Raw genomic sequence first — 57,671 nt, forward strand, 5'->3', positions numbered from 1 at the left:
GCTCAAAAGTCTATATGCAAGATATGAAAGTTTACGTCAACTTTAATTGAACCGCCGTATACCGAACGGTACGTACGGTGGTGTGAGAGGTCGGGGGTTAGTCACCCCCTCCTACTCGATTACATAAAATTCCAATTACGACAAGCAATTGAGTATCATCTCGATTCATCCCTAACCTTCTCCTTTGCTTTTTCTTGATACTCTATCAATTCATCGAGTTCATCTGCAGTTGTTTCCTCTAAATGTGCTGGTCTTACTACCCATAATGGATCTTTCCCAAATGTCTCGCCATAGCCTATTAATAAACCTTTAAATGTAACGATATCGCCAACTTCCAGTGGTTGATTCAATTCCTCTGAAAATGTTACAAGTATTGATGGCAGAAGAGGCTCCTTAAGCTCAAAGGTCGAATCATTTTCTATCCTACTAACGGTTGCTGTCCATCGCACTGCTTTATCCTTATTACTTTTTATAAAATCATGAACATACTCACCGTCAATCTCGCTATATGTCAGTTCTGTTTCAGGAGCCTCTAATGCACGATCATCCAAGTAGTCCAGATGGAGCAAAGTATCAGGAATATCTCGTGAACAGGCAGTTAAACTAAATACTAGCGCTACCAACCATCCGAGTCTTAAAATCTTATTCAACATAAATCTCTCCAGTATGAGTTTTCTAATCTCTTTTCATGACTATGATAAGAATATAAAAAACCACTTTTAAACGCAACTTGGACGGGTATAGACATACATAATGTAGTGGAAAACAAAAAAACCGAATATCAGTTCGCATTTTTCTTGTGTTAAGGGTGGATTATGATAGAATATTGATAGATAACAATTGTACGGAAATGGAGGCACTTCGTGGATGGAACAGTTTGAGTTAGTGTCAGGGTATAAGCCAGGTGGCGATCAACCGACTGCAATAGCCGAGATAGTGGAAGGTATTAAAAATGGAAAAAAACATCAGACACTTCTGGGAGCAACAGGGACTGGGAAGACCTTTACCGTTTCAAATGTGATAAAGGCAGTCAATAAACCAACACTAATTATTGCCCATAACAAGACATTGGCTGGACAATTATATAGTGAGTTTAAGGAATTTTTCCCAAATAATGCTGTGGAATACTTTGTTAGTTATTACGATTACTATCAACCAGAGGCATATGTTCCTTCCACAGATACTTTCATTGAAAAAGATGCGAGCATTAATGATGAAATAGATAAGCTACGTCACTCAGCAACGGCTTCATTGTTTGAGCGCCAAGACGTCATTATTATCGCAAGTGTATCGTGTATTTATGGTTTAGGTTCGCCAGAAGAGTATCGAGACTTAGTCGTTTCTCTGAGAACAGGAATGGAAAAAGAACGAAACGCATTACTTCGTGATTTAGTGGATATACAATACGCGAGAAACGATATCGATTTCAAACGCGGTACTTTTCGAGTTCGTGGTGATGTGGTAGAAATTTTCCCTGCATCCCGAGACGAGCATTGTATTAGGGTCGAGTTTTTTGGTGATGAAATTGATCGTATAAGAGAAGTAAATGCATTAACAGGAGAAATACTTGGAGACCGCAATCATGTCTCTATTTTCCCTGCATCCCACTTCGTTACCCGTGAAGAAAAAATGAAAAAAGCGATTGTTAATATTCAGGCAGAGCTAGAGGAAAGATTAGCGGAACTGCGTGAAGCAGGAAAGCTTTTGGAAGCACAGCGCCTTGAACAGCGTTCTCGCTATGATTTAGAAATGATGGCAGAAATGGGCTTCTGTTCTGGAATTGAAAATTATTCCCGTCATTTGACATTACGGCCAGCTGGTTCCACTCCATATACTTTGATGGATTTCTTTCCAAAGGATTTCCTGTTAGTCATTGACGAGTCCCATGTAACGCTGCCTCAGATTAGGGGAATGTTTAACGGGGACCAGGCAAGAAAACAGGTGCTTGTGGACCATGGATTCAGACTTCCTTCTGCAAAGGATAATCGCCCGTTAAGATTTGAAGAGTTTGAAGAAAAGACTGCCCAACTTCTGTATGTCTCGGCAACACCGGGTCCGTATGAGTTAGATCATTCGCCAAAAATGGTACAGCAGATTATTCGTCCAACAGGATTATTAGATCCAACAATTGAAGTACGGCCAATTAAAGGACAAATTGATGACCTTATTGGAGAAATAAATGATCGCACCAAAAAGAACGAAAGAGTCTTAGTTACTACGTTAACGAAAAAAATGTCAGAAGATCTTACAGCTTATTTGAAGGAACTTGGCATTAAAGTGGCTTATTTACATTCGGAAATCAAGACGCTTGAGCGCATTGAGATCATTCGTGAACTTCGACTTGGGAAACATGATGTTCTAGTTGGCATCAACCTTTTAAGAGAGGGACTAGATATTCCGGAAGTCTCTCTTGTTACCATTCTCGACGCAGACAAAGAAGGCTTTCTTCGTTCTGAGCGTTCATTGATTCAAACAATAGGGCGTGCCGCACGAAATGCGAACGGTAAAGTCATCATGTATGCTGATAAAATCACAAAGTCAATGGATATCGCCCTTAATGAGACAAAAAGGCGCCGAGAAATTCAAGAAGCGTATAATGAAAAACATGGAATTACACCAACGACGATTCAGAAAAAAGTGCCTGAGTTAATCAGAGCCACTATGGTTGCAGAAGATGAGGGCCAATATGAAGGAAAAGTACCGGCACCACTGAGACCGAAGAACAAAAAAGAAAGAGAAAAGCTCATAGAAAGCATGGAGCAGGAGATGAAAGATGCTGCAAAAGCTCTAGATTTCGAACGTGCTGCAGAGCTTCGTGATCTCCTATTAGAGCTTAAAGCGGAAGGATGACAAAAGGATGGCAATGGATAAAATCGTAGTAAAAGGGGCCAGAGCCCATAACCTTAAGAATATTGATGTAACGATACCACGTGATAAACTTGTGGTGCTAACAGGGCTTTCTGGTTCGGGGAAAAGCTCTCTTGCCTTTGATACCATTTATGCAGAAGGTCAACGCAGGTATGTTGAGTCTCTATCCGCATATGCACGTCAGTTTCTTGGTCAGATGGATAAACCTGATGTGGATGCTATTGAAGGACTATCACCAGCCATTTCCATCGATCAGAAGACAACAAGCCGTAATCCTAGATCTACAGTAGGTACAGTAACGGAAATATATGACTATTTGCGTCTGCTTTTCGCAAGAGTGGGACGACCAACATGTCCAAAACACGGAATAGAAATCTCATCCCAGACTATAGAGCAAATGGTTGATCGGATTATGGAGTACCCAGAACGTACAAAAATGCAGATTCTCTCACCTGTTGTGCAGGGACGAAAGGGTACTCATGTAAAAACAATGGAAGACATCAAGAAGCAAGGGTATGTCCGAATCCGGGTAAATGGAGAAATGCTTGAAGTAACAGATGAGATTGAACTCGAGAAGAATAAAAAACATTCCATTGAAGTGGTAATTGATCGAATTATCGTAAAAGAAGGTGTGGAAACCCGACTTTCTGACTCTTTGGAAACAGCATTACGATTAGGTGAAGGAAAAGTCATTGTGGATATTATGGGAGAAGAAGAACTTCTTTTTAGTGAGCATCATGCATGTCCACAATGTGGATTTTCAATTGGAGAATTGGAACCAAGAATGTTTTCGTTCAACAGTCCATATGGAGCATGTCAAAAGTGTGATGGCTTAGGCACAAAACTTGAGGTAGATGTAGATCTGGTCATCCCTAATAGGAACCTGAGCTTAAAAGAGCACGCACTTGCTCCATGGGAGCCAACTAGCTCACAATATTATCCACAAATGCTAGAAGCGGTCTGTAACCATTACGGTATTGAAATGAATGTACCCGTTAATGAAATACCAAAGAATCTTTTGGAAAAAGTCCTTTATGGAAGTGGAAAAGAGGAAATCTACTTCCGTTTTGAAAACGACTTCGGACAAGTGCGAGAAAGCTATATCCACTTTGAAGGAGTTATCCCCAATGTGGAAAGACGGTATAAGGAAACAAGCTCTGACTATATTCGTGAGCAAATGGAAAAATACATGGCGCAGCAGCCTTGTCCAGCATGTAAAGGTAACCGATTGAAGCTAGAGGCTTTGTCTGTTTTAATAAATCAACAGCATATAGGAGATGTGACGAAATTCTCCATTGTGGAAGCAATTGATTTCTTTAATCAGTTAAACCTTACGGAAAAGGAACGGAAAATCGCGAACATGATTCTTCGTGAAATTCAAGAACGGTTAGGCTTCTTAAACAATGTCGGTCTTGATTATTTAACAATGAGCAGAGCAGCAGGTACCCTGTCAGGAGGAGAGGCACAGCGTATCCGTCTCGCCACCCAGATTGGTTCTCGCTTAACAGGCGTTCTTTATATTTTGGATGAACCATCGATCGGCCTTCATCAACGAGATAACGACCGTCTTATACAAACACTGAAAAATATGAGGGATATCGGAAATACGTTAATTGTCGTTGAGCATGATGAAGATACAATGCTTGCGGCGGATTATTTGCTTGATATCGGGCCTGGAGCAGGAGTACATGGTGGTCAAGTAATATCTGCAGGGACGCCTGAAGAAGTGATGAATGATAAGAAATCTTTAACAGGGCAATATCTATCTGGTAAAAAGTTCATTCCACTTCCAATAGAACGCAAAATAGTAAACGATCGCTTTCTTGAAATTAAAGGTGCAAATGAAAACAACTTAAAAAATGTAAATGTGAAAATTCCTCTTGGCTGTTTTGTTGCTGTTACCGGAGTGTCTGGTTCAGGGAAAAGTACCCTTATTAATGAGATTCTTCATAAAGCATTGGCACAACGACTGCATAACGCAAAAACAAAACCTGGAGAACATAAAGAAATAACAGGCATTGATTATCTTGATAAAGTGATAGATATCGACCAGTCTCCAATCGGAAGGACGCCAAGGTCTAACCCTGCCACATACACAGGAGTATTTGATGATATTCGTGATGTTTTTGCTTCTACGAATGAAGCGAAGGTACGCGGCTATAAAAAGGGTCGCTTTAGCTTCAATGTCAAAGGTGGACGATGTGAAGCATGCCGAGGGGATGGAATTATTAAAATTGAAATGCATTTCCTTCCCGATGTCTATGTTCCTTGTGAAGTGTGCCACGGCAAACGCTATAATCGTGAGACGTTGGAGGTCCAATATAAAGGGAAAAACATTGATGATATCTTAAAGATGACTGTTGAAGATGCTGTCAGCTTCTTTGAGAATATCCCTAAAATAAATCGTAAACTACAAACGATTTACGATGTGGGGCTTGGCTATATTACGCTTGGGCAACCTGCAACAACCCTTTCAGGAGGAGAAGCACAACGGGTAAAATTAGCATCAGAGCTCCATCGACGCTCCACAGGACGCTCTCTCTATATTCTTGATGAGCCGACGACGGGTCTTCATGTGGATGACATTTCAAGATTGCTTAAAGTATTACAACGACTTGTTGAGAATGGGGATACGGTCCTTGTTATTGAGCATAACCTGGATGTCATTAAAGCGGTGGACTATATGATAGATCTCGGTCCTGAAGGCGGGGATAAGGGTGGAACGATCATTGCTACAGGTACACCTGAAGAGGTGATTGAAGTCGAAGCATCCTATACAGGACAATATTTACGTCCAATATTACTGCGTGACCGTGACCGAATGGAACAAAAGGTCAAGCAAGTAGAAACAAGCAAGGCATAAAAAGAGGATGGTGGTTTCTAGTAGCCACCATCCTTTTATTACTGTTTAAAAAAGTAGTTTTCTGTTAGACAGTGTCTAACTTACCTAGACCCTCAATACTATAAGCTAAGACATCAAGATGGAAAAATCACCCTTCCTTTAACCTCGTCTTAATTTATCTCGTGTTCTTTTACCTTCCTCTCAATAATATCCTGTAAGAAACGAACATCCATTTCGTACGTATTATCCCGGAAGCGGATTTCTCCGATATTTTCATTCAGCTGTCCTTTTAAATGAAAGGAAGCACTCTGAATAATATACTCTTTTGTTTTGTTATCGTATTGAAAATCAGCCAGATCTATTTCGTTCATAACAACTGGTCGAATGGTAGATTCCACATAATTAGAGGAGGATTCAGTAAAGTCGGGTCCCAACACACCAAAAAATATTAACCCTGCAAGTACGAGTCCTATTATCAGCAATTTGGATAATAAGCTTTTTAAGAAAGGAATCACTACAAACAAAACGATAAGAACAATAATAATCGTCAGCAAATGGTCCATAATAAAATCCATACTATCACTCCTTCTCCATCATCTATATCCAAAATGAATATTCATTATAACATGTTAAGATCTATTGCTTCAAAGAAGACATGATAAGACTTGAGGCTTAGTTGTTACGGCTTAAAAATACTGCGGGGGTCTGAGACAAAAAAGTATGATTTATGCGACAATGAGAGTATAGAAGTTTGAAACTTTTTTAGTTGTGAATCGTATTTAATAATAGAGCAATTCAATGAAACGTAAATAAGGAAGAGGAGGAATTATCATATGGAAGAACGTAAACGCATTTTAAAGCTGGTGGAGGAAGGAAAACTTACTGCAGAAGAAGCGATTATTTTATTGGAGAGTTTGGAGAAAAATAGTGAAGAGAAACGCTCGAAACAGGATGAAATCGTATCTGAGCTTGCTAGAGATGCAAAAGGTTCCGAGGAAGCAGAAGATAATATTTTTCAAGCGTTATCCACGAATATTTTTTCGAGCTCTAATTCAAGAAAAAGTGGAAGTTCCTTTGATAAAGCAAAATTTGAAAAGCAGGCCTCCTCTTTTAAAAACAATATTATGGACTTCGTGGGAAGCGCCTTACAAAAGATAAAAGATCTAGATCTTGATTTTAACTTTGGACCATCCATTTCGATTCAACATATTTTCCAACAATCAGATGTACATCTACAACAGATTGACTTAGATGTGGCAAATGGTTCTGTGAAAGTAGTGCCTTGGCAGGAGAATGATGTGAAAATAGAATGTGAAGCAAAAGTATACGAAGAAAATTCTCAAGACGATGCAAGAAAAGCATTTTTAAGTGAAGTGTTATTCTCCATCGAGGCGGGTAAACTTCGATTCTCTGTTCAAAAGAAACACATTAAGGTACAGGCAACGGTTTATGTACCTGAGCGAGAATATGATAATCTACATGTACGTATGTTTAATGGACCGATTGACGGGGAAGGTTTACATGTAAAGTCCATGAAGCTCAAATCTGCTAATGGCTCGATTACGTGGAACAGATTAACGAGTGATTATATGGAAGTAGAGACAGCAAACGGCCATATAAGGCTAACAGATTGCAATTCAAAAGAATTGGAAGCCGAAACGATTAATGGAATGTTAAAAGTAAAAGGCGATATTGAAAAACTTGATTTGCAGAGCTTTAATGGAAATGTTGTCGGGGAATTGACAGGAAGTGCGGCACGCTCGATTCTAGCTAAAACGAAAACAGGAAGCGTGGACCTATTCCTTTCCACAGATAATGCGGTAGAGGCTGAACTTAAAACAAACCTTGGAAGTTTCACTTGTGAAATTCCGGGAATGGATGTGGTCGAGGAGAAAAATGAAGTGGTTCAAAAAGCCCTTCATTTCAAAGCTAATAAAGAAAATTCGCCGTTAACCTACATCATGGCAGAAACTACAACAGGATCCATACTAATTAAACCATACGAGGTGAAAGCTGAATGAAACAACTTATACGTTCTAAAAATGACAGAAAGCTTGCGGGAGTACTAGGAGGATTATCCCAATATATTGGATTGGATTCTACTCTATTACGAGTCATTTTTGTCATCCTATTATTCCCGACAGGCATCTTTCCATTGATTCTTACGTACTTTGTCCTTACGTTCCTAATGCCAAACGAAGCGAATGAAGTACATTAATGAGATGGTTTCTGAGTATTCTCATCAATGCATTAGTATTAATCGTTGTGGCAGGCTACTTTGATTCATTTGAACTGAGCGGAGTAGGAGCTGCAATTGTTGCCAGTCTTATCTTGGCAGTTTTGAATACCATCGTGAAGCCAATTCTAGTAATTTTGACTTTACCGGTAACGGTATTGAGTCTCGGACTTTTTTTGTTCGTCATCAATGCAGTGACCCTTATGCTGACAGCTGCATTAATGGGGGATGCTTTTAATATTGATGGCTTTGGAACCGCAATTTTGGCGGCAATTGTCATCTCCCTCCTAAACGTATTGATTCAAAAAGTAGTTGTGGAGCCTTTACAAAAGAGAAATTGACTTGATTAGATGCGGGCCTGGTGTTTACTAGGCTTGCTTTTTTACGTTATATGAGTTTCACAACCCTCCCTACTTAATAAATAAGACAAATAGTGCTAAAATGAGAAAAGATTAAAGTTAGATGTTCCATGATGTGTTTGAAACACGAAGGAGGGCTTTACAGTGCCAAAGGTTCGGACAAAGGACTTGATAGAGAAATTTCATTTTGAATTAATAAGTGGGGAAGAGGGAATTAATCGTCCAATTGGAACGAGTGATATCTCCCGTCCTGGAATTGAGATAGCAGGCTTTTTTACATATTATCCAGCAGAACGGATTCAGTTACTTGGAAAAACAGAACTATCCTTTTTTGAAAGGCTGACTCCTAAAGAGAAAAAGGAACGGATGAGTCAGCTTTGTACAGATATCACACCTGGTATTATCGTATCAAGAGATATGGAAGTGCCACCTGAATTAATAGAGGCAGCAGAATACGAAAGTGTCCCACTCATGCGATCGCCAATGAAAACAACTAGGTTGTCCTCACATTTGACCAACTACCTAGAAGGGAAGCTTGCACCAACAACAGCTGTTCATGGGGTTCTTGTAGACATTTACGGTGTTGGAGTACTCATTACAGGGAAAAGCGGTGTCGGGAAAAGTGAAACAGCATTAGAATTGGTTAAAAGAGGTCACAGACTTGTGGCAGACGATTGTGTGGAAATTAGACAGGAAGATACAGATACCCTTATTGGAAACTCTCCGGAACTAATTGAGCATCTGCTCGAAATTAGAGGACTAGGCATTATTAATGTCATGACATTATTTGGTGCAGGTGCCATCCGAAGTTATAAACGGATAACACTTGTCATAAACCTTGAATTGTGGGATAAGAACAAACAGTATGACCGAGTGGGCCTCGATGAAGAAAAAATGAAAATTATTGATACAGAAATAACTAGGCTAACGGTTCCTGTACGACCTGGTCGAAACCTGGCAGTAATTATTGAAGTGGCAGCAATGAACTTCCGCTTGAAACGGATGGGAATGAATGCAGCTGAACAGTTCTCCAACCGTTTATCAGGTGTAATCAATAGTGAAAGCGAGCAAGAAGACATTTAAAAATATAGTTTAAAAAGAAGATGGAGTGTGGGGAATATGCTAATTGGAAACATTCAGCCATTGGATCCGATTCTTATCAATTGGCCAATCACCATTTACTGGTATGGTGCGATTATAGGAACAGGTGCACTGCTTGGGTTATGGATAGCCACAAAAGAAGGTGAAAAAAGAGGTCTTAATAAAGATATTTTTGTAGATCTTGTCTTGTTTGCAATACCAATTGCTATTATTTGTGCCCGTCTATACTATGTTATTTTTCAATGGGATCATTACTCTCAAAACCCTGGGGATATCATAAAAATTTGGGAAGGTGGACTTGCCATCCATGGCGGTCTCATCGGTGCTGTTGCAACAGGTGTTGTTTTTGCCAGAGTCAGAGGACTCTCCTTCTGGAAACTAGCAGACATTGCAGCACCAAGCATTATTCTTGGGCAAGCGATTGGTCGCTGGGGGAACTTCATGAACCAAGAGGCACATGGAGGTCCTGTGACAAGAGAGTTTTTAGAAGGATTACATCTGCCGGAATTTATCGTCAATCAGATGTACATCAATGGCACCTATTACCACCCGACTTTTCTATATGAATCACTTTGGAATATAGTTGGATTTGGGCTGTTATTATTACTAAGAAAAGTAAACCTGAAGCGTGGAGAACTTTTCTTAAGCTATGTCATTTGGTATTCTATTGGTCGCTTTTTTATAGAGGGATTACGAACAGACAGCTTAATGCTTACGGAAAACTTAATGATTGCACAAGTTATCTCTATCGCACTCATCATTCTTTCCATTACACTCATTATTGTTCGAAGAGTTTTAGGGTATGCTACTCATCGTTACCTTGATCCTGAAACCAATACAAAAATAGAAACAACAAAGTAAGCGATGTTTCGGGGGGAGAGCATCATGTTACAAACATTTAAACGGGGACTTATGGTTGGATTGAAAACAACATGGACTCTTGGAAAAGTTATTTTTCCAGTGACTCTTTTAGTTGGTATCCTTCAACATACGCCAATACTGCAATATATCATACAGGCAATTGCACCGATAATGGGGATATTCGGTCTCTCTGGAGAGGCTGCGATTCCATTGGTTATTGGGAATTTTCTAAATCTCTACGCAGGTATTGGAGCCATTCTTACATTAGATCTTACGGTAAAAGAAGTCTTTATTTTAGCGGTGATGCTTTCTTTTTCCCATAACTTGTTGATTGAGTCATCAGTTGCCGCTAAGGTAGGCATAAAAATTTGGGTGATTCTAGCTGTTAGACTGGGACTTGCCTTTTTCGCTGGAATTATTATTAATCTAGCTTGGAATGGTGGCGGAGAGCTTGCTAAGTATGGAATGATTGCAAAATCAGATGAGGCAGTCAGCGGTTTCTTTCCAATATTGTTGGATGCAACCCAACGTGGATTAATGGGAATACTCCAGTTAGCAATCATCGTTATCCCACTAATGATTATCGTTCAGTACATGAAAGAGCTCGGTTGGCTCAACATGTTTTCTAAATGGATGAGTCCATTTACTAGAATGCTTGGAATGAAAGAAAACACCTCAACCACCATGGCTGCCGGATTACTTATTGGACTTGCATATGGAGCTGGAGTAATGATTCAGGCTGTAAAAGAAGATAATGTAAGCAAGAAGGATATTACATTGGCCTTTATTTTTCTTGTCGCTTGCCATGCCGTAATAGAAGATACATTAATCTTTATCCCGCTCGGTATCCCTGTTTGGCCATTACTATTAATTCGCATTGTCACAGCTGTGGTGTTAACTATTGCTGTTGCTTATATTTGGAAACGAATGGAACTTGCTAAAGGAAAGGAAGCAATCTTATGACGATCAATACAGTACTATTTGATTTAGACGGCACATTAATTGATACAAATGATTTGATTATTGAATCATTTCTTCACACTTTGAATTATTACTATCCTGACAAGTATCAGCGGAATGATGTACTCCCTTTTCTCGGTCCACCTCTTTACGAAACATTCGTAAAAATGGATGAAGCAAACGTGGAAGAGATGGTGACCTATTACCGTAATTTCAATATGGCTAAACATGATGAATTGGTAAAGGAGTTTGAAGGGGTTTACGAAACTGTCAAGCTTCTTCATGAAAAAGGGTTGAAACTTGGAATTGTCACAACCAAAATGCGACAGACAGTAGTTATGGGTCTAAAGCTTACAGGACTTGATCAATTTTTTGAAATAGTTGTCTGCTTAGACGATGTTACCAATGCCAAACCAGATCCAGAACCGATTCACCTGGCACTTCAGCAGCTTGACTCCAGGCCGGAAGAAGCCATTATGGTTGGGGACAATTATCACGATATTTTAGCAGGGAAAAATGCTGGAACAAAAACAGCAGCAGTAAGCTGGACAATCAAAGGTGTGGAATATCTGCAAACCTTTGAACCTGATTACATGCTGAGACATATGGAAGATTTGTTACCAATTGTCGGAGTGAACAAGGGTGAGTAGAAGAACAACCCGTTTCCCTGTCGAAGGTGCAAACTCCCTATGGCATGTGTATAAAACGGTACCTTTTATAAAAGTGGTGAAAAATTTCATCGTCATTCAACTTGCGAGGTATACTCCTTTTCTTGGAATGAAAAACTGGCTTTTTCGTACCTTCTTACGCATGAAGGTAGGCGACCAGACCTCTTTCGCGCTAATGGTCATGCTAGATGTTATGTTTCCAGAAAAGATTAGTGTTGGCCGCAATACAGTCATCGGTTATAACACAACCATTCTTGCACATGAATATTTAGTAAAGGAATACCGTCTCGGTGATGTCCAAATTGGCAGTGAGGTCATGATCGGTGCGAATACAACCATCCTCCCTGGAGTGGTCATTGGAGACGGTGCCATCGTATCTGCCGGTACACTAGTACATAAAGACGTCCCAGAAGGAGCCTTTGTCGGAGGGAATCCAATGCGAGTCATCTATACGAAAGAAGAAATGCAAGAGCGATTGAAGCTATAAAGCTCTTCCAATAAGCTGGATGGAAAATGCCAATTTCCATCCGGCTTTTTTTTTGTCTCTTTTAGTCGGGAAAAGCATAGAAATGATTATTCTAAATAATTCAGTTAAGTTGACATTTGATCTATAGGAAAAGTAGAAAAAGTGGGCCTTTAAAAGGCTTTTACGTCAGGTTAGGTATCCAAATGAATAAATGAGGGAAATAGAAAAAGGGAAGTATTTACGAAAGAGTGAGCACTTCTTTTAGCAGAGAGGTATCTTCTGTTTTTTCTATTCAAAGTTAGTATAGTGCCTTGACCTATCCGCTTCATTTTGTTAGTATATTACCATATTAGTGAACTAAAGTATTCGGAATTATTTTAAAAAGGTGGCTATCCACTCATGACAAAACCATTTATGTTTGAGAAACCATTAGGAATGCGGGATACGCTTCCTTCTTTATACGAAGCTAAAAAAAGTGTGAGAAATAAGATGATAAGAGAAATTGGTCAATGGGGTTATCAATTTATGGAGACTCCGACACTGGAATACTATGAAACAGTAGGGGAAGCATCTGCTATTCTAGATCAACAGCTCTTTAAATTGCTCGATCAACAGGGTCATACACTTGTACTTAGACCAGACATGACCGCACCAATCGCAAGGGTAGCGGCATCCAGACTTAAAAATGATGGCTATCCACAAAGACTTGCATATTCTACAAATGTATTTCGAGCTCAGCAAAATGAAGCGGGTCGACCGGCGGAATTTGAGCAAATTGGAACTGAATGTATTGGGGATAGATCCATCAGTGCAGATGCAGAAATGATAGCTTTAATGGTGTCACTTTTACAAAAAGTAAATGTTAAAACGTACACCATCGCTATTGGTCATATCGGGTTTTTACATGGGATATTCCTTGAGATAGTCGGTACAGAAGAGCGAGCAGCAACATTAAGAAGATTTTTATACGAGAAAAATTATGTAGGTTACCGGGAGCATGTAAAACAGTTACCTCTATCCTCCATTGATAAAAGGAGATTGTTGCATTTACTAAAACTAAGAGGGGATTTTTCAAATATTCAACAGGCCAAAGAAGTTCTAGAAGGAGAAGCAGGAAAAAATGCGTTGGAAGATTTGGACCAACTTTGGACCATGCTTAAAGCTTACGGAGTGACGGATGCTGTGAAGCTGGATTTAACTATCGTCAGTCATATGAGCTACTATACTGGCATTGTGTTTGAATCCTATGCAGATAATGTAGGCTTTCCAATTGGTAATGGTGGCCGCTACGATAAATTGTTTGAGAAATTTGACCGTGAACAATCTGCGACAGGCTTTGGCATCAATCTTGATCGACTATTAGAAGCAATCGAAGTGAAAAAATTGGAGCCTGTTATTCATGGTATTTTATTCAGTCAGGAGAGAAGGATGGAGGCCATTGCTTTTGCTAATCAAAAGCGTAAAGACGGGGAAAAAGTGATACTTCAGGATATTGCCGGAGTAGAGAATGTAGATGCTTGTACTGCTTCATTCGCTGAGGTTACCTTTTTTCTTGGAAAAACAAGAAAGGAGAGCGAATGATGAGCGTACTGACAGTTGCTATGCCAAAAGGGAGAATTTTTCAAGATGCAGCAGCCTTGATGGTGAAAGCGGGTTATCAAATTCCTCCTGACCTTGAAGATTCTCGAAAATTAATTATCGACGTTTCAGCTGAAAATATGCGATTTATTTTAGCAAAGCCGATGGATGTCGCGACTTACGTGGAGCAAGGAGTTGCGGATATCGGGATTGCTGGGAAAGATGTCATGCTAGAAGAGGAGCGGGATGTATACGAAGTATTAGATCTGAAAATAAGTGAATGTTATCTGGCGGTGGCAGGACTTCCCGGAACGGAAATGAAAGATGTAGCACCTAAGATTGCAACAAAATATCCGAACATTGCCTCAAGCTACTACCGTGAACAAGGGGAGCAGGTGGAGATAATTAAACTTAATGGTTCCATTGAACTAGCACCTTTAATCGGTTTGTCAGATAGGATTGTGGACATTGTATCCACAGGGCGTACATTAAAGGAAAACGGTTTAGTAGAATTCGAACGTATTGTGGATATCACATCACGACTTATTGTTAATCCAGTAAGCTACCGTCTGAAAGATCAGCAAATTGATTTGCTTGTTAACCGATTAGCTTCAGTTGTTGAGGAGGATTAAAGAGATGAAAATAAATAAAATCGAGGGGACTGTATCATTACGCCGTTCTTTAGATCAGGGAACGGAAGTGCAGAGAAAAGCAGTACTGAATGTGATCGAGCACGTAAAAGAAGCTGGGGATAATGCGTTATTTACTTATACAGAAAAATGGGATGGAGCCAAGTTATCCACCTTGAAAGTATCAAAAGCTGAAATAGAGCAAGCATATCAAGATATTTCTCCACAAATTATCCCCATTATTCACGAAGCTGCGGAGAATATACGCAATTTTCACCAAAAACAAGTCAAGCAATCATGGTTATCCACAAAGCAAGATGGTACCATTCTAGGGCAACAAGTAACAGCGCTCGATGCGGTTGGAGTATATGTACCTGGTGGGAAAGCGGCATATCCATCATCTGTTCTGATGAACGTGATTCCTGCACAGGTAGCTGGTGTAGAGCGGATAGCGATGGTAAGTCCACCTGCATCGGATGGTTCCTTGCCCACAGGAGTGTTAGTTGCTGCCGATATTTTAGGAGTAGAAGAAATCTACAAAGTAGGTGGTGCACAGGCAATTGCAGCTCTTGCATATGGAACGGAAACCATTAAAGCTGTGGATAAAATAGTAGGCCCTGGGAATATCTTTGTTGCTCTAGCAAAAAAAGAAGTGTATGGAATGGTGGATATCGACAGTATTGCAGGACCAAGTGAAATTGTCGTACTGGCAGATGACACGGCAAAAGCCAATGAAATTGCAGCTGACCTCCTTTCTCAAGCAGAACATGATGAGCGGGCATCTAGTGTTCTAGTAACAACTTCTGAACTGCTTGCAGAGGCAGTGAAGGTGGAGGTAGAAAAGCAATTGGTCGATCTTCCAAGAGAGTCTATTGCAAGAGCCGCATTAGAGGAGTACGGAGCAATTTATATTACTAGTTCAATGAAGGAAGCCTTACATGTTGTGAATGAATTGGCACCTGAGCATTTAGAAGTGATGACAGCTGAACCGATGAATCTTTTACCATATATCAAGCATGCAGGAGCAATATTTCTTGGTAGATACAGCTCTGAGCCGATTGGGGATTATTTTGCAGGACCAAACCACGTACTTCCAACAAACGGTACCGCTCGTTTTTCTAGCGGGTTGTCTGTGGATGAATTTATAAAAAAATCAAGTATTGTCATGTATAGTGAACAAGCATTAATTGATTCTGTGGATAAGATTGCTGCTTTTGCCAGATTGGAAGGCTTGGAAGCACATGCAAGGGCAGTTGAATCGAGATTTAAATGAACAAAAAGTGAGGGGAAGTCAAGATGACACGAACAGCAAGTATCAAAAGAAACACTAATGAAACACAGATACAGCTTACTTTTTCAGTGGATGGTGAGGGGGAAGCAAAGCTTGAGACACCTGTCCCTTTTATGACCCATATGCTGGATTTATTCACGAAACATGGGCAATTCAATTTAGACCTCCAGGCAAAGGGGGATGTGGATATTGATGATCATCATACAACAGAAGATATTGGTATTTGCCTTGGGCAAGCAGTAAAGGATGCACTTGGGGATAAAGTGGGGATAAAAAGATATGGAAATGCTTTTGTTCCAATGGATGAAGCACTTGCACAGGTGGTGGTGGATTTAAGTAATCGTCCGCATCTTGAAATAAGGGCTGACTTTCCAAGCCAAAAGGTAGGGACATTTGATACAGAGCTTGTTCATGAATTTCTCTGGAAGCTGGCACTTGAGGCGCGTATGAACCTGCACGTGATTGTCCACTATGGAACGAACACACACCACATTATTGAAGCAATTTTTAAAGCACTAGGCAGAGCACTTGATGAAGCAACGACCACTGATTCTCGTATTAAAGGAGTACCGTCCACGAAGGGAATGTTATAAATGATTGGCATCATAGATTATGGAATGGGGAACTTGTATAGTGTCAGCAAAGCATTGGAGAGGTTGAATGTGGATTATATCATTTCCAATGAACAGGAGGTCCTTTTTGACACAGATGGATTGATTCTTCCTGGTGTTGGTTCCTTCAAGGATGCGATGTCAATCTTAAAGAAAACGGGATTGGACACATTTATTAAGGGTGAAGCAGTCAGGGGGAAAAAACTGCTAGGAATTTGTCTTGGCATGCAACTGTTATATGAAGAAAGTGAAGAGAATGGCGTTACAGAAGGTTTATCATTGTTAAATGGGAAAGTGGAACGTTTTCCAGGTGTGTCCAAAGGTAGTGGGTTGAATTATAAGGTTCCACACATGGGATGGAACAAGCTAAACTTTCATCAAGATTCTCCCATTCTAAATCGTGTTCCAGAGGATTACGTATACTTTGTACATTCCTATTATGTAAAAGATTATAAAAATGAAGAATTGCTTGCTAGCAGTGAATATGACGTTCAAGTACCTGCAGTTGTAGGCAGAAGAAATGTGTTTGGTACTCAATTTCATCCTGAAAAGAGCAGCATTGTCGGAATGTCCATTTTGCGAAATTTTGTAAAGCTGGTAAAGGAAGAGGAGCGATAATATGAGTTTTACTATTTATCCTGCTATCGACATGCGTGATGGAAAATGTGTTCGTCTGCTGCAGGGAGATTACACGAAAGAAACGGTTTATGGGGACTCTCCATATGAGATGGCATCACAGTTTGTGGAACAAGGAGCAAAATGGATACATATGGTCGATCTTGACGGTGCAAAGGCTGGAAATCCTGTGAATGACCGTTTTGTGTTGCAGGTTGCCCGTGAATTAAACGTACGTGTGCAAATAGGCGGAGGAATTCGCTCAGCTAAAGATGTAGAGTACTATTTATCTCAAGGAGTTGACCGCGTTATTTTAGGTAGCGCAGCCATTCACCAACCTAGTTTTGTTCGTGAAATGCTCTCCAAGTATGGCTCGAAGATTGCGATTGGATTGGACGCCAAGGATGGATATGTTGCCACGGAAGGGTGGATGGAAACATCAACCGTCAAGGCAACTCTCCTTGGTAAAGAACTTGCAGATGCTGGAGCAAAGACGTTTATTTTTACAGACATCGCTACAGATGGCATGTTATCAGGCCCGAATGTGGAGGCAACCGTTGAACTAGCACGAGTGACTGGTGTTGCTGTCATTGCCTCTGGTGGGGTAAGTTCGACTGCGGATTTAAAAAAACTTCGAAAGTTTTCGGCTGAAGGTGTTGCAGGTTCCATTGTTGGCAAAGCAATCTACACGAATAAAATAAATTTGGCTAGTGCGTTAAAAGAGGTGTATTAAATGCTGACGAAACGAATAATCCCCTGCTTAGATGTAAAGGATGGCCGTGTTGTAAAGGGTGTACAGTTTGTGGAATTACGTGATGCTGGGGACCCGGTCGAACTGGCAGCATTCTACGATCTGGAGGGCGCTGATGAACTAGTATTCCTCGATATTTCTGCCTCTCATGAAGGTCGAGAAACGATGGTGGATGTAGTGGAACAGGTCGCTGCAACTTTAGCTATTCCTTTTACAGTGGGTGGAGGGATTAACAAAATTGATGATATGAAACGAATGCTTCGCGCAGGTGCTGACAAAGTTTCATTAAATACTGCTGCATTATTAAACCCAACACTGATTAAAGTCGGGGCAGATTTCTTTGGTTCTCAGTGTATTGTCGTGGCTATTGATGCGAAATATGATGAAAGCATCAATTCGTGGAAAGTCTATACACACGGTGGACGCAGAGAGACAGATTGGGAGGTTGTTGCCTGGGCACAAGAAGCGGCCCGCCTTGGTGCGGGAGAAATTCTTTTGACAAGTATGGACAGTGACGGAGAGAAGAAGGGCTATAACATCGCTTTGACGAAAGCAGTGAGTGAAGCAATCAGAATTCCGGTCATTGCATCAGGTGGTGCAGGAAATGCAGCTCATTTTCTTGAAATCTTTGATCATGGAGTTGCCGATGCCGCACTTGCCGCTTCCATTTTCCATTATAAAGAAACATCCGTAAAAGAAGTGAAAAACTATTTACGAGAAAAAGGGGTGCCTGTTCGATGATTCAATTAGAAAGAGTGAAATTTGATGAAAGAGGACTTGTCCCTGCCATTGTTCAAAATGCTGTGACTAAAGAGGTACTAACCTTAGCGTATATGAATCGCGAATCCCTTGCAAAAACAGTAGATACGCGGGAAACCTGGTTCTGGAGCCGTTCTAGGCAGGAGCTTTGGCATAAGGGTGCGACTTCTGGGAACACACAGAAGGTAGTGGGAATGCGTTATGATTGTGATCAAGACGCTATCCTTCTCCTAGTCGAACCGAATGGACCTGCATGTCATAAAGGAGAGGTAAGTTGTTTCCATGATGTAATTTTGGAAACTAGGGAAATGGATAATTCCTTCCACGCATCGATTTTGGCTCAACTTGAAACGGTGATTGCTTCCCGTGCGGACAAAAGGCCAAAAGACTCTTATACGACATACCTTTTTACTGAAGGGGTCGATAAAATATTGAAGAAGGTAGGAGAAGAAGCCGCCGAGGTCATTATCGCTGCAAAAAATCGCGATAAAGGCGAGCTCACCTGGGAAGTAGCAGATCTTCTTTTTCATGTAATGGTGCTACTGCGTGAACAAGACGTCAACCTTGAAGAAGTATTGGCAGTTCTAACAGAGCGCCATGGAAGCGGTAAGTAACAGAGCTATTTTTTAACTTTTGGAGCACTAACCAATATTCGTTGTTATTTTTGGCGGCGTAGGTATGATTTAGAGCTGCTCGCTGGATTTATGCATATTTTCATGGGTATATCGATAGTTTGGGAGCGGTTATGGATATTTTCAGTGACTTATTCGATATATTGGGAGCCGTTATCGATAAATTCCTCGACTTTATCGATAAATTGTAGCAGTGACCAAAAATTGCGGTTATTCTTGGCAGCATGCACGATTTGATTTGTATCTATATGTTGGGTGGTTCCCTCTCCTGTTTCTATCTATTCTTCGAATACTAATTTTATGGAAAACACCTGTTGTTTTCCTAAACAATCCTATATTAACCTTTCAAATTTCTATCACAAAATAATAAAAACAGACCCTTTTCCTTAACGGAATTAGCTTCCAAAATTCCCATCTGTCTTTCAATGGTCGGTTATGTTATACTACGTAGGTTAAGAATGTAGTAATGGAGGCTAAAATGGGAAAATATTCGAATGTAAAACCGGAAGCGAAGGTCATCCCATTTGCTCAGAATGGCGATTATTTTTACCAAAAAGGTATTCGTGCTTATAGAAAGCGTGATTTATATAAAGCAAGAAGGTGGCTGCAACGTGCAGAAACCATTAATCCTAATGATGCATCCGTCATGTGTCAGCTGGCGATCGTGTTAACGGAGTTAGGTGAATATCAGCGCTCTAATGAGTATTTGCTATCGATTTTAGATGATCTTGCTCCTGGCATGAATGACTGTCATTATTTTTTGGCAAACAATTTTGCCTTCCTTGGTTTGTTCCAAGAAGCGAGAAAGCATGCAGAGCTTTATATGGAATTAGAGCCAGATGGTGAATTTATTGAGGACATAGATGACCTATTGGATTTACTTGAAATTGAAGCAGATGAAGAAGGAAATATAGAAGATGGTCAAGACCAATTAATCATCATGCAAGAGAAAGCGAAAGAGCTTCTAGAGAATGGCGAATTGGATGAGGCTATTTTGTTACTCGAAAAAATAATTACTGAGTATCCTCAGTTCTGGTCTGCTTATAATAACTTGGCATTGGCTCACTTTTATAAAGGGAATACGGATCGTGCATGTGAAGTGCTTGAGGATATTCTTGAAGAAAATCCAGGCAATCTTCATGCATTATGTAATTTAGTTGTCTTCTATTATAAAGAACACAAAGATGATGAAGTCGAGAAGTTAGCGAATAAGTTGGAAAAAGTAAATCCAATTTTAGTAGAACATCGCTACAAATTAGGTGCTACTTTCGGAATGATTGGCAGAGATGAAATGGCATATAAATGGCTTCGCACTTTACAAAAAAATGGGTTTCAAGGAGACAGCACCTTTTATTACTGGCTTGCTTCCTCCGCATTTCATGTGGGTCATCAAGCAGTTGCAGAACAAGCATGGGCTAGGGTTATGGCATTAAACCCCGAAAAAGAGGGAGAAGCACCTTGGAACGTGCATAAGGACGCTACGGAAGAAGAAGAGGGAGAGCTTTTAGCATATATATTCTTTACTAGTAGGTTAAAGGATAAAAAAGATGGAGAAGATGCTTTTCAATTTATGAAGAAACAGTTGGAAGGACCTCTCCAAACTCAGTCTATAAAGGAATATATGCAGTATGCTATTAGTTGTAACAATGATGTACCTCTTAGCATCAAAAATGCTTATGCTATTGCTTCCCTTTATCTAGATAAGGTGCTGCAACAATCTCTTATCATCGATTGGCATCATTTCTACACAAAAGTGAGAAGTAGCAATCTAACTGTTTCATTTGAAAATTATCATGGATTTGCAGCAGGCTTTGCCTATAACTGGTACAAAAATCAAGACAAAAAGATGTCGCAAAAAGAGATCTCTTATCTGTTTGAGGTATCTGTTGTTTCCGTCAGAAAATATAGCAAAGAATTAGTAGAGCTAGAACAGTTTCTAGATCAATAAGCTTTTATAATTTTGCGTATTTAGTAAAGCCGGTACCTTTTGGTTCCGGTTTTTCATTTGTTGATATCATGAGCAGAAAGTTGGACTCTAGTTCAGCTGTTATATAGGATAGTAACTGGGAATACTTTTAATTAGTATTCATAAAGTAGCAAACGTAAATTAGCTGAAAAGTTAGTCTTATAAGTAACAACTTGTTTAAAGGAGTGAGCAACATGACTGAAGAGAAAGTGTATGATGTGATAATTATTGGGGCAGGGCCAGCAGGTATGACTGCAGCGGTTTATACATCACGAGCAAATTTGAGCACCTTGATGATTGAACGTGGTATGCCTGGGGGTCAAATGGCAAACACAGAGGAAGTAGAAAACTACCCAGGGTTCGATCACATTCTTGGGCCAGAACTTTCTACAAAGATGTTTGAGCATGCGAAGAAGTTTGGTGCAGAGTATGCATATGGAGATGTAAAAGAAGTAATTGATGGAAAAGAATATAAAACGGTGAATGCCGGAAGTAAATCATACAAAGGTCGTTCGGTGATTATTTCTAGTGGTGCAGAGTACAAAAAAATCGGTGCACCAGGTGAAAAAGAACTTGGTGGACGTGGGGTTTCTTACTGTGCTGTTTGTGATGGTGCATTTTTCAAGAATAAAGAACTTGTCGTTGTTGGTGGAGGGGATTCAGCGGTTGAAGAAGGAGTTTACTTAACTCGCTTCGCATCCAAGGTTACGATTGTTCATCGCCGAGATGAACTTCGTGCTCAAAAGATACTTCAGCAACGTGCTTTCGATAACGACAAAATTGACTTCATTTGGAGCCATACAATAAAAGAAATTAACGAAAAAGATGGTAAAGTTGGAAGTGTGACATTAGTGAGCACTAAAGATGATACTGAACAGGAATTCCAAACAGATGGTGTGTTTGTCTATGTTGGAATGTTGCCATTAACAAAGCCATTCTTAAACCTTGGGATTACTAATGATATGGGCTATATTGAAACGAATGAACGCATGGAAACAAAAATTCCTGGTATTTTCGCAGCTGGTGATATCCGCGAAAAAACACTTCGCCAAATTGTAACAGCGACAGGTGACGGAAGTATTGCTGCCCAAAGCGCCCAACATTATATAGAAGAACTTGTGGAAGAATTAAAGGCCAATACGACTAAGTAATAGGTATGTCGAACTATAAATTATCTTGTCGAAACATCCATTTAACCAAATCGTAACTACCCTTTAATGCACTTGTAACAGCACTGAAACAATTATGGGTTATTATATTAATAGTAATTGACCCCCTTTTATAAATATAGTGGATGACACGGGTTCCCTTTTTCCCGTGTCCTTTTTTTATGCCTTTTTATAATTAATCTGATCGGAATAGAAGGTTTTTGTATATCATTGTATAATTAGTAAAAGAAGGCTAAAATGAGTAAAAGAGCGTTTTCAAGTAATTGAAATCGATACCTTACTTGAGAGTTCTATAATTTGTTGAACTTTATTGTATTTAATTCTGTTGTTTTCCTGTAAAATAAAAATGACACACTAGGCTCTTTTTTTATTTGATAAGATTTGTTTTCTCCTATGAGAAGTATTGCTGTCGGTAAGCACCTTAGACGAAAGAGCCAAAAAGCTTCTTAAGGGAAGCAAGATATATTAGTGAGTAGATCAATATATTTTTATTTAATTAATGCAATTCCCATGTTGATCGTAGTGAAAGACAGGAATACTCCCGTGGAAAGCGAAGCGTCTGTAACGAATATCAACAGTTAAATGCAAAACTTAAAAAAATTTGTCTTTGTACCAGTCTGTAATATCTATATAAATAGATAAATAAAGTTTTCACCGAAATAAAAGGGGTTGTAACCATGCAACGAGTAACAAATTGTGTACTATTAAAAGAAGACCAAGTGCTACTATTGCAAAAACCACGTCGTGGCTGGTGGGTTGCACCTGGAGGAAAAATGGAGCACGGTGAATCTGTAAAGGATTCTGTAGTGCGAGAATATCGAGAAGAAACGGGAATTTATTTAAAAAACCCTGCATTGAAGGGTGTTTTTACATTTTTAATAAAAGATGGGAATGACATTATTTCAGAGTGGATGATGTTTTCGTTCCTTGCAACAGAGTTTGATGGACAAAATGTGAAAGATTCGGAAGAAGGAAAAATAGATTGGCATATGCAGGAAGAGATTGGAAAGCTCCCAATGGCACCTGGTGATTATCATATTCTTGAGTATCTCATTAAAGGTACCGGTATGATTTATGGGACATTTACATATACACCGGATTTTGAGCTATTGTCCTACAGGCTTGATCCAAACTAAATGAAAGGAGTGAACATCATGAGTAAAGGCTCTAGCAGTGATGTGGAATTAGTCATTATTACAGGAATGAGTGGTGCAGGGAAAACAGTTGCCATTCAAAGTCTAGAGGACTTAGGTTTTTTCTGTGTAGATAATCTTCCTCCAACCTTGCTACCTAAGTTTTTGGAGCTGATGGAGGAATCCGGAAACAAAATGAATAAAGTAGCTTTAGTAATGGATCTCCGTGGACGAGAATTCTTCGAAAGCCTGTTCGAAGCATTGGATGATATTTCGGAGCTTTCTTGGGTGACACCTCAGATATTATTCCTTGATGCAAATGATTCTGTCCTTGTATCCCGCTATAAAGAAACGAGAAGGTCGCACCCTTTGGCCAAATCTGGTCTGCCTCTTGAAGGAATTGAATATGAACGTGAATTATTAGAAGAGATGAAGGGGCGTGCCCAATTAATCTTAGACACTTCCAACTTGAAACCGCGTGAACTAAGAGAGAAAATCCTCAAACAATTTGCTACTCACTCAAAACAAACGTTCAAATTAAATGTCGTTTCCTTCGGCTTTAAGTACGGATTACCAATTGACGCTGATTTGGTATTTGATGTCCGTTTCCTGCCAAACCCTCATTATATTGATCATATGAGACCGATGACAGGATTGGATGAGGAAGTTTCCTCCTATGTTTTAAAATGGTCGGAAACGCAGAAGTTCGTTGAGAAACTTGAAGACTTATTGAGCTTTATGCTTCCTTATTACAAACGGGAAGGGAAAAGTCAGCTCGTTTTAGCGATTGGATGTACAGGGGGACAACACCGCTCCGTTACGCTTGCTGAATATTTTGCAAAGCATTTTAAGGATGAGTATGATACACTCCTTACACATAGAGATATTGAGAAGCGAAAGGGAAAAGCATAATGAAACGACAGAAACTGCCGAAAATCGTTATCATTGGCGGAGGAACTGGGCTCCCAGTACTGTTACGTGGTCTAAAGCATTATGATGTAGATATTACTGCGGTAGTAACAGTCGCTGATGATGGAGGAAGCTCTGGCCGTTTACGTGATGAATTGCACATACCCCCGCCTGGTGACGTTCGTAATGTTCTTGCTGCTCTGTCTGATGTAGAACCGTTAATAGAAGACTTGTTTCAGCATCGTTTCGCAACTGGAAATGGGCTATCGGGTCATTCTCTAGGGAATTTATTACTTGCCGCAATGACCACAATCACTGGTGATTTTGTTCATGCAATACGAGAAATGAGCAAGGTGTTGAATGTACGTGGAAAGGTACTCCCTGCCGCTAATCAAAGTGTAGTATTACATGCAGAGATGGCTGATGGTTCTGTTGTTACAGGAGAATCAAAAATTCCTGCTTCAGGGCAAAAAATAAAACGAGTATTTTTAACGCCTGAAAAGGTTGAACCATTAAGAGAGACAGTAGAGGAAATTCAACATGCAGATCTCTTGATTATAGGTCCGGGAAGTCTTTACACTAGCATTTTACCGAATTTGCTTGTACCGAATATAGGAGAAGCAGTAGCTAACTCTAAAGCAAAAAAAGTATATATCTGTAATGTTATGACACAAGCTGGTGAAACATTAGATTATACAGCTAGCGATCATGTAAAAGCTTTATATGAACATATGGGTTGCTCATTCTTGGATACCATATTGGTAAATGAGGAAGATATACCTGAAGATATTGCAACGCGATATAAAAAAGAATTTGCTACACCTGTTGTCTATGACATTGCGGTTCTTTCCGAAATGGGACTCGAAATTGTACATGATAAAATTATCCGATACGAGGATGGCGTCATCCGCCATGATACCCAAAAAGTAGCGGGCTTGTTGTTTTCTATGTTGAATGTGGACAACAATCGAAAAAGGTAACATTTCAAAAGCAAAACGCTACAGGGGGTGAATAAGATGTCCTACGCTTCTGAAACGAAAAAAGAACTAACAACCATTGAAATAAAAGATTGTTGTGTCAAATCAGAACTTGCAGCATTAATTAGAATGAATGGCTCATTATCCTTTTCAAACCGAAAATTGATTCTCGATATTCAAACTGAAAATGCTGCTATTGCCCGCCGTATCTATACATTGACTAAAAAGATATACGATGTAAGTGTGGAGCTTTTAGTTCGTAAAAAGATGCGCTTAAAAAAGAACAACGTCTATATCGTACGTTACGCCGAGCAAGCCCATTATATTTTGGATCAATTAAATATTCTAAAAGATGGTTTTACATTTGTAAGAGATATATCCAGTGAACTTATCGCTAAAAAATGTTGTAAGCGTTCCTATTTGCGTGGTGCTTTTTTAGCTGGAGGATCAGTCAACAATCCCGAAACTTCCTCCTATCATCTAGAAATTTTTTCACTCTACCATGAGCACAACGAGTCTTTGTGTAAATTGATGAATATGTTTCATCTAAATAGTAAAACATTAGAGCGTAAAAAGGGCTATATTACCTATCTTAAAGAGGCGGAAAAAATAGCAGAATTCCTAAATATTATTGGTGCCCATCAGGCATTGCTAAAATTTGAAGATATTCGGATTGTCCGGGATATGCGCAATTCAGTAAACAGGCTCGTAAACTGCGAAACAGCTAATTTGAATAAAACCATTGGTGCAGCGATTAGGCAGGTGGAAAATATTCGATTTATTGATAGTACTGTTGGTCTGCAAGTACTCCCTGAAAAATTAAGAGAAATTGCAGAGCTTCGTGTTAATTACCAGGATGTCACACTTAAAGAACTTGGGGAAATGGTATCTGGAGGTGCCATCAGCAAATCTGGTATTAACCATAGGCTTCGTAAAATAGATGAGATTGCCGATAAACTTCGTGCAGGAGAAACTGTATAAGTTTCCGTTTTATAAATAGGAAAAGTAATGTTAAATGAGGAGGAATTTAAATGGTACAAAAACAAGTAGATGTTCGTCTAAAGACAGGTTTGCAAGCACGTCCTGCAGCACTGTTCGTACAAGAAGCAAACCGTTTCTCAAGTGAGGTTTTTCTTGAGAAAGATGGGAAAAAAGTGAATGCAAAGAGTATTATGGGATTGATGAGTCTTGCTATTGGCTCAGGAGCAACCATCACCTTGATTGCAGATGGTCACGATGAAGAAGACGCAATTGCTGCGTTAACTGATTATGTACAACAAGAAAATTAACTATTATTCAGATAGTGTTTTGAGTGTTGAATGCGCTATCTGAATGGTTAATAGAAAGGAGGATGCCATGAGGATGAGTGTGGTATCCTTTTTTGTATAGAAAAAAGTCCCCATTAACAGGGGACTTCAGTGTGTTTAGTTATTGTTCTTAATTACTTTGTCGATCAAGCCATATTCAAGTGCGCGGTCGGCTGTCATGAAGTTATCTCGGTCTGTATCGCGAGAGATAACTTCAATAGGTTGACCAGTGTTTTCTGATAAGATTGTGTTAAGCTTTTCACGAAGGAACAAGATACGTTTTGCTGCAATTTCAATTTCCGTTGCCTGCCCTTGCGCTCCTCCAAGTGGTTGGTGAATCATCACTTCACTGTTAGGTAACGCAAAGCGCTTGCCTTTTGCACCAGCGGATAATAGGAAGGCTCCCATAGAAGCCGCCATCCCCACACACATTGTGCTAACATTAGGCTTAATGAAGTTCATTGTATCGTAAATAGCCATACCAGCTGTGATGGAACCACCTGGACTGTTAATATAAAGGGAAATATCTTTTTCAGGATCTTCGGCTGCTAAGAATAAAAGCTGTGACACTATGGAGTTAGCAACATTGTCATCAATGGCACTTCCAAGCATAATAATACGGTCTTTTAATAAACGGGAGTAAATGTCATAAGCGCGCTCCCCACGGCTTGTTTGTTCAATAACTGTAGGAATTAAGTTCATCTCACTTTTCCTCCTTGAATTTTAGATTAATAATCGGAGAAGGTCCATATGTAAAAAAGGGAAATAATCACGGTGAACCTACCCCGACTAGAAGGTATTACTTAATATTTATGTACTTTTATCATACATAAAAGGTCAATAATGGTCAAATAAAAACCATCGCAAATAACTCCATTTTTCCCCATGTAATAAATCATTACCACTAACTAACTTTATTAAACTCCTTAACGATTTTTTCTACATATCAACAAGTAATTTGGATGTGGTTATGAAACTAAATCGAGAAATTAAAAAGGAAAAGAGGTGTTTTAATTATAACAACGGACACCATACAGCAGTTGGTAGTGAAATATCCGGAAGTATGAGAGAGTTTCTATAGCCTACTCGACAAGGATTATTTAATCTGGTATATTAATAAAGTCTAATTTGACTTTGCGCTCGTAGCTCAGGGGATAGAGCGGTGGTTTCCGGTACCACGTCATGCGGGGGTTCGATTCCCTCCGAGCGCGCCAATTTATAGATTAAATTTATTTTTGAAAAATACTAATTTGATGATGATAACGGACAAGAGCCGTTTAATATTATTTATCCACCCAGTGTCGGCACACTGGGTTTTTATTTTTGTTTGCACCTTTTTGGAGCTTTTTTTGATAAAAGCCCACTTTGAAAAAGCATGTACAACAGGAACACACAATTATTTCTCCTCAAAAAATATTATAATAAAAGTGATCCAATTTTACATCTCCTCCGTTAGGTAAGTGAAAGTAGCAAAATTCCAACCATAAAACGGAGAGGATGATTATGAAAAAGACGCTAATGGCTTTAGTGAGGGCACTAACATTACTTGTACCAACATTCGCTATGGCGAATGGAGAGGAAAATGTGAAAACTCCAGCAGCAGATTTGAGAGCAACCTTGGATCATCTATTGTCGGAACATTTTGTTTTAGCAGTTTGTAGTAGCTGACTTAAGAGCAACACTTAATCATTTAGCAGCGGAACATACTGTATATGCGACAATTGGTATGCAAAAGGGATTCGATCAAGCAGAGGATGTTGATTTTATTAACTGGGCAGAAGATGCTCATACGGCTGACTTTAAAACAGCTATCGCATCTATCTATGGTGATGAAGGTAGAGCACAATTTGAACAAGTTTGGCAAGCGAACCATATTGATGCTCAAGGCATGATTGTTGCAGCAACAATGGAAAATGATGAAGCAAAAAGAACTGAAGCAGAAGAACACTTACAAACGTTTGCGAAAGTTTTTGGCGAATTTTTAGGAGCTGCAACGGAAGAAAACCTTCCAGCTAAAGCAGCAACAGAAGCTGTTTGGGCGCATGAGAAATTGGTATTAAAGTCATTTGACCACTACACAGCTGAAGAGTACCAAGAAACGTATGATACGTTCCGTGAAAGCTATGCCTTTATGTTTGGTATTGGTGAAACATTAGGTGGAGCTATAGTAACTCAGCATCCAGATAAATTTAGTGGCGAAACAATGCCAAGTGAAATGCCAAATACAGGAATGGGTGGCGGAAGCAAGAAAAGCATCCCAACAGCACTAATAGTTGTAGTCATTGCTACAATGTTTGCTGCCACTACTTATCTAGTAGTTCGTCGTAAAATGAAAATGCCTGAAAATGCATAAGAAGCAGTTTGAAGAAGGAGAGTTTGAGCTTGTTACGAGCATATCCACACACCAACGTAAAAGCTATACAGATCCTGTATCACGCGACCATTCCTACTATGTGACGGCAATTAATGAGCAAGGCGGTGAGTCAGACCCTTCTGACGTTTCTGTATATGAGGAATGATGGTAATGTATATCCGAGAAACGATAAATCCGATCATTTGTCAAAGGTTTGAGGGACTGCCAGACGAAAGTAATCACTTTCTGAACGGTCCCTTTTCCAGTACTTTTCATTCGATTTTCTTCATAAGATTTAATACATTACATAACTACTTCCAATTATTAATGATTACAAATTCTGCTGAAGTCAGGTAGAATGTAGATACAGCCTGGAAATCCTAGGTCGGAGGAGGGGTAGAAAAATGAAGCAGTCTATAGGTTTGTTTCAGGAGCAATCATTGAAACTTGCAATGACACAAGAATTAAAGCAAGCAATCACATTATTGCAATATTCCACTTTAGAGCTAGTTGATTTTTTAAAGGAGCAATCAATGGAAAATCCGTTGATGGAGCTAAAAGAACCAGCAAACATTCGGGAGCTAGCTTCCTCGCGTAAACAAATAGTAAAAGGACCGACCTCGCAAACCTTTTCGATTGAAAATTTCAGTAAACATGGAGAGACCCTTCATCAATATTTGGAGCAACAGCTGTTAGAAAGCACCTTGTCCAACGAGGAAAAACAATTTACAAAAAGAGTAATACCATACATAGATCCAAACGGTTATATTCCAGAGGATTATTCCATAATTGCAAAGCAGCTCAACAGTTCAATGGAGTCTATCGAAAACATAATACGCATAATTAAACAGATGGAACCAGCAGGAATCGGAGCAAAAGACTTACAGGAGTGTCTCCTCCTTCAATTGCAAAGGCACCCGGACCGTAATGAATTAACGGAAAGAATCCTCGAAAACGACTTTACGCTTTTTGCTGAAAAGGCGTGGAAAACACTTGCTAAGAAATATTCTATTACCTTAAAAGAAATTCAATCGATCCATGATGAAATCGTGAAACTCCACCCTCGTCCTGGAAATAAATTTGATACTGTTGAAAAACCAAAATATATAACACCAGATCTATTAGTCCAAAGGCAGCACAATCAGTTTATCGTTTCGTTGAATGAGGAGATAATTCCCCAACTTGCTATTAACAAGCAGTATAAAGAAACGTTAAAAGGAAAAGGGGAATTAGAAAGTTACTTGCAGGAAAAAATACAGCAATGCCAATGGATTGTAAAAAGTATCGAGCATCGTAAGCATACATTGGTAAAGGTAATGGAAGAAATCGTGTTCTCGCAGCAATCCTTCTTTTTTAACGGACCAGCTTTTTTGAAACCGCTAACATTGAAAGATATAGCCAGTCGTTTAAATATTCATGAGTCAACCGTAAGTAGAGCGACGAAGGAAAAGTATGTGCAAACGCAATACGGCCTTTTTGAACTGAAATATTTTTTTAGCCAAGGGCTAAGTGCGCAATTTGACGAAGAAAAATCAACAAGACATGTACAACAATTAATAGAAGAGCTTGTAAAAAAAGAAGATAAGCAAAAGCCATTAAGTGACCAACAGCTGACAAACCTTCTGCAAGGGGAGTATCATATATCTATCTCTAGGAGAACAGTAGCTAAATATCGAGACTTACTTCAAATACCAAGTTCCTCCATGAGAAAACGTTATGATTGAAGAAAGGTAGATGGATAGAATGAATTTAACATTTTACACGAAGGTGGACTGTCCTCTTTGTGAAAAGGCAAAAATAAAATTAATGGAACTTCAACGTGAATGGAATTTTTCTATTGAAGAAAATGATATTTATAAGGATGATGTTTTACTTGAGAAATATCAATTAATGATTCCTGTTGTAGAGCATGAAGGAGAAATGCTTGCTTATGGTCAAATTAGCAAGGAAGAAATAAGAAAGCGTTTACTTGAAAAAATCCGCTAACCCCTAGTTGCATAAGGGTTTCACCTTTGTTACAATCAAGTTGTAGCAGGGGTGATTTTTTTTACCGCTACTGGGACACAATATGTCATACTGGGACGTTTTAAGTCCAATGGCTAATTCTCAAAAGGTAAAACGCACTCTAAAGGGGAAGCTATCATGAAGCAAATTATTGAAGTACAAAAGAAATTGTTACCTGATCTTCTTTCTATTATGCAGAAACGATACGAAATACTAAGGTACATAAGGTTGATGCAGCCGATTGGAAGAAGAAGTTTGTCAGGTAGTCTAGGTTTGAGTGAGCGGGTGCTAAGAGGCGAAGTCGATTACCTTAAAGCGCAGAATCTTATTCATGTTAGTGTTGCCGGCATGACACTGACGAATGATGGGGAGGAGCTCATAAAAGAACTGGAAGAAGTAATGAAAGAGATTTCCGGTTTAAAGATACTTGAAGCGGGAATAACAGAAAAATTAGGGATAAGCAAAGTGGTCGTCGTTCCGGGTGATAGTGACCAATCCCCTTGGGTGAAAAAGGAACTCGGGCGGGCATGTGTAACCACCATGCGAGATCGATTTCATCAAGACAACATCATTGCAGTAGCGGGTGGAACGACTGTTTCATCAGTAGCGGAAATGATGACACCGGATGCGAAAAATCGCAACCTACTGTTTGTCCCAGCGCGTGGCGGACTTGGAGAAAAGGTGCAAAACCAAGCAAACACCATTTGTGCAACGATGGCAGAAAAAGCATCAGGAAACTATCGATTGCTGCATATTCCGGATTCACTAAGCCATGAATCCTATCAGTCGATGAAAGAAGAGCCTTCTATAAAAGAGGTTATTTCTCTTATCAAAGATTCTAGTATGGTTATTCATGGAATTGGGGACGCTAAAACAATGGCAGAACGCCGTAAAACAGCGCCGGAAAATATGAACAAAATCGAAAGCTCTCACGCAGTAGCAGAAGCTTTTGGGTACTATTTCAACTCAGCAGGAGAAGTGGTGCACAAAGTGCAAACTGTTGGAATGCAGCTGGCTGATTTGGAAAAGATAGAATGTGTGATTGCTGTGGCGGGTGGTGCATCCAAAGCAAGGGCAATCCAAGCGTATTTAAAAAAAGCTCCCCACACCATCCTCATAACGGATGAAGGGGCAGCGAAAGAATTAATTAGGGAGTAACATCCCTTAAATAAAATTTTCTTAGAATACTAAGGAGGAACTTAACAATGGCAGTAAAAATTGGTATTAACGGTTTTGGACGTATCGGACGTAACGTATTTCGCGCAGCATTAAATAATGCTGACGTTGAAGTAGTAGCAGTAAACGACTTAACAGATGCTAACATGTTAGCTCACCTTTTAAAATATGATAGCATTCATGGAAGACTAAATGCAGAAGTAAAAGTGGACGGAGACAACTTAGTTGTTGACGGCAAAACAATTAAAGTAACAGCTGAGCGTGACCCAGCGAAACTATCATGGGGCGAGCTTGGAGTAGAAATCGTTGTAGAATCTACTGGATTCTTCACAAAACGTGCTGACGCTGCGAAGCACTTAGAAGCTGGCGCGAAAAAAGTTATCATTTCTGCACCTGCATCTGATGAAGATATCACAATCGTTATGGGTGTTAATGAAGACAAATATGATGCAGAAAACCACAGTGTTATCTCCAATGCATCTTGTACGACAAACTGCTTAGCGCCATTCGCGAAAGTACTTAACGACAAATTTGGAATCAAGCGCGGTATGATGACAACTGTTCACTCTTACACAAACGACCAACAAATCTTAGATTTACCACATAAAGATTACCGTCGTGCTCGTGCTGCTGCTGAAAACATCATCCCAACAACTACTGGAGCTGCAAAAGCAGTATCACTAGTATTACCTGAACTAAAAGGTAAATTAAATGGTGGAGCTATGCGTGTACCAACTCCAAACGTTTCTCTAGTTGACCTTGTTGCTGAGCTTGACAAAGATGTAACTGCTGATGAAGTAAATGCAGCATTCAAAGAAGCAGCTGAAGGGGACCTAAAAGGAATCCTAGGCTACTCTGAAGAGCCACTAGTATCTGGTGACTACAACGGAAACCCTGAGTCTTCCACTATTGACGCATTATCTACAATGGTAATGGAAGGTAGCATGGTAAAAGTAATCTCTTGGTACGATAACGAGAGCGGCTACTCTCACCGTGTAGTTGACCTTGCGAAGTATATCGCTTCTAAAGGACTATAATATTTAGACAGTTAGTTATTAGTTGGATTAGCTGTGAAACAAACTTATAATAAGAGGGGGGCTTGGGGAACACACCCCCCTCCCTCTTTTCATGTTTTAAAAAAGTGCTATTCCAAGTTATATAGGTGAAAATTTGACCTGTGATAGAATAGCAACCAAAAATTCCCCTTAAAAGGAGGCCGTTTAAATGAACAAAAAAAGCATTCGTGACATCAACGTTAAAGGAGAACGCGTTTTTTGCCGTGTGGATTTTAATGTTCCGATGAAAGACGGACAAATTACGGACGATACGCGTATCCGTGCTGCATTGCCAACAATCAAGCACTTAGTGGATAACGGAGCAAAAGTATTGCTCGCAAGCCATCTTGGTCGTCCAAAAGGTCAAGTAGTGGAAGAACTTCGCTTAAATGCTGTAGCTACACGCCTACAAGAGCTTCTTGGCAAAGATGTGAAAAAAGCGGATGAAGCTTATGGGGAATCCGTGAAATCAACTGTAACCGAAATGAGCGAGGGAGACGTACTTTTACTTGAAAATGTTCGTTTCTACCCTGGTGAAGAGAAAAATGATTCAGAACTTGCTAAGGCGTTTGCAGAGCTTGCAGATGTGTATGTAAATGATGCATTTGGCGCAGCACACCGTGCTCATGCATCCACTGAAGGCATTGCTCACCATTTACCAGCAGTTGCTGGCCTTTTAATGGAAAAGGAACTAGAAGTATTAGGGAAAGCCCTTTCTAATCCTGATCGTCCATTTACGGCAATTATTGGAGGAGCAAAGGTTAAAGATAAAATCGGTGTAATTGAAAACCTGTTAAACAAAGTGGACAACCTGATTATTGGTGGTGGACTTGCTTACACGTTCATTAAAGCAAAAGGCCATGATGTCGGAAAATCCCTTTTAGAAGTAGATAAAATCGACCTAGCGAAAAGCTTTATAGAGCAAGCAGAAGCAAAAGGTGTAAACTTATACATGCCAGTTGACATCGTAGTTGCAGATGATTTCTCTAACGATGCTAACACGCAAATTGTTTCTATTGATAGCATTCCAAGTGATTGGGAAGGTTTAGATTGTGGACCAAAGTCCAGTGAAATCTATGCAGATGTTATTAAGAATTCAAAGCTTGTTATCTGGAATGGTCCTATGGGAGTATTTGAATTAGATACATTTGCAAATGGAACAAAAGCTGTTGCAGAAGCACTAGCGAATGCTACCGATACATACTCTGTCATCGGTGGAGGAGACTCTGCTGCTGCCGTTGAAAAGTTCAACCTAGCAGATAAAATGAGCCACATCTCAACTGGTGGGGGCGCGTCACTTGAATTCATGGAAGGAAAGGATCTTCCAGGAGTCGTGGCTTTAAACGATAAGTAAGTGTATAGAATGACAACCCAACCCGAAAGGATGGATACGATGCGTAAACCAATTATTGCAGGTAACTGGAAAATGCATAAAACACTTTCTGAAGCTACTAGCTTTGTAGAAGAGGTAAAAGGCTTAATTCCTTCTGCTGAAAAAATTGACTCTGTTATTTGTGCACCTGCTCTGTTCTTAGAGCGTCTAGTAACAAATACAGAGGGGAGAGACCTAAAAATCGGTGCACAAAATATGCACTTTGAAGACAGCGGTGCCTTCACTGGAGAAGTTAGCCCTGTTGCGTTAAAAGACATTGGAGTATCCTATGTTATTCTTGGGCATTCTGAGCGTCGCGAAATGTTTGCAGAAACAGACGACACAGTAAATAAAAAAGTACTCGCCGCATTTAAGCACGGCTTGATTCCAATTGCTTGCTGCGGAGAAACGCTTGAAGAGCGTGAGACTGGAAAAACCAATGATATCGTTGGAAATCAAGTGAAAAAAGCATTAACTGGATTAACTGCTGATCAGGTAAAAACAACAGTCATTGCATATGAACCAATTTGGGCAATTGGAACTGGTAAATCATCTACAGCAGCAGATGCGAATGAAGTATGTGCACATATCCGCAGTGTGGTTGCTTCTGAATTCGATCAAGCTGCAGCAGACGCGGTTCGTATCCAATACGGCGGTTCTGTTAAACCAGCAAACATCGCAGAATATATGGCTCAGTCAGATATCGATGGAGCACTTGTTGGCGGTGCAAGCTTAGAGGACCAATCTTTCTTACAGCTTTTGGAGGCAGGTAAGAATGACTAAAAAACCAGTCGCTTTAATTATTTTAGACGGCTTTGCAATGCGTGGCGAAACAACTGGTAACGCAGTTGCCCAAGCAAGCAAACCTAATTTTGATAAATTTTGGAGTTCCTACCCACATGCTCAACTTACGGCAAGCGGAGAAGCAGTAGGACTGCCTGAAGGACAAATGGGAAATTCTGAGGTTGGCCATTTAAATATTGGTGCTGGACGAATCGTGTACCAGAGCTTAACACGTGTAAATGTGGCCATTCGTGAAGGGGACTTTTATGAAAATGAAACGTTCCTAAATGCCATAAACCACTCAAAAGAAAAAGGCACAAACCTTCATCTTTTTGGCTTACTTTCGGACGGTGGTGTTCACAGTCACATCCAGCATCTTTTTGCCCTTTTAAAGCTTGCAAAAAGAGAGGGACTGGAAAGAGTCTACATCCATGGCTTCTTAGATGGCCGTGACGTTTCACCGAAATCTGCTCCAGAATTTATCGAGCAATTAAATGAAACAATACTAGAACTTGGTGTAGGGGAAATTGCCACAATTTCCGGCCGCTATTATTCTATGGACCGTGACAAGCGCTGGGATCGGGTTGAAAAATCCTACCGTGCCATGGTTTATGGTGATGGTCCAACCTATAACAATGCGATGGAGTGTATAAATGACTCCTATAACAACGGAATCTTTGATGAGTTCGTAATTCCTTCTGTTATGACAAAAGAAGACGGAAGCCCAGTTGCTACGATTCAAGAAGACGACTCGGTTATTTTCTATAATTTCCGTCCAGACCGAGCGATTCAGATATCGAACACGTTTACAAACAAAGATTTCCGCTCATTTGATCGTGGACCTAAGCATCCGAGCAATCTGGAATTTGTCTGCTTAACACACTTCAGTGAAACAGTAGATGGGTATGTTGCCTTTAAACCTATTGGTATGGACAACACGCTTGGTGAAGTTCTATCTCAACAAGGCTTAAATCAACTGCGTATTGCAGAAACCGAAAAATATCCACACGTTACCTTCTTTATGAGCGGTGGGCGTGAGCAAGAGTTTCCAGGAGAACAACGCATCCTTATTGATTCTCCTAAGGTTGCAACCTATGATTTACAACCAGAAATGAGCGCATACGAAGTAACGGATGCACTTTTAGCAGAAATAGCTGCAGACAAACAAGACGCCATCATCCTAAACTTCGCTAACCCTGATATGGTCGGGCACTCCGGAATGCTCGAGCCAACCATCAAGGCAGTGGAAGTGACAGATGAATGCCTAGGAAAAGTCGTCCAGGCTATCCTTGCAAAAGACGGAGTGGCCATCATCACCGCAGATCACGGGAACGCTGACGAAGTGGTAACCACAGAAGGTAACCCAATGACTGCCCATACTACCAACCCAGTACCAGTAATCGTTACTAAAAAAGGACTGGAGCTGCGTAATGATGGAATCCTTGGTGACCTTGCCCCAACTATGCTAGACTTATTAGGGGTAGAGAAACCTCTTGAAATGACAGGAAATTCATTAATTAAGAAGTAAAAACTGATTTGAACTATTGAATTAAATCAACAGAGTGTTGATGCAGTAACAATAAAAAACAACCTAAAAGGAGAGTTACAAACATGCCAATTATCTCTGATGTATATGCACGCGAAGTCCTTGACTCCCGTGGTAACCCAACAATCGAAGTAGAAGTTTACACTGAATCCGGTGCATTTGGCCGCGCATTAGTACCTAGTGGTGCATCTACTGGTGAATACGAAGCAGTAGAACTACGTGACGGTGATCAATCCCGCTACCTTGGAAAAGGTGTTCAACAAGCAGTTGAAAACGTTAATGAAGTAATCGCTCCTGAGCTTGTAGGTCTTTTCGATGTACTTGAGCAAGTAGCAATTGACGAAGCATTAATCGATCTTGATGGTACAGAAAATAAAGGTAAACTAGGTGCAAACGCAATCCTTGGTGTTTCCATGGCGGCAGCACGTGCAGCCGCAGACTTCTTGGAAGTTCCTTTATATCAATACCTTGGTGGATTCAACTCCAAAACTCTTCCAGTACCAATGATGAACATCATCAACGGTGGAGAGCACGCAGATAACAACGTAGACATCCAAGAATTCATGGTAATGCCTGTTGGTGCTGAAAACTTTAAAGAAGCACTTCGCATGGGTGCTGAAATTTTCCACGCACTAAAGAAAGTTTTAAGTGAAAAAGGCTTAAACACTGCTGTAGGTGATGAGGGTGGATTTGCTCCAAACCTTGGATCGAACGAAGAAGCACTTCAAACGATCATTGAAGCAATCGAAAAAGCAGGTTACAAGCCAGGTGAAGAAGTAATGCTTGCAATGGACGTAGCATCTTCTGAGCTATTTAACAAAGAAGATGGTAAATATCATCTTTCTGGAGAAGGCAAAGTATTAACTTCCGAAGAAATGGTATCTTTCTACGAAGATCTAGTAGCAAAATACCCAATCATCTCTATTGAAGATGGACTTGACGAGAACGATTGGGAAGGTCACAAACTATTAACGGAGCGCATCGGAACTAAAGTTCAACTAGTTGGAGATGACTTATTCGTTACAAACACGAAGAAATTGGCTGAAGGTATCGAACGTAAAATCGGTAACTCCATCCTAATCAAAGTGAACCAAATCGGTACACTTACAGAAACGTTTGAAGCAATCGAAATGGCAAAACGCGCTGGCTACACTGCAGTAATTTCTCACCGCTCTGGTGAAACAGAAGACAGCACAATTGCTGACATCGCGGTAGCAACAAACGCTGGCCAAATCAAAACAGGTGCACCATCCCGTACAGACCGCGTAGCGAAGTACAACCAACTTCTTCGCATCGAAGATCAACTTGGTGACACAGCTCGCTATGACGGCTTACGTTCTTTCTATAACTTGAAAAAGTAATCACTTAAAAAGTGGACCCAACTAATGTTGGGTTCTTTTTTTGTATTAAAGAAGTCGATAGATATAAATCTAAATACACTTTACATACGAGCTTTTATTTTCTTGAGCCTAATTTAGATTCAAGATTTTCTTCCAACTTGACCTTGTCCCACTTGACAGTTTGTGGTACATTTATTGTATAGACATATGTGCGTTTCGCAGGAGGTGTAGTTTTCATGGCAATCTTTTTAACCATTTTACTTATTATTGTTGCAATGGCTCTAATTACAGTTGTACTACTTCAATCAGGTAAAAGTGCTGGTCTATCTGGTGCAATTTCTGGTGGAGCTGAAACACTTTTCGGTAAACAAAAAGCACGCGGATTGGATCTTGTCCTACACCGTACAACAGTCGTACTTTCAGTGTTGTTCTTCGTTTTGACACTTACGATTGCATACTTTGCATAATACAACCATCACTCTCCAGGCTGGGGAGTGTTTTTTATGCAAAAAAAACTCTTATCACTTTCTGACAAGAGTTCCCCGTTCACTTGCTTCAGAAAAAAAACTGCGGATTTCTTCCTCTGTAATACCAAGACTTTTTGCTTCAAGTAGTAATTCTACCCATTCCAAATCTAAATCTGCGTACTCAACCACGTTTTTCCTCCTCCTCGTTCAGTTCTTGATTAGTTGATTGCCATTGTTGAAATTGCAAGTAATTACGGTAGTTTAAAAAATCTTGTTTTGTCATACCTTCCTTTATTGCTTTTTGAATTAGCTTTTTCCATTCCTCGTCCATCACAATTTTTTCTTTCTGGTTTTCCATGGTCGTTCCATCAAGCAAGTACTCTATGTTTGTTCCTAAACTTATGGAGATCTTCTGTAAAAATTGTAAGGAAGGATTTGTTTGCAGATCACGCTCTAGATAGCTTAAATACGATTTTGAAACACCAGCTTTGTCAGCCAATTCACTTAACGAATATCCTTTGCTTTTTCTAAGTTTCCTAATCCGTTCACCAATCATCCTCTATCTCCTTATTATTATATATATAACGTTCATTATATAGTACAAACTGTACTTTGGAAAAAACGCAATATTAAAAAAAAGGGAGAAATCGGAAGTAAAATAGCGATTAGGGTTCTTTATTGAGAAAAATCAGACTTTTTTGGTGTTTTTTATTAAGAACAACATAGTATATACTTCTTATCAAAATTCATCATTCTAAGGAGTATTTACTATTATGTACATGAAATTTTGTCACAGATGTCATAACTATTCCTTCAGTAGCTTTGAGAGAGATCAATCCGACTGTCCTAATTGTTCCTTATCATTAGAGAGTGGTAAAAATTACATCGCACAAGCAACTATAAAAAAAGATACGAAAGTAAAAGGAAGAAAAAAACTTACGATCAGCCTCGTGAAAAGTAAATTTGACAGGGGTATTTAAACTGGGTAGAAAAGTAAAATGTTCGTTGACACGTTCTATATAATGAACTATAATTTGCTATATAAACAACTTTATTTTTTTATAATGATGTTCTTAATAATGCACACTTGTTCTTAAATAGGAAAGTGGGGATACAATTGGATTCATCGAGTACTAAAGAAATAGAAATTGGGAAAATCATAAAATTGTTGATAAAAAAGTCATGGATTTTACTTATTATTGTTATTATCACTACAGCTACATCAGCTATTTATCAGCACTTTACAAAGCCTACCCCTCTTTATCAAACATCTGCAAGCCTATTAATTCAGGATAGTGCAAGTATAATCAATACACTTCAAGTATTTATTAAAGAGCCTCCTGTAATGGAAGGGGTTATACAAGAGTTAAAGTTGGAAAGAACAATCGAGGGATTAGCCAATCAAATAAGTGTTCAACCGGTGCAAGATTCCCAAATAGTGAGAATAAATGTAATTGACACAGATCCAAATCGCTCTGCTGATATTGCCAACACGACTGCGGTGGTATTTAAGAAAGAAGTTGCGAAAACATTAGATTTTCAATCTATCGAAATTTTGTATCCTGCTGTAGTCAAAGTGAATCAAGAGCCCATAAATCCAGAGTCCAACAGAATGATCCAAATTGGTGTGGTGCTCGGTTTTATTATTGGGATAGGATTTATATTTTTGTTGGATAGTCTTGATAATAAAATCAGGTCTGAAAGAGAGCTAGAAATCCTTTTAGAGCTTCCAGTCCTTGGTACAGTCTCAAAATACAAAAGAAGAACGTTCATAAATGGTAAAGAAAAGAAGTCAGATACATATGTAAGAGGTGACATAAGTGAATCTAAAACTATTTAATAGAAGAATCTCAAAGAATGGAAAGCATACACCACACTCATTAATGGAAGAAGTAGAAAGAATTAGACTCAATGTGGAGTTTTCTTCCTATGAAAATAACAGTAAAGTACTTATTTTTACTTCTCCGGGTTACAAGGAAGGGAAAACGACCATAGTTACCCAACTAGCAGTTGCATTAGCTGAAAATGGTCAAAACGTAGTACTCATTGATTCCGATGTCAAAAACCCTACCTTGCATAAAGAATTTAAAATCAAAAATACAATGGGACTTACAAATGTTTTAACAGGACAAAAAACAGCAGAAGAAACAGTTAACCAAACAAATATTGGTCGTTTAAAAGTTTTAACTTCTGGACCAATCCCTTATAACATCGAAAAAATTTTTAAATCTTCTGTTCTCGACGAATTACTAGCAAAGTTGTCAAAAACTTTTGATTATATATTAATCGATTCTTCGCCGGTATTAGAAGGGAATGACGCTAGAATCTTTGCTAGTAAATGTGATGGAGTTATTATGGTTGTAAGGAACGGAAAAACGGAAAATCAACTGGTACTTGAAGCCAAAAAAGCATTGGAAATCGCAAAAGCTAATCTTCTCGGAGTGATTCTTAATGCAAAACCGAGGGGAATTTTAAAGAAAAAATTTTAGTCTTTTTGTTCTTAATTAAGAATAAAAGTTCTTAATAATGGTAATGTCTACTAACCTTTATCAATGTAGGCACTCGATCATGCTGTGGGTGTAGTAACCTTAGACACAAGTTGTCATGGGTGTGATGTGAGGACGGGTTGAATGCCCATGTTACATTAAATTATTTAAGAATGTATTGAATAAGTATTAATCCATTCTTAAGTAATTTAATTTGAAAGAGAGGAGGAGGTCAATTGTCAGGTTTGCCTAGATTATTTACCTTATTAACTACTGACATTGTTCTACTTGTCATTGCCATTTTTATTGGAAACTATTTAACTAGTGGTTTTTTACTGGGAGAAAATGGTCCATTCCTGGCTGCCACTATCATCAGTATCGTGCTTATCCACTCAATTGTTTCTTATAAATATAAACTTTATCGAAAGGCTTGGGAGTATGCGAGTGTAGGGGAATTATCCATCATTATTAAAATTGTAAGCATAAGCGTACTAACTGCAACAACAGTCCAATTTATTTTAGGAAACGGCCTGCAGCTAAGGCTTTTGGTTACAACTTGGTTCATCTACCTTGTAAGCATAGGAGGCTCCAGATTTGGCTGGAGATTAGTAAGAGATGGTTTTATTCTGAATAAGGATAAAGTAAAACGAACCCTAATTATTGGGGCTGGTGCAGCAGGAAGGATGGTTGTTAGACAACTATTGAATAATCCAAAATCAGACTTGCAACCGGTGGGCTTCATTGATGACGATCCTAAAAAAAACAAATTAGAGATATTGGGAGTTCCAATCGTTGGCGGCAGAGAAAAAATAGCCAATTCTGTTCAGGAATTGGCTATAGATCACATCGTTATCGCGATTCCTTCTCTTAATCAAAAAGAACTGAACAATATATTTCTAGAATGTGGTAAAACGAAAGCGAAAACTCAGACTCTACCTATGCTGGAGGATTTAATGACAGGAAAAGTGTCTGTTAATCATTTTAGAGATGTTAAAGTGGAGGACTTGTTAGGGAGACCTCCGATTGAGTTAGACATCGATAGTATCTCAGAATCAATTACTAACAGAGTAATTTTAGTAACTGGTGCTGGGGGTTCTATTGGATCCGAAATATGTCGACAAGTAGCTGCTTTTCTTCCTTCCAAATTAGTCTTGCTTGGTCATGGGGAGAACAGCATCTATTCTATTGAGATGGAACTAAAAGAAAAATATAAGGATACTAACATAGAGTTCCTTACAGAAATAGCTGATATTCAAGACGGTAAGAAAATGATTGCCATTATGGAGAAACACACTCCCTATATCGTTTATCATGCAGCTGCTCATAAACATGTACCCCTCATGGAACGAAACCCCGAGGAAGCTGTTAAAAACAATATAATTGGAACAAAAAATGTGGCTTTAGCTGCAAATTGGAATCAGGTTCATACCTTTGTGATGATCTCTTCTGATAAAGCGGTTAATCCAACGAGTGTCATGGGAGCCACCAAGCGGTTGGCTGAAATGCTCATCCAGGACCTCGATAAAAAGAGCACGACCAATTTCATTGCCGTAAGGTTTGGAAATGTACTAGGCAGTAGAGGAAGCGTCATTCCATTATTCAAAAAACAAATATTGGTCGGTGGACCAGTAACAGTAACCCATCCTGATATGATCCGTTATTTTATGACCATACCTGAAGCATCTAGACTGGTCATCCAAGCAGGAAGCCTTGCAAAAGGTGGTGAAATTTTCGTTTTAGATATGGGCGAACCAGTAAAAATATTGGAACTTGCCAAAAACCTGATTAAACTTTCAGGTTATTCTGTTGACGAAATTGGAATTGAATATTCAGGAGTTCGACCAGGGGAGAAGCTTTTTGAAGAGCTGCTCAATGAAAATGAAATTCACGAAAATCAAATTCATCCTAAGATTTACATTGGAAAAACGTCTGAACTATATATAAATGAGATTGAAGCCTTACTTGACAGCTTAGAGCAGTTCAATCCCCTTGAACTGAAAGAAACCCTGCTTAACATAGCCAATAGAAAAGCAGTTGTGGAACAGAAAGAAAAAACTACAGTGATGCTATCGGTAACAGGATAAAAAGAAACCTTGTTAAGCTAAACGCCTTTTTCAAGCCATTAACTAGAAACCTGATTGGGTGATGAAGATGTCCAATAAGATACTATTTTGTGCAACAGTTGATTATCATTTTAAAGCGTTTCACCTTCCTGTCATGAAATGGTTTAAGGAGCAAGGCTGGGAGGTACATGTTGCTGCTTCGGGGAACATGAATTTGCCTTTTACAGATGTGAAGTATGAAATACCTATACAGCGAGCCCCTTTTAATAAGGGAAATGTAAAAGCATTTCAAAAGTTAAAAGCTATCATTGATAATGACAATTATTCTATTATACATTGTCACACTCCACTTGGTGGGGCGTTGACCAGACTAGCGGCTAAAGAAACCAGAAAAAGTGGGACGAAAGTAATCTACACAGCACATGGATTTCATTTCTGTAAAGGAGCTTCGGCTTTGAGCTGGCTAATCTATTACCCAATTGAGAAACACCTTGCAAAATTTACAGATTGTTTGATAACGATTAACAGCGAGGATTACAGTATTGCAATGGAGCGGCGTTTTCAGGCTTGCCAAATAGATATCGTAAATGGAGTAGGGGTAAACACTGACCACTTTAAACCTGTTACGGAAAAACAAAGGAAAGAATTACGGCTAAAAATGGGCTTAAGGCAAGATGAGTTTCTGTTATTTTATGCTGCGGAATTTAACAAAAATAAAAATCAAAAAATCCTGATAAAAGCATTGGCTAACCTAAAAGACGAGCTCCCTAAAGCTCGTCTTTTGCTTGCAGGTGAAGGATCAACACAAGAGGGATGCAGGTTATTAGCTCGCCAATTAGGGCTGGAAGATCGCATTGATTTTCTAGGATTTAGGAAGGATATAAATCAAATTTTACCAGCTTGTGATTTAGCTGTTGCATCTAGTTATCGGGAGGGGCTACCGGTGAATATTATGGAGGCGATGGCGTGTGGATTACCCGTCATAGCAAGTGACAATAGAGGTCATCGTGAACTGGTCTTCAACGATTACAATGGTTATTTGATTAAAGAAATGGATTCCGCACAATTCGCAGGTGCAATCAAAAAATTATACATCAATATAGAACAGAAAAAACTATTTGGTACAAACGGGAGAACATTGATAGCAAAAAAATTCAATGAAGATAAGATAATCCTTCAACTAATTACCATCTATAAAAATTTTATGGAAGAGAAGGTGAGAATGATATGGGAAGCCCAATAAGAGTTCTACATACCGTTGTTAACATGAACCGTGGTGGAGCAGAAACACTTCTCATGAATCTCTATAGAAATATTGACCGAAAAAAAATCCAATTTGATTTTCTTACAAGTAAACCAGGCGTTTTTGATGAAGAAATTAAGAGCCTTGGAGGCACGGTGTATCGAATACCTTATGTAACGGATGTAGGTCATAAGGGATATGTCAAAGCGCTCAACCATTTTTTTATGGTGCATCCCGAATACACAATAGTACACTCGCACATGGATAAGATGAGTGGTCTTGTCTTAAAAGCTGCAAAGGAGAATAATATAAAACACCGAATAGCCCATAGCCACAATACTAGTAGTGAAGGGAATGCCTTGGTTAAAATATATAAATGGTTTATAGGAAAAGAAATATCCAATAATGCTACTCATTATCTTGCTTGCTCTAATCAAGCAGCAAAATGGCTATATAGGAAAAAAGCAAATAAAGCAAGAATTATTAGGAACGGAATTATACCTGAAGAATTTATTTATTCACCCATATATAGAGAGCAAATAAGGGCAGAGTTTGGGCTGAACAACTCAGCTTTTGTAATGGGTCATATTGGTAGATTTAATGTCCAAAAAAATCATACCTTTCTACTTGATATCTTTTCAAAGGTCGTAAGTAAAGATAAAAGTGCTTATCTATTATTAGTAGGAGATGGAGCATTACGTAAAGATTTAGAGAAAAAAATAAATCAATTAAAAATTGAGAAAAACGTGATTTTTGCAGGGGTAAGAAGTGATATTTCACGCATACTTCATGGCATCGATCTCTTCGTTTTCCCGTCACTACATGAGGGACTGCCTGTAACATTAATCGAAGCACAAGGGGCAAGTGTCCCTTGTTTAATATCAGATGTCATTACAAGAGAAGTAGATATGGGGTTAAATTTAATTCAATTTCTTTCATTAAATAACAAAGAAAAGTGGATTGAACATATAGAATTGGCGATGAATACACCTAACACTCGTTTTTCAGATTCAATAGTAGCTTTACAAGCCAATGGATATGACATTAGAAATACTGCTTCATGGACAGAAGGTTTTTACTCTGCAATATAGAAGGAGGTCTATTCATGAAGTTACTTACAATCTTCACGCCAACATTTAATAGAGGTTATTGCTTAGGGAAATGTTACGAAAGTCTGAAGAACCAGACAAACAAAGAATTTGTCTGGTTGATTATTGATGACGGATCAAATGATGAGACTCAAGTGCTCGTTAACTTATGGAAAAAAGAAGATCTTATCGAAATAGTGTATGTTTGGCAAGAGAACCAAGGAATGCATGGAGCTCACAATACAGCCTATGAATTAATAAAGACGGAACTAAATGTATGTATTGATTCTGATGATTATATGCCTGAAGATGCAGTGGAAAAGATAGTTAGCTTTTGGAAGAAGAATGGGCATGACGGTGTTAGTGGAATAGTAGGATTGGACCTCTTTTCAAATGGAGATGTGATAGGAACTCCATTACCAAGCGACCTAAAAACATCTACACTCTATAATCTGTATTACAGGTATGGTGTCAAAGGTGATAAAAAGCTTGTATATAGAACAGAATTAACAAAAAAATATCCATATCCTTTATTTTTAGGAGAGCGGTATGTTGGCTTGGCCTATAAGTATTACAAACTGGATATGCATTATGAATTATTAATAATGAATGAACCGCTTTGTATTGTTGAATATCTTCCTGATGGTTCATCTGTCAATATGCTAAAGCAATATCGAAATAATCCAGAGGGATTTGCCTTTTATCGAAAAGAGCTAATGAAACTGCCTTTTGTTAGCTTTTCATTCAAACTAAGACAGGCGATTCATTATGTATCTAGCAGCCTACTATTGAAAAGGGGAGTCTTTAATAAGGAAGGACCTAACAAGGCGATAACGATATTGGCTTTCCCATTTGGAGCAATGCTTTATTTATTCATTTTGACAAAAACCAAAGTTGCATAGTAGGTCTTTTATGAAAGGACTCAAAAGTAAATGACCATACTTTATATAAATCTTGTAGTAGTGTTTCTTTTGTCACTTGGTGCACGTTATTTCGCCATGCCAGCATATGTAACCTCGACCTATTCACCTGTTGAGGTAAAACCAAGCAGGTACTTAATAATGATAGCAACTCTTACAATAATTCTAGTATCTGGATTACGGAGGAACATTGGTGATACTTACTTTTATATTCATTATTTTGAAATCAATGATTTTACATGGGATTTTATCTTAAGCCAGAAAGACATAGGTTTCGGCATTCTTCAGATGGTATTAAAGTCGATATCGGAAGAACCTCAGATATTAATTCTATGTACTGCGCTAATTACGAATGCGTTTATTGCATTTACTCTCTATAAATACTCAAGAATGATTGAGTTAAGTCTTTATGTATATATCACAAGTGGATTATTTCTAGTTTCAATGAATGGCATAAGGCAGTTCCTGGCTGCAGCAATCATCTTTGCTGCAACTAAATATATTATGGATGGAAGTTGGAAGAAGTTTACTATAATAATACTAATCGCTTCCACGTTTCATCAAAGTGCACTAATATTTATTCCAATATATTTTCTAATAAGAAGAAAAGCATGGACCAGAACTACATTCATTTTAATAACTTTGTCACTGATTATTGTGGTAGCATACAATCGGTTCTCAAGTATATTATTTAGTGCTCTATCAGATACCCAGTATGGACACTATAGTGATTTCTCGGAGGGTGGAGCAAGTATTGTTAGAGTCATAGTATACGCAGCACCTTTGTTGCTAGCATATTTAGGAAGAGAAAAGCTAAGGATAATCTTTCCTAACAGTGACTACATTGTTAATCTTTGTATTCTAAACTTAATTTTTATGGTAATTGCTTCACAGAATTGGATTTTTGCAAGGTTTACCATTTACTTTGGATTATTCAATCTCATACTAATATCATGGGTAGTAAAACTAGTAAGAGAAAAAGATCAAAAGCTTTTATATTTTGGAATCATTATTTGTTACTTCATTTATTTCTACTATGAGCATGTAGTTTCTCTTAATATTGAATATAAAAGTAATTTTTTTTAAAGAGTTAATTAGTATTCTAGAAACAAGTTAGAAAGATGTAAAAAATAAGAGGGAGAAGGGGATAAAGGTGAAGAGAAGCTTTGATGTCCTTATGACACTATTAGCCTTGCTGATATTCTTCCCGATAATAGTAACAGTTTTCTTTTTGATAAAAATAAAGCTAGGATCGCCAGTTATATTTAAACAAGTAAGACCTGGATTAAACGGAAAACCATTTCTTCTTTATAAATTTCGTACGATGAATGAAAAAAAAGATAGGTTTGGGAAATTCCTTCCGGATGATAAGAGAATGACTCCACTCGGAACTTTCTTAAGAAAATTTAGTCTAGATGAACTACCTCAATTATTTAATGTGTTAAGAGGAGAATTAAGTTTGGTTGGACCGCGCCCTTTATTAATGGAATATCTACCACTGTATACGAGAGAACAATTTAGAAGACACGAGACTCTTCCAGGAATCACAGGGTGGGCACAAGTAAATGGCCGAAATCTTATCTCTTGGGAAGAGAAATTCGACTTGGATGTATGGTATGTAGAAAACCGATCCTTTTTATTAGATTTAAAGATATTATACCTAACAGTCCTTAAAGTAGTAAAAAAGGAAGGAATAAACCAACCAGGTTCTGCTACTATTCGTCCTTTTACAGGAAGAAAACCAAAAGCTGGGAGTGGTCTCGGATGACGAGAGTCGTTATGGTCGGTCAGGGAGGACACAGCAAAGTCTTATATGATTTAATTTCATTACAAAAAGACTTAATTTTCATGGGGTTTTTAGATGATAAGTATGATGAACTGTTTGAAGAAAAAGGTCTCTTTTACGGTCCTATACGGTCTGCCAAAGAGCTACTAGTTAAATACACAGATTTAAACTTTATTATAGCAATTGGAAATAACAAAGTAAGAAAGGGAATCACAGAAAAGTTAGCACTCAAAAATTCTCAATATCATTTACTTATTCATCCAACCGCAGTGGTAAGTGGCTCAGCAGTAATTGGAGAAGGGTCTGTAATAATGGCAAATGCAGTCGTAAACGCGGAATCAAGAATTGGTGCCCACACGATTATCAATACAGGAGCAATTGTAGAACACGAGAGCAAACTTGAAGAATTTTCACACATTTCTCCCAATGCTACATTAACAGGATGCGTTCATTTGGAGGAGGGAGTTCATATCGGTGCAGGGGCTACAATAATCCCTAACATAAGAATAGGAAAATGGTCAACAATTGGTGCAGGAGCTACAGTAATACATCATATTCCTTCTTATAGCACAGCTGTTGGAGTACCCGCAAAAATTAAGTGGAAAGAAGGTGAAGAGGTTGTCGCAGTTCGAATCCAGTGATCGAATATACTTATCTCCACCTCACATGAGTGGTAATGAAATGAAATACGTAACCGAAGCATTCCAAACAAACTGGATTGCACCTTTAGGGCCAAACGTAGACGCATTTGAAAAAGAAATAGCAGAAAAAGTAGGGGTCAATGATGCCGTAGCAGTAAGTTCAGGAACTGCAGCCATTCATTTGGCTCTTTCTTTATTAGGTGTAGGAAAAGGGGATAAGGTTTTCTGCTCCACCTTAACGTTTGTGGCCAGTGCAAATCCTATCCTATATCAAGGAGCAGAGCCGGTGTTCATTGATTCCGAACCTGATACGTGGAATATGTCTCCTAAGGCGTTACAAAGAGCTCTTCAGGAATCTTTTGCAAAAGGTAATCTTCCTAAGGCAGTTATTGTTGTCAACCTTTATGGGCAAAGTGCAAAAATGGATGAGATTGTCTCCTTATGCAATATGTATCGAGTACCTGTTATTGAAGATGCTGCTGAATCACTTGGTTCATCTTACAAGGGAATTCCAAGTGGTACATTCGGCATTATGGGGATATATTCTTTCAATGGTAATAAAATAATCACAACTTCTGGTGGTGGAATGCTTGTCACGAACAATAAAGAACTCGCAGTAAAAGCTAGATTTTTAGCTGCACAAGCACGAGATAATGCTATTCATTACCAACATAGTCAAATGGGTTATAACTACAGATTAAGTAATATATTAGCAGGCATAGGTAGAAGTCAACTGGAAGTCCTGGATAAAAGAGTGCTGGAAAGAAGAGAAGTATTTAAGCGATATGTGAAGGGACTTCATAATATTGATGGTATTTCTTTTATGCCAGAGCTTACAAATTCAATCTCGAACAGATGGTTGACTGCTGTTTTAGTATCTGAAGAAGCAGGTGTTACATCTAGTCAAGTAATTACAGCATTGGCGCAAGAAAATATAGAAGCTAGGCCAGTTTGGAAGCCACTCCATCTTCAACCTTTGTTTAAGAATTGTAAGTACTTCCGGCATAGTGAAACTATTGATGTAGCAACCGAATTTTTCCAACGAGGAATATGTTTACCTTCTGGTTCCAACCTTACTATTGAAGATCAAGATCGAGTTATAAATTGTATTAAGCAGATTACCAATAAATCTCTGGTAATGGGAGGATGAAATTATTGGATATTACGAAACAAAAAATCCCAAAAATAATCCACTACTGTTGGTTTGGAGGAAAAGATAAACCTGCTATTGTAAAAAAATGTATGGAAACTTGGGAAGCTCATCTGAAAGATTACCAGTTTATTGAATGGAATGAATCAAATGTAAATTTACAAGAAAGTAGGTATGCCGAAGAAGCATATCGGACTGGCAAGTATGCGTTTGTGAGTGATTATATACGTGTTAAAGCATTATTTGAGTTTGGAGGAATCTATTTAGATACAGATGTAGAAGTATTTAAGCCATTTGATGAGCTTCTTGTAAATGAATCTTTTTGGGGTTTCGAACAAGAAAACTTTATCGCGACTAGTACAATTGGTGCCGCACCAAAAAATAAGCTAATAAAAGAATTTTTTGATTTGTATAAGAACAAATCCTTTATCAAAGAAGATGGGGAAATGAATAACTTAACAAATGTAGCAATGGTAACAAAGATGCTAGAAGATTTAGGTTTAGTTAGAAATGGAAAACTACAAACAATTCAAGGGTTAGGTACAGTTTATCCACAAACATACTTCTCCCCATTCGACTATATTAATTGCAGATATTTTCTTACAAATAATTCCTTTACCATGCATCATTTTCATAAAAGTTGGCTGCCATGGGATGCTAAGTTCAAAGGAAAGCTTAAGGCTACAACCGCATTCTTTATAGGAGGAGAAAATGTAGCAAAACTAAGAAAGGCATTCACCAAAAGGTAAGGTGTATCATGAAAAATATTCTTATAGCTACCTATGATTTGGAAGTAGGGGGAGTGGAGAGAAGCCTTATTAGCATGTTGGATCAATTTAATTATGATAATTATAAAGTGGATCTCATGCTTTATAAACACAACGGAGATTTTTTACCTTTGCTCACTAATAAGGTGAATTTGTTAAAAGAGGTGAAACAGTATTCAACCTTTCGTAAACCAATCGTAACGGTTTTGAAAGATAAACATCTTTTAATAGCATCCACTAGAATAATTGCTAAGTTACATGCAAATATTATTGGGAAACTAAATCGTGTTTCAGAACCAGGTTATTATCAGATGCAGTATATGTGGAAATATGTTCTGCCTTATTTACCTTATGTTGAAAAGGAATATGATGTAGCAATGAGTTATCTATGGCCACATGATTTCGTAGCAGAAAAAGTAAGGGCGAAAAAAAAGATTGCATGGATTCATACAGACTATTCTACTATAGAGACGGATGAAAAACGGGATATATATTTATGGTCCAAATTTGATTATATTGTTGCTGTTTCAGAAGCATGTAAAGTATCTTTTATTAGAAAATATCCAACGTTAGAAAATAGAGTAAAAGTTATGGAAAATATAATATCAGCAGAGTTAATAAAGAAATTGTCTAATGAACTAGTTGATAATCCATTAGAAAAAGATACTAGATTTAAAATTATTACAGTCGCAAGATTATCGCACGCAAAAGGAATAGACAATGCCATCAAAGCATTAAAAATTCTAATCAATAAAGGATATAGCAATCTGGTTTGGTACGTAGTTGGATATGGAGGAGATGAAGACAAATTAAAGGAACTAATAAACGAGAATCAATTGAATGATCACTTTATGTTACTCGGAAAAAAAGTCAATCCATATCCATACATAAAAGCCGCAGATCTATATGTACAACCATCAAGATATGAGGGGAAGGCTGTAACGGTTAGTGAGGCACAGGTGTTAGGAAAAGCAATTGTTATTACCAATTATTTAACAGCCTCTAGTCAATTAAAAAAAGATATCGAAGGTTTGATTTGCGAGAACAGCCCGACAGGCATTGCTACAGAAGTCGAAAGGCTATACGTAAATGAAAAAATCAGAAGTAATATGGAAATCGAAAATAAAAAACTAATATATGATAATGCAGTGGAATTAGATAATCTTTACAGGTTGATAAATTAATGTTTGGAAGATAGAGGGTGTTAATTATTGAACCCAATAGTAAGTATTATTATGCCTGCTTACAACTGCCAAGAATATATATCAAAGTGTATTGAAAGTGTACTTAATCAATCTTATAAAAGTTTCGAATTAATTATTATCAATGATGGATCAATAGATAATACAGAAAAGGTAATAGATGAGTATCGACAATCTGATAGTAGAATTATCTATCATCATCAAAACAACCAAGGACCATCAGCAGCAAGAAATGTGGGGATACTCATGTCGAGAGGTGAATATATAACATTTATAGATTCTGATGACACTGTCAACGAAAAATATGTGGAATTGTTACTATCTAATATGAATAAAACAAATGCAGATATTACTTGTAGTGGATATGTTGATATTTCTAAATTCGGTACCTTTTATCATAATGATTTCATAGATGAAAACATTATGACTACTAATGAATTTTTAAAAATGGTCTGCCGTGGAACTGGCGGGGTATTGTGGAGTAAATTATTTAGAAATAGCCTCATTAAAGAACATAGCTTACTGTTAGATGAAGAAATTTTCATGTGTGAAGATCTGATCTTTGTTATGGAATATGCAGAAAAATGTACCTCTTTCAGTATAGTAGATAAAAATTTATATCACTATAATAGACTAAATGAAAAGAGTATAAGTGCAAATATATCACCTTCGTATCTAGGAAACTATATTAAGGTCTGGGAGAAGATGAAGGGAATATTAGCATCTAATATTAAAGAAAAAAATGAAGTAGAAGATATAATCAGAGAAAAAGTGCAAGCTGTAGCAATAAAAATTATAGAGCAACAATGTTCGGATATAACAAAAGCTAACATTAAGGTTTTAGTTACTAACATAAATATGCTTTTGAAAAATAAGTATCTCTCCAATTATAAATCCAACTTTAAATCTACTAATAAACTATATAGTCCAATGATATTCTTTATTAAAAACAATCTAACTTTCTTATGTATTTGTTACGGAGTGAATTTAACGGTACTTAAGAAAATTAACAACCTAAAATTATCTATAAGAAAGATAGTAAATGTATGAATAAAAAGAGTATATTGTTTATCATTGATTCGTTGCATATCGGTGGAGCTGAAAAAAGCCTTGTTTCTTTACTAAATAATATTGATTTTAGTATCTATGACATACATTTAATCATGTTTAAAAAAGGAGGAGAACTAGAGAATCTTCTTCCCCAATCTGTAAACATTTTAGAAACACCTGGGTATTTCCTTGCAACTAGAAATAACGGAATTAAACAATTCTTATATACATTTTTCAGATTAAAAACTTCCATTAAATTAAGGTTAAATAAATTTAGAAAAGATCCCTTTCATAGTGAGCAGGTAGTCTATGAATCAATCAAAACGATATTGAACCCTATAGAAAAAAGGTATGATGTAGCAATAGCGTATAGTCAAGGAATGCCAACATATTTTGTATGCGACAAGGTTAACTCGGGTAAAAAAATAGCTTGGATTAATACGGATTACAAAAATACTCTTTACAATAAAGACTTGGATTACTCATTTTACCAAAAATTCAATGAGATTATTGCTGTTTCTGAAAATACAAGGGAATCAGTGGTGCACTCTAAGGAGGAGTATAAAGATAAACTAGACGTAATAAAGGATATTGTAGACCCCGAATTAATAATTAGGATGTCTAATGAATATTCAGTGAGTGAATTTGAAAAAAGTCACATCAATATCTTAACTGTTGGAAGGCTTGCAACTGTAAAGGGATATGATAAAGCGATTAAAGTAGCAGCATTATTAAAAGAGGAAGGATATAAATTCAAGTGGGTTGTTGTGGGGGAGGGACCTGAGAGACATAAATTGCAAACTCAAATCAATAAACTTAACTTGAATGATCATTTTTTATTGATTGGAGAAAAGCTAAATCCATATGTTTATATGAAAAGTTGCGATATATATGTCCAAACTTCTTTAAAGGAAGGTTTTGGTTTAACCGTTTCAGAGGCTAAAATTTTAAAAAGACCGATAATATGTACAAACTTTCCAACAGCTAAAGAAATTATTAATCATGAAATTGATGGATTAATAGTTGAGCATGATATTCATAGCATATTTAAAGGTGTTAAGAGATGTATTGATGACGACGCGTTTAGAGCAAGAATAGTCAATAATCTTGAAATATCAAAAAAATACAATACGTTAAACGAGATTGGTCAATTTTATAAAAAAATTAATGGATGAATAGAGGTGAGATGATTTGAAAAAAGTATTTGTGGATATTTACTTACAATTTAACTTAGGGGATGATTTATTTTTAGATATTTTGGCAAAGAGATTCCCTAATACACGTTTCACTTTAAATTATCTAGGAACTAATTATGATGAGTTTATTTTAAGTTATGCGAATGTAAATCGGAGAAAGTATACTTTCATTGATAAAGTAGGTCAAAAATTAAAGTTATCTGATAAGATAACCAACTATGATCAAGTAGCTGAAGAGCATGATGCTTTACTATTTATTGGAGGCTCTATTTTTAGAGAAGAGGACTATCACCCAGCACTATATAAGGATAGGGTAAAGATAGTAAAAGCATTTAAAGAAAAAAAGAGATCTGTTTTTGTACTTGGTGCAAACTTTGGACCATTTACATCACAAAAGTTCTTAAACGAGTATAAAGCTTTTTTTGCACTATGTGATGATGTGTGTTTCAGAGATTACTATTCAGTAAATCTATTTAGAGGTTTAAATAATATACGATATGCTCCAGATATCGTATTTCAGTTGGATACTACGGAATATGATCCAATTAAGACCACAGATAAAGTAGGTATTTCAATCATTGATGTTAGGCACAAACGTGGCTTGGCTAACTATTATTTTGATTATGTTAACAGTACCGTTTTGGCCATTGAGAAGTTTACAAATGAGGGAAATGAGTGTTGCTTAATGTCATTTTGTGAGGCGGAAGGTGACACTACTGTAATGAAAGAAGTATATGAAATGCTGAGTGAAAAAGCGAAAAAAAAGACTAGTATTTTTGAATACAAAGGCGAATTAAAACAGGCGATACGTCAAATAGCTTCTATGAAAATGATCATTGCAGCAAGGTTTCACGCCAATATTTTAGGTTTTGTCTTAGGTAAAGGTGTCCTACCGGTAATTTACAATGAGAAAACAACTAATGTCCTTAAAGACTTAGAAATAGAGGATATCTCAATTACATTTAAAAAAATAGACGATCAACATAGAAATGATGACCTCTTAAAGAGTGCGTATTCCAACTTTCCAAAAAATTTAGATACAATAAAAAAGGAATCAGTAAAACACTTTGAAGAGCTTGAGTATTTATTAGAGCCTTCGTTAAAAAGGAATTCAATAAAAGTTGTTTAAAATTGAATAATCTTAAGAAAGCGTTGATGTCAATGAAAAAGAAAATCCTCTTTATGATGATAAATATGAATATTGGTGGAACGGAAAAAGCGTTGCTCAATATGATTAATGAAATGCCAAGAGAACAATACGATATTACGATTTTAATGTTGGAGAAATATGGAGGTTTTTTAGATTCTATTCCTAAATGGGTACATGTTAAGTATTTAGAAGAGTATAGGGAAAATAAAGGGATTCTCAATAATCCTCCCCGCGAGACTATCCGTACCACTCTAAAAAGTATTAAATTGGCAAAAGCACTAAACTTATTCTATTTATTTATACTTTCCAAAATCACAAAAGAGAGAAGTGCGTTATTTAAATATTTGCTTAAAAGTTATCCCATTGAACCAACAGAATACGATATAGCTATAGCTTATGCAGGTCCAATAGACTTCATAAGCTTTTTTGTTTTAGAAAAAATCAAAGCTAAAAAAAAGATTCAGTGGATTCATTTTGATATTACCAAAATAGGTTTTAATATTCATTTTGCTTCGAAGTTTTATAGAAAATTTGACCAGATTTCAGTTGTTTCTAAAGAAGCAAAAGAAAAGTTTGTGAAGTTGTTACCTGAAATAGAGCAAAAAACCATTGTTTTTAAGAATATAATTTCTGTAAATGAAATAAAAAGATTAGCTACAGATGGAGAAGGTTTTAATGATGCTTTTAATGGAATCAGGATTTTAACCGTAGGTCGACTAACAAAAGAAAAAGGTCAAGACCTAATCATATCAGTGTTAGCAAAATTAATAAAGGAAGGATATAAGATTAAGTGGTATTTAATTGGAGAAGGTGGGAGAAGAAAAGAGTATGAGAAATTAATACAGCAGAATAACTTAGAAAATGACCTCATTCTAATGGGGAACAAACATAACCCTTATCCTTTTATGAAGCAATGTGATATATATGTGCAACCCTCTAGACATGAGGGGCACTGTATTACATTAGCTGAAGCAAAGTGTTTTGAAATTCCAATAATCAGTACTAATTTCCCTGCAGCATTCGGTCATATAACACATAACCATAATGGATTAATTGTTAATTTTGAAGAAGAACAGATGCATAACGCGATAAAGAGCGTTATTCTTAACGAAAATCTTAGAGAGAAAATAAAAAAAAATCATGTTTCTCAAGAGAAGGATGACAAAAGAGATTTTTGGCATGCTTTATAAGTGTTAAATTTAAAAATCAAGATGCTGAGAAAAGATAATATTATCAGTATTACTACTATTCATTTATTGGGTTATTAGATATATTCACAGCTTTATAAAAAACTTTAAACTACACAATATGGAAATTAGGAATTATTAATTTTAAAAAGGTGTGAAATTCAATGATCGTTAGTATAAATAAATTAAAAACGTTCTTTAACAAGAAAGAAAAGCAAAAACTTACTCTATTATTCTTTATGATGGTAATAGCTGCCGTGTTAGAAACCATAGGAATCGGTATGATTGTACCCCTTGTTGGAATTGTTACTAACCCTAGTGTCATCAAAGAGCATTATTTACTAATTTACATTTATGAATTGTTTAATTTTTCTTCAACTTCAGCTTTCATGGTGTTTTCTGTACTAGCCCTATTATCCATTTTTATATTGAAAAATATGTATTTATTATTATTCAATTATATTCAATATAAAGTTATATTAAATCAACAAGTAAAACTACAAGGTCAATTATTTAAAAAATACCTAACAAGGCCATATATTTTCCACTTAAATAGAAATACATCTACACTTTTAAGAAATGTTAATGAAGAAGTTGCAAGAGTTTGCCAAGGAATAGTACTGTCAGCTTTTCAGTTGCTATCTGAAATATTAATTATTTTGTTTATCTTTATATTATTAATTGTTACTTCTCCAATTGCTACAATCACTGCTTCTTTTTTACTAGGAGGTAGTGTATTTATCTTCTTCAGAGTGTTCAGAAATAAAATTTCCAGCTTAGGGAAAGAACTACAGAGTGTTAATGGTACACTCATTAAATGGGTAAATCAAGGATTAGGTGCTAATAAGGAAATAAAGGTATTAGGAAAAGAGAATTTTTTTATAAACTCTTATACCAATCAAAGTCTTATTAAAATTAGGAATAGTCGCTATATAAAAATATTAGAAGTAGTACCAAG

59 protein-coding genes and 1 tRNA gene (1 of these 60 running past the window's edge) are annotated in these 57,671 nt (G+C 37.8%); 55 read left to right on the forward strand and 5 right to left on the reverse strand.

The genetic code is table 11. The features are described 5' to 3' along the window. Positions 1-155: 155 nt before the first annotated feature. On the reverse strand, positions 156-650 hold the full coding sequence (locus tag LRP81_RS07285; protein WP_230500611.1) for a hypothetical protein: 495 nt from the start codon (positions 648-650) through the stop codon (positions 156-158). Between the two features lie 217 nt (positions 651-867). On the opposite strand from LRP81_RS07285, the gene uvrB reads away from it, so the two are divergent. Both uvrB and uvrA read left to right on the forward strand, forming a co-directional pair. Further along, complete coding sequence (gene uvrB / locus LRP81_RS07290) at positions 868-2,850, forward strand: excinuclease ABC subunit UvrB (protein WP_230500612.1); 1,983 nt, start codon at positions 868-870, stop codon at positions 2,848-2,850. A 7-nt stretch (positions 2,851-2,857) separates the two neighbouring features. Then, the gene (uvrA, locus tag LRP81_RS07295) at positions 2,858-5,731 is read left to right on the forward strand and encodes an excinuclease ABC subunit UvrA (protein ID WP_230500613.1); all 2,874 of its coding nucleotides are present in this window, start codon (positions 2,858-2,860) and stop codon (positions 5,729-5,731) included. Positions 5,732-5,880: 149 nt separating this feature from the next. Here uvrA and LRP81_RS07300 read toward each other — a convergent pair whose 3' ends face one another. Beyond that, positions 5,881-6,285 carry a hypothetical protein gene (locus LRP81_RS07300; protein ID WP_230500614.1) on the reverse strand — a complete coding sequence of 135 codons (405 nt, stop codon included), beginning with the start codon at positions 6,283-6,285 and terminating at the stop codon, positions 5,881-5,883. 258 nt (positions 6,286-6,543) lie between these two features. Here LRP81_RS07300 and LRP81_RS07305 point away from each other — a divergent pair, with 258 nt between their 5' ends. From LRP81_RS07305 to LRP81_RS07415, 23 genes are all read left to right on the forward strand, one after another. Further along, the gene (locus LRP81_RS07305) at positions 6,544-7,731 is read left to right on the forward strand and encodes a DUF4097 family beta strand repeat-containing protein (protein ID WP_230500615.1); all 1,188 of its coding nucleotides are present in this window, start codon (positions 6,544-6,546) and stop codon (positions 7,729-7,731) included. Continuing rightward, positions 7,728-7,928: a PspC domain-containing protein gene (locus tag LRP81_RS07310; RefSeq protein ID WP_230500616.1), complete on the forward strand. Its 201-nt coding sequence runs from the start codon at positions 7,728-7,730 to the stop codon at positions 7,926-7,928. Before LRP81_RS07305 ends, LRP81_RS07310 begins: the two co-directional genes overlap by 4 nt. Next, positions 7,928-8,287, forward strand: coding sequence for a phage holin family protein (locus LRP81_RS07315; RefSeq protein WP_230500617.1), 360 nt, complete (start codon positions 7,928-7,930; stop codon positions 8,285-8,287). Before LRP81_RS07310 ends, LRP81_RS07315 begins: the two co-directional genes overlap by 1 nt. Positions 8,288-8,449: 162 nt before the next feature. Continuing rightward, positions 8,450-9,388 (forward strand): HPr(Ser) kinase/phosphatase, encoded by a 939-nt coding sequence (gene hprK, locus LRP81_RS07320; RefSeq protein ID WP_230500618.1) that lies wholly within the window; start codon positions 8,450-8,452, stop codon positions 9,386-9,388. Between the two features lie 36 nt (positions 9,389-9,424). Then, positions 9,425-10,267 carry a prolipoprotein diacylglyceryl transferase gene (gene lgt, locus LRP81_RS07325; protein ID WP_230500619.1) on the forward strand — a complete coding sequence of 281 codons (843 nt, stop codon included), beginning with the start codon at positions 9,425-9,427 and terminating at the stop codon, positions 10,265-10,267. A gap of 24 nt (positions 10,268-10,291) precedes the next feature. After that, complete coding sequence (locus tag LRP81_RS07330; RefSeq protein ID WP_230500620.1) at positions 10,292-11,230, forward strand: nucleoside recognition domain-containing protein; 939 nt, start codon at positions 10,292-10,294, stop codon at positions 11,228-11,230. Then, positions 11,227-11,877: a pyrophosphatase PpaX gene (ppaX, locus tag LRP81_RS07335; protein ID WP_230500621.1), complete on the forward strand. Its 651-nt coding sequence runs from the start codon at positions 11,227-11,229 to the stop codon at positions 11,875-11,877. Before LRP81_RS07330 ends, ppaX begins: the two co-directional genes overlap by 4 nt. After that, positions 11,870-12,382: an acyltransferase gene (locus tag LRP81_RS07340; RefSeq protein ID WP_230500622.1), complete on the forward strand. Its 513-nt coding sequence runs from the start codon at positions 11,870-11,872 to the stop codon at positions 12,380-12,382. The genes ppaX and LRP81_RS07340 overlap by 8 nt, the downstream gene beginning before the upstream one ends. 378 nt (positions 12,383-12,760) lie before the next feature. Further along, entirely contained in the window at positions 12,761-13,942 is a 1,182-nt protein-coding gene (locus tag LRP81_RS07345; protein WP_230500623.1) for an ATP phosphoribosyltransferase regulatory subunit, read from the forward strand. Beyond that, entirely contained in the window at positions 13,939-14,571 is a 633-nt protein-coding gene (gene hisG, locus LRP81_RS07350; protein WP_230500624.1) for an ATP phosphoribosyltransferase, read from the forward strand. Before LRP81_RS07345 ends, hisG begins: the two co-directional genes overlap by 4 nt. 4 nt (positions 14,572-14,575) lie before the next feature. Further along, positions 14,576-15,841: a histidinol dehydrogenase gene (gene hisD, locus LRP81_RS07355; protein WP_230500625.1), complete on the forward strand. Its 1,266-nt coding sequence runs from the start codon at positions 14,576-14,578 to the stop codon at positions 15,839-15,841. A 23-nt stretch (positions 15,842-15,864) separates the two neighbouring features. After that, entirely contained in the window at positions 15,865-16,452 is a 588-nt protein-coding gene (gene hisB / locus LRP81_RS07360) for an imidazoleglycerol-phosphate dehydratase HisB (protein WP_230500626.1), read from the forward strand. Beyond that, positions 16,453-17,088: an imidazole glycerol phosphate synthase subunit HisH gene (gene hisH / locus LRP81_RS07365; protein WP_230500627.1), complete on the forward strand. Its 636-nt coding sequence runs from the start codon at positions 16,453-16,455 to the stop codon at positions 17,086-17,088. A gap of 1 nt (position 17,089) precedes the next feature. Then, the gene (hisA, locus tag LRP81_RS07370; RefSeq protein WP_230500628.1) at positions 17,090-17,818 is read left to right on the forward strand and encodes a 1-(5-phosphoribosyl)-5-[(5-phosphoribosylamino)methylideneamino]imidazole-4-carboxamide isomerase; all 729 of its coding nucleotides are present in this window, start codon (positions 17,090-17,092) and stop codon (positions 17,816-17,818) included. Further along, positions 17,819-18,577 (forward strand): imidazole glycerol phosphate synthase subunit HisF, encoded by a 759-nt coding sequence (gene hisF / locus LRP81_RS07375; RefSeq protein ID WP_230500629.1) that lies wholly within the window; start codon positions 17,819-17,821, stop codon positions 18,575-18,577. Continuing rightward, complete coding sequence (hisIE, locus tag LRP81_RS07380) at positions 18,574-19,209, forward strand: bifunctional phosphoribosyl-AMP cyclohydrolase/phosphoribosyl-ATP diphosphatase HisIE (protein WP_230500630.1); 636 nt, start codon at positions 18,574-18,576, stop codon at positions 19,207-19,209. The genes hisF and hisIE overlap by 4 nt, the downstream gene beginning before the upstream one ends. A 496-nt stretch (positions 19,210-19,705) precedes the next feature. Next, positions 19,706-21,175, forward strand: a complete 1,470-nt coding sequence (locus LRP81_RS07385) for a tetratricopeptide repeat protein (protein ID WP_230500631.1) — start codon at positions 19,706-19,708, stop codon at positions 21,173-21,175. Positions 21,176-21,387: 212 nt separating this feature from the next. Next, positions 21,388-22,344: a thioredoxin-disulfide reductase gene (gene trxB, locus LRP81_RS07390; RefSeq protein WP_230500632.1), complete on the forward strand. Its 957-nt coding sequence runs from the start codon at positions 21,388-21,390 to the stop codon at positions 22,342-22,344. Positions 22,345-23,039: 695 nt separating this feature from the next. Further along, positions 23,040-23,498, forward strand: coding sequence for an 8-oxo-dGTP diphosphatase (locus LRP81_RS07395; protein WP_230500633.1), 459 nt, complete (start codon positions 23,040-23,042; stop codon positions 23,496-23,498). 18 nt (positions 23,499-23,516) lie between these two features. Beyond that, entirely contained in the window at positions 23,517-24,407 is an 891-nt protein-coding gene (rapZ, locus tag LRP81_RS07400; protein WP_230500634.1) for an RNase adapter RapZ, read from the forward strand. After that, a complete protein-coding gene (locus tag LRP81_RS07405) occupies positions 24,407-25,384 on the forward strand; it encodes a gluconeogenesis factor YvcK family protein (protein WP_230500635.1) in 978 nt (325 codons plus the stop codon). The genes rapZ and LRP81_RS07405 overlap by 1 nt, the downstream gene beginning before the upstream one ends. A gap of 36 nt (positions 25,385-25,420) precedes the next feature. Then, complete coding sequence (gene whiA / locus LRP81_RS07410) at positions 25,421-26,362, forward strand: DNA-binding protein WhiA (RefSeq protein WP_230500636.1); 942 nt, start codon at positions 25,421-25,423, stop codon at positions 26,360-26,362. A gap of 50 nt (positions 26,363-26,412) precedes the next feature. Beyond that, positions 26,413-26,670 (forward strand): HPr family phosphocarrier protein, encoded by a 258-nt coding sequence (locus LRP81_RS07415; protein ID WP_230500637.1) that lies wholly within the window; start codon positions 26,413-26,415, stop codon positions 26,668-26,670. A gap of 135 nt (positions 26,671-26,805) precedes the next feature. Here LRP81_RS07415 and clpP read toward each other — a convergent pair whose 3' ends face one another. Continuing rightward, on the reverse strand, positions 26,806-27,390 hold the full coding sequence (gene clpP / locus LRP81_RS07420) for an ATP-dependent Clp endopeptidase proteolytic subunit ClpP (protein ID WP_230500638.1): 585 nt from the start codon (positions 27,388-27,390) through the stop codon (positions 26,806-26,808). 434 nt (positions 27,391-27,824) lie between these two features. Between clpP and LRP81_RS07425 the strand changes: the two genes are divergently transcribed. The 13 genes from LRP81_RS07425 (at position 27,825) to secG (ending at position 38,784) form a co-directional block, all read left to right on the forward strand. After that, positions 27,825-27,902: transfer RNA gene (locus LRP81_RS07425), tRNA-Arg, on the forward strand. 289 nt (positions 27,903-28,191) lie between these two features. Then, entirely contained in the window at positions 28,192-28,356 is a 165-nt protein-coding gene (locus LRP81_RS07430; protein ID WP_230500639.1) for a hypothetical protein, read from the forward strand. Between the two features lie 58 nt (positions 28,357-28,414). Then, entirely contained in the window at positions 28,415-29,041 is a 627-nt protein-coding gene (locus LRP81_RS07435) for a hypothetical protein (protein WP_230500640.1), read from the forward strand. Continuing rightward, entirely contained in the window at positions 29,034-29,207 is a 174-nt protein-coding gene (locus tag LRP81_RS07440; RefSeq protein WP_230500641.1) for a hypothetical protein, read from the forward strand. Before LRP81_RS07435 ends, LRP81_RS07440 begins: the two co-directional genes overlap by 8 nt. 238 nt (positions 29,208-29,445) lie before the next feature. After that, the gene (gene rpoN / locus LRP81_RS07445) at positions 29,446-30,765 is read left to right on the forward strand and encodes an RNA polymerase factor sigma-54 (RefSeq protein WP_230500642.1); all 1,320 of its coding nucleotides are present in this window, start codon (positions 29,446-29,448) and stop codon (positions 30,763-30,765) included. Between the two features lie 19 nt (positions 30,766-30,784). Then, positions 30,785-31,027, forward strand: coding sequence for a glutaredoxin family protein (locus LRP81_RS07450; protein WP_230500796.1), 243 nt, complete (start codon positions 30,785-30,787; stop codon positions 31,025-31,027). A gap of 156 nt (positions 31,028-31,183) precedes the next feature. Beyond that, positions 31,184-32,203, forward strand: coding sequence for a sugar-binding transcriptional regulator (locus LRP81_RS07455; RefSeq protein ID WP_230500643.1), 1,020 nt, complete (start codon positions 31,184-31,186; stop codon positions 32,201-32,203). A gap of 47 nt (positions 32,204-32,250) precedes the next feature. Continuing rightward, on the forward strand, positions 32,251-33,258 hold the full coding sequence (gene gap, locus LRP81_RS07460) for a type I glyceraldehyde-3-phosphate dehydrogenase (protein ID WP_230500644.1): 1,008 nt from the start codon (positions 32,251-32,253) through the stop codon (positions 33,256-33,258). A gap of 187 nt (positions 33,259-33,445) precedes the next feature. Then, positions 33,446-34,630, forward strand: a complete 1,185-nt coding sequence (locus tag LRP81_RS07465) for a phosphoglycerate kinase (protein WP_230500645.1) — start codon at positions 33,446-33,448, stop codon at positions 34,628-34,630. 39 nt (positions 34,631-34,669) lie between these two features. Further along, the gene (gene tpiA, locus LRP81_RS07470; protein ID WP_230500646.1) at positions 34,670-35,431 is read left to right on the forward strand and encodes a triose-phosphate isomerase; all 762 of its coding nucleotides are present in this window, start codon (positions 34,670-34,672) and stop codon (positions 35,429-35,431) included. Then, the gene (gpmI, locus tag LRP81_RS07475; RefSeq protein WP_230500647.1) at positions 35,424-36,959 is read left to right on the forward strand and encodes a 2,3-bisphosphoglycerate-independent phosphoglycerate mutase; all 1,536 of its coding nucleotides are present in this window, start codon (positions 35,424-35,426) and stop codon (positions 36,957-36,959) included. The genes tpiA and gpmI overlap by 8 nt, the downstream gene beginning before the upstream one ends. A gap of 83 nt (positions 36,960-37,042) precedes the next feature. Beyond that, entirely contained in the window at positions 37,043-38,338 is a 1,296-nt protein-coding gene (gene eno / locus LRP81_RS07480) for a phosphopyruvate hydratase (protein WP_230500648.1), read from the forward strand. A 215-nt stretch (positions 38,339-38,553) separates the two neighbouring features. After that, the gene (secG, locus tag LRP81_RS07485; protein ID WP_230500649.1) at positions 38,554-38,784 is read left to right on the forward strand and encodes a preprotein translocase subunit SecG; all 231 of its coding nucleotides are present in this window, start codon (positions 38,554-38,556) and stop codon (positions 38,782-38,784) included. A 54-nt stretch (positions 38,785-38,838) separates the two neighbouring features. On the opposite strand, the gene LRP81_RS07490 is transcribed toward secG, so the two are convergent. Then, positions 38,839-38,973: an anti-repressor SinI family protein gene (locus tag LRP81_RS07490; RefSeq protein ID WP_230500650.1), complete on the reverse strand. Its 135-nt coding sequence runs from the start codon at positions 38,971-38,973 to the stop codon at positions 38,839-38,841. Further along, the gene (locus LRP81_RS07495; RefSeq protein WP_230500651.1) at positions 38,966-39,340 is read right to left on the reverse strand and encodes a helix-turn-helix domain-containing protein; all 375 of its coding nucleotides are present in this window, start codon (positions 39,338-39,340) and stop codon (positions 38,966-38,968) included. The genes LRP81_RS07490 and LRP81_RS07495 overlap by 8 nt, the downstream gene beginning before the upstream one ends. Positions 39,341-39,901: 561 nt before the next feature. Here LRP81_RS07495 and LRP81_RS07500 point away from each other — a divergent pair. The 17 genes from LRP81_RS07500 to LRP81_RS07580 all read left to right on the forward strand — a co-directional run. Continuing rightward, a complete protein-coding gene (locus LRP81_RS07500; RefSeq protein WP_230500652.1) occupies positions 39,902-40,624 on the forward strand; it encodes a YveK family protein in 723 nt (240 codons plus the stop codon). A 43-nt stretch (positions 40,625-40,667) separates the two neighbouring features. Then, positions 40,668-41,273: a CpsD/CapB family tyrosine-protein kinase gene (locus LRP81_RS07505; RefSeq protein WP_230500653.1), complete on the forward strand. Its 606-nt coding sequence runs from the start codon at positions 40,668-40,670 to the stop codon at positions 41,271-41,273. A gap of 233 nt (positions 41,274-41,506) precedes the next feature. Then, on the forward strand, positions 41,507-43,354 hold the full coding sequence (locus tag LRP81_RS07510; protein ID WP_230500654.1) for a polysaccharide biosynthesis protein: 1,848 nt from the start codon (positions 41,507-41,509) through the stop codon (positions 43,352-43,354). A gap of 67 nt (positions 43,355-43,421) precedes the next feature. After that, the gene (locus LRP81_RS07515) at positions 43,422-44,576 is read left to right on the forward strand and encodes a glycosyltransferase family 4 protein (RefSeq protein WP_230500655.1); all 1,155 of its coding nucleotides are present in this window, start codon (positions 43,422-43,424) and stop codon (positions 44,574-44,576) included. Then, the gene (locus tag LRP81_RS07520) at positions 44,561-45,667 is read left to right on the forward strand and encodes a glycosyltransferase family 1 protein (protein ID WP_230500656.1); all 1,107 of its coding nucleotides are present in this window, start codon (positions 44,561-44,563) and stop codon (positions 45,665-45,667) included. The genes LRP81_RS07515 and LRP81_RS07520 overlap by 16 nt, the downstream gene beginning before the upstream one ends. A gap of 14 nt (positions 45,668-45,681) precedes the next feature. Further along, the gene (locus tag LRP81_RS07525) at positions 45,682-46,566 is read left to right on the forward strand and encodes a glycosyltransferase family 2 protein (protein WP_230500657.1); all 885 of its coding nucleotides are present in this window, start codon (positions 45,682-45,684) and stop codon (positions 46,564-46,566) included. A gap of 30 nt (positions 46,567-46,596) precedes the next feature. Then, positions 46,597-47,670 carry an EpsG family protein gene (locus LRP81_RS07530; RefSeq protein WP_230500658.1) on the forward strand — a complete coding sequence of 358 codons (1,074 nt, stop codon included), beginning with the start codon at positions 46,597-46,599 and terminating at the stop codon, positions 47,668-47,670. Between the two features lie 67 nt (positions 47,671-47,737). Further along, positions 47,738-48,352: a sugar transferase gene (locus LRP81_RS07535; RefSeq protein WP_317987043.1), complete on the forward strand. Its 615-nt coding sequence runs from the start codon at positions 47,738-47,740 to the stop codon at positions 48,350-48,352. Continuing rightward, positions 48,349-49,011 (forward strand): acetyltransferase, encoded by a 663-nt coding sequence (locus LRP81_RS07540; protein ID WP_230500659.1) that lies wholly within the window; start codon positions 48,349-48,351, stop codon positions 49,009-49,011. The genes LRP81_RS07535 and LRP81_RS07540 overlap by 4 nt, the downstream gene beginning before the upstream one ends. A gap of 40 nt (positions 49,012-49,051) precedes the next feature. Further along, a complete protein-coding gene (locus LRP81_RS07545; protein WP_317987044.1) occupies positions 49,052-50,161 on the forward strand; it encodes a DegT/DnrJ/EryC1/StrS family aminotransferase in 1,110 nt (369 codons plus the stop codon). Further along, a complete protein-coding gene (locus tag LRP81_RS07550; RefSeq protein WP_399207278.1) occupies positions 50,158-50,910 on the forward strand; it encodes a glycosyltransferase family 32 protein in 753 nt (250 codons plus the stop codon). Before LRP81_RS07545 ends, LRP81_RS07550 begins: the two co-directional genes overlap by 4 nt. An 8-nt stretch (positions 50,911-50,918) precedes the next feature. Continuing rightward, positions 50,919-52,112, forward strand: a complete 1,194-nt coding sequence (locus LRP81_RS07555) for a glycosyltransferase (RefSeq protein ID WP_230500660.1) — start codon at positions 50,919-50,921, stop codon at positions 52,110-52,112. A gap of 27 nt (positions 52,113-52,139) precedes the next feature. Further along, positions 52,140-53,180, forward strand: coding sequence for a glycosyltransferase family 2 protein (locus tag LRP81_RS07560; protein WP_230500661.1), 1,041 nt, complete (start codon positions 52,140-52,142; stop codon positions 53,178-53,180). 14 nt (positions 53,181-53,194) lie between these two features. After that, the gene (locus LRP81_RS07565; RefSeq protein WP_230500662.1) at positions 53,195-54,355 is read left to right on the forward strand and encodes a glycosyltransferase; all 1,161 of its coding nucleotides are present in this window, start codon (positions 53,195-53,197) and stop codon (positions 54,353-54,355) included. Between the two features lie 16 nt (positions 54,356-54,371). After that, entirely contained in the window at positions 54,372-55,505 is a 1,134-nt protein-coding gene (locus tag LRP81_RS07570) for a polysaccharide pyruvyl transferase family protein (protein ID WP_230500663.1), read from the forward strand. 32 nt (positions 55,506-55,537) lie between these two features. Next, complete coding sequence (locus LRP81_RS07575; RefSeq protein ID WP_230500664.1) at positions 55,538-56,716, forward strand: glycosyltransferase; 1,179 nt, start codon at positions 55,538-55,540, stop codon at positions 56,714-56,716. Between the two features lie 236 nt (positions 56,717-56,952). Next, positions 56,953-57,671, forward strand: the 5' portion of a protein-coding gene (locus LRP81_RS07580; protein ID WP_230500665.1) for an ABC transporter ATP-binding protein. Its footprint extends 1,009 nt past the window's final position; the window shows 719 of its 1,728 coding nt (coding positions 1-719); its start codon is at positions 56,953-56,955; its stop codon lies beyond the right edge, outside the window.

This window comes from Sutcliffiella rhizosphaerae (assembly GCF_917563925.1).
GTDB classification, from domain to species: domain Bacteria; phylum Bacillota; class Bacilli; order Bacillales; family Bacillaceae_I; genus Sutcliffiella_A; species Sutcliffiella_A rhizosphaerae.

Excerpts from the sequence above, each read along its gene's own strand:
- uvrB (WP_230500612.1), top strand. The coding sequence starts at position 868 with ATGGAACAGTTTGAGTTAGTGTCAGGGTATAAGCCAGGTGGCGATCAA.
- uvrA (WP_230500613.1), top strand. The coding sequence starts at position 2,858 with ATGGCAATGGATAAAATCGTAGTAAAAGGGGCCAGAGCCCATAACCTT.
- LRP81_RS07300 (WP_230500614.1), bottom strand. The coding sequence starts at position 6,285 with ATGGATTTTATTATGGACCATTTGCTGACGATTATTATTGTTCTTATC.
- LRP81_RS07305 (WP_230500615.1), top strand. The coding sequence starts at position 6,544 with ATGGAAGAACGTAAACGCATTTTAAAGCTGGTGGAGGAAGGAAAACTT.
- LRP81_RS07310 (WP_230500616.1), top strand. The coding sequence starts at position 7,728 with ATGAAACAACTTATACGTTCTAAAAATGACAGAAAGCTTGCGGGAGTA.
- LRP81_RS07315 (WP_230500617.1), top strand. The coding sequence starts at position 7,928 with ATGAGATGGTTTCTGAGTATTCTCATCAATGCATTAGTATTAATCGTT.
- lgt (WP_230500619.1), top strand. The coding sequence starts at position 9,425 with ATGCTAATTGGAAACATTCAGCCATTGGATCCGATTCTTATCAATTGG.
- LRP81_RS07330 (WP_230500620.1), top strand. The coding sequence starts at position 10,292 with ATGTTACAAACATTTAAACGGGGACTTATGGTTGGATTGAAAACAACA.
- ppaX (WP_230500621.1), top strand. The coding sequence starts at position 11,227 with ATGACGATCAATACAGTACTATTTGATTTAGACGGCACATTAATTGAT.
- LRP81_RS07345 (WP_230500623.1), top strand. The coding sequence starts at position 12,761 with ATGACAAAACCATTTATGTTTGAGAAACCATTAGGAATGCGGGATACG.
- hisG (WP_230500624.1), top strand. The coding sequence starts at position 13,939 with ATGATGAGCGTACTGACAGTTGCTATGCCAAAAGGGAGAATTTTTCAA.
- hisD (WP_230500625.1), top strand. The coding sequence starts at position 14,576 with ATGAAAATAAATAAAATCGAGGGGACTGTATCATTACGCCGTTCTTTA.
- hisB (WP_230500626.1), top strand. The coding sequence starts at position 15,865 with ATGACACGAACAGCAAGTATCAAAAGAAACACTAATGAAACACAGATA.
- hisH (WP_230500627.1), top strand. The coding sequence starts at position 16,453 with ATGATTGGCATCATAGATTATGGAATGGGGAACTTGTATAGTGTCAGC.
- hisA (WP_230500628.1), top strand. The coding sequence starts at position 17,090 with ATGAGTTTTACTATTTATCCTGCTATCGACATGCGTGATGGAAAATGT.
- hisF (WP_230500629.1), top strand. The coding sequence starts at position 17,819 with ATGCTGACGAAACGAATAATCCCCTGCTTAGATGTAAAGGATGGCCGT.
- hisIE (WP_230500630.1), top strand. The coding sequence starts at position 18,574 with ATGATTCAATTAGAAAGAGTGAAATTTGATGAAAGAGGACTTGTCCCT.
- LRP81_RS07385 (WP_230500631.1), top strand. The coding sequence starts at position 19,706 with ATGGGAAAATATTCGAATGTAAAACCGGAAGCGAAGGTCATCCCATTT.
- trxB (WP_230500632.1), top strand. The coding sequence starts at position 21,388 with ATGACTGAAGAGAAAGTGTATGATGTGATAATTATTGGGGCAGGGCCA.
- LRP81_RS07395 (WP_230500633.1), top strand. The coding sequence starts at position 23,040 with ATGCAACGAGTAACAAATTGTGTACTATTAAAAGAAGACCAAGTGCTA.
- rapZ (WP_230500634.1), top strand. The coding sequence starts at position 23,517 with ATGAGTAAAGGCTCTAGCAGTGATGTGGAATTAGTCATTATTACAGGA.
- LRP81_RS07405 (WP_230500635.1), top strand. The coding sequence starts at position 24,407 with ATGAAACGACAGAAACTGCCGAAAATCGTTATCATTGGCGGAGGAACT.
- whiA (WP_230500636.1), top strand. The coding sequence starts at position 25,421 with ATGTCCTACGCTTCTGAAACGAAAAAAGAACTAACAACCATTGAAATA.
- LRP81_RS07415 (WP_230500637.1), top strand. The coding sequence starts at position 26,413 with ATGGTACAAAAACAAGTAGATGTTCGTCTAAAGACAGGTTTGCAAGCA.
- clpP (WP_230500638.1), bottom strand. The coding sequence starts at position 27,390 with ATGAACTTAATTCCTACAGTTATTGAACAAACAAGCCGTGGGGAGCGC.
- LRP81_RS07430 (WP_230500639.1), top strand. The coding sequence starts at position 28,192 with ATGAAAAAGACGCTAATGGCTTTAGTGAGGGCACTAACATTACTTGTA.
- LRP81_RS07435 (WP_230500640.1), top strand. The coding sequence starts at position 28,415 with ATGCAAAAGGGATTCGATCAAGCAGAGGATGTTGATTTTATTAACTGG.
- LRP81_RS07440 (WP_230500641.1), top strand. The coding sequence starts at position 29,034 with ATGCATAAGAAGCAGTTTGAAGAAGGAGAGTTTGAGCTTGTTACGAGC.
- rpoN (WP_230500642.1), top strand. The coding sequence starts at position 29,446 with ATGAAGCAGTCTATAGGTTTGTTTCAGGAGCAATCATTGAAACTTGCA.
- LRP81_RS07450 (WP_230500796.1), top strand. The coding sequence starts at position 30,785 with ATGAATTTAACATTTTACACGAAGGTGGACTGTCCTCTTTGTGAAAAG.
- LRP81_RS07455 (WP_230500643.1), top strand. The coding sequence starts at position 31,184 with ATGAAGCAAATTATTGAAGTACAAAAGAAATTGTTACCTGATCTTCTT.
- gap (WP_230500644.1), top strand. The coding sequence starts at position 32,251 with ATGGCAGTAAAAATTGGTATTAACGGTTTTGGACGTATCGGACGTAAC.
- LRP81_RS07465 (WP_230500645.1), top strand. The coding sequence starts at position 33,446 with ATGAACAAAAAAAGCATTCGTGACATCAACGTTAAAGGAGAACGCGTT.
- tpiA (WP_230500646.1), top strand. The coding sequence starts at position 34,670 with ATGCGTAAACCAATTATTGCAGGTAACTGGAAAATGCATAAAACACTT.
- gpmI (WP_230500647.1), top strand. The coding sequence starts at position 35,424 with ATGACTAAAAAACCAGTCGCTTTAATTATTTTAGACGGCTTTGCAATG.
- eno (WP_230500648.1), top strand. The coding sequence starts at position 37,043 with ATGCCAATTATCTCTGATGTATATGCACGCGAAGTCCTTGACTCCCGT.
- secG (WP_230500649.1), top strand. The coding sequence starts at position 38,554 with ATGGCAATCTTTTTAACCATTTTACTTATTATTGTTGCAATGGCTCTA.
- LRP81_RS07495 (WP_230500651.1), bottom strand. The coding sequence starts at position 39,340 with ATGATTGGTGAACGGATTAGGAAACTTAGAAAAAGCAAAGGATATTCG.
- LRP81_RS07505 (WP_230500653.1), top strand. The coding sequence starts at position 40,668 with ATGGAAGAAGTAGAAAGAATTAGACTCAATGTGGAGTTTTCTTCCTAT.
- LRP81_RS07515 (WP_230500655.1), top strand. The coding sequence starts at position 43,422 with ATGTCCAATAAGATACTATTTTGTGCAACAGTTGATTATCATTTTAAA.
- LRP81_RS07520 (WP_230500656.1), top strand. The coding sequence starts at position 44,561 with ATGGGAAGCCCAATAAGAGTTCTACATACCGTTGTTAACATGAACCGT.
- LRP81_RS07525 (WP_230500657.1), top strand. The coding sequence starts at position 45,682 with ATGAAGTTACTTACAATCTTCACGCCAACATTTAATAGAGGTTATTGC.
- LRP81_RS07530 (WP_230500658.1), top strand. The coding sequence starts at position 46,597 with ATGACCATACTTTATATAAATCTTGTAGTAGTGTTTCTTTTGTCACTT.
- LRP81_RS07540 (WP_230500659.1), top strand. The coding sequence starts at position 48,349 with ATGACGAGAGTCGTTATGGTCGGTCAGGGAGGACACAGCAAAGTCTTA.
- LRP81_RS07545 (WP_317987044.1), top strand. The coding sequence starts at position 49,052 with ATGAAATACGTAACCGAAGCATTCCAAACAAACTGGATTGCACCTTTA.
- LRP81_RS07550 (WP_399207278.1), top strand. The coding sequence starts at position 50,158 with ATGAAATTATTGGATATTACGAAACAAAAAATCCCAAAAATAATCCAC.
- LRP81_RS07555 (WP_230500660.1), top strand. The coding sequence starts at position 50,919 with ATGAAAAATATTCTTATAGCTACCTATGATTTGGAAGTAGGGGGAGTG.
- LRP81_RS07575 (WP_230500664.1), top strand. The coding sequence starts at position 55,538 with ATGAAAAAGAAAATCCTCTTTATGATGATAAATATGAATATTGGTGGA.